We start from the raw sequence: 57,671 nt of genomic DNA, 5'->3' as shown, positions 1-57,671 counted from the left end.
ACGGTATTTGGGAGAAAACTTCTACCCAAGAATATATTGACAAAGCAAATAGTGTCTCTAGAGCTTTATTGCGCATGGGCATCAAAAAAGATGATAAAATAGCCATCATTTCTACTAATAATAGAACTGAATGGCACATCATGGATATAGGTGTTTTGCAAACTGCTGCACAAACAGTTCCTATTTATCCAACTATTTCTGAAGAGGATTATGAATACATCTTAAATCATTCAGAAGCAATGTATTGTTTTGTTTCGGATGAAGAAGTACTCAGAAAAATAAATTTGATCCGAGACAAAGTTCCACATTTAAAGGAAGTATATTCTTTTAACACTATCGAAGGATGTAAAAACTGGAAAGAATTATTAACTCTTGGAGAAGATCAAAGCAACCAAGCTGAAGTTGAAGAAAGAAAAAACAATGTAAGTCCAAATGACTTGGCCACTATTATTTACACTTCGGGAACAACTGGGAGACCAAAAGGTGTAATGCTTTCTCATGATAATATTGTTTCAGATGTTCTGAACAGCGCCTCAAGAATACCTTTTGAAGCTGGAAATAGTCGGGCTTTAAGTTTCCTTCCTATTTGTCATATTTTTGAAAGAATGATTTTGTATTTATACCAATATTATGGTGTTTCAGTTTATTTTGGAGAAGCCATTGACAAAATAAGTGACAACCTTAAAGAGGTTAAGCCAAATGTAATGACTGCCGTTCCTAGATTACTAGAAAAAGTATATGATAAAATATATGCTAAAGGAACTGAACTTACTGGTATAAAAAAGAGTTTATTCTTTTGGGCTATCGATTTAGGATTGAGATACGAACCTTACGGAGCAAATGGAGCTTGGTATGAATTACAACTTAAAATTGCGCGTAAATTAATTTTCAGTAAATGGAAAGACGGTTTAGGCGGAAACCTAGATTTAATGGTTTCTGGTAGTGCTGCACTGCAAACAAGACTTGCTCGTGTATTTGCTGCTGCAGAAATTCCAGTAATGGAAGGTTACGGCTTAACTGAAACTTCTCCTGTTATTTCTGTAAACGATTTAAGAAACAAAGGATTTAAAGTAGGAACTGTTGGTAAGGTAATCACCAATGTAGAAGTAAAAATTGCCGAAGACGGTGAGATACTTTGCAAAGGACCAAACGTAATGTTAGGGTACTATAAAGATGAAAAATTAACCAGCGAAGCAGTAATAGATGGATATTTTCATACTGGTGATATTGGCGAAATTGACAAAGAAGGTTTTTTAAAAATTACGGATCGAAAAAAAGAAATGTTCAAGACCTCAGGCGGTAAATACATTGCGCCACAAATTATTGAAAACACAATGAAACAATCACGTTTTATTGATCAGATAATGGTTATTGGAGATGGACAAAAAATGCCAGCTGCATTTATCCAACCTAGTTTTGATTTCGTAAAAGAATGGGCAAATATTCACAAACTGAATATCGGAAGTACTAATGAGGCTATTATTACTAATGAAAAAGTTATTAAACGTATTCAAGAAGAAATCGATCTTTACAATGAAAAATTTGGTCATTGGGAACAAATAAAAAGATTTGAACTTACTCCTGAAATTTGGTCTATAGAAGGTGGAGAACTAACACCAACTTTAAAATTAAAGAGAAAAATTATAATGGATAAATACAAAGATTTATTCGATAAAATATATAGTTAATCAATTCTATTGCTTTTAATTAAACAAAAAACAACTAAACCATACTTTTTCAAAACAAAACTCCTCTAATTTAGAGGAGTTTTTTTATATTTAATAGTTTTTAACAAAAAAATAATTCAATTTATTATGCACGCATAGTATTTTTGATTATATTTGAAATCGGTATATATAAAAATATGAAAGACAAAACGATAGATTATATCCTACGTGCTACATGGCAGGCAGTTTCCAGAATGTATAATGAAGAAGCCTCTAAATACGGCGCTACTATGGCAACAGGATTTGCATTGCTAAGCATCGATAAAGATAAAGGAACTCCATCGACATCTTTAGGTCCTAAAATGGGAATGGAGGCCACAAGCTTGACTAGGACCTTAAAATCTATGGAGGAAAAAGGCTTAATTATTAGAAAAAAAAATCCAGAAGATGGACGTGGCGTTTTAATCTACCTAACTGAATTTGGTAAAGAAAAAAGAGACTTATCAAAAAAAACTGTTCTAAAATTTAATGAAAGTGTCAAGCAAACTATTTCGGAAGAAAAGCTACAACACTTTATAGAAGTAGCAGAAAAAATAAATGAACTGATTCAAGATAAAAATATTTTTAATTATACTGAAAATCCTGAAAAAGAATCGACTAACATAAAATAAATTAACCTAATAGTAAACTAAAAGACATAAAATGATTTTGAAAATCATATTACGTTTGTATTATTAGAAGGTGCCATAAAAACAACAAATATCAATATATGAAACGCACTATTAAAAAAGTCGCAGTAATTGGATCCGGAATAATGGGTTCGGGAATTGCTTGTCATTTTGCAAACATTGGTGTAGAAGTTTTACTTCTAGACATTGTTCCAAGAGAACTAACGGAAGCGGAAGCTAAAAAAGGCCTAACTTTAGAAAGTAAGGTTGTTCGTAATCGCTTAGTGAATGAGCATTTAGCTAATTCATTAAAGTCGAAACCCTCTCCTATTTACAGTCAAAAATTTGCTTCTAGAATTACCACTGGAAACACAACGGATGATATGGCAAAAATTGCTAGTGTCGATTGGATTATAGAAGTTGTTGTAGAGCGTTTAGACATCAAGAAAATGGTGTTTGAGCAAATTGAGAAGTACAGAAAACCAGGCACATTAGTAACTTCAAATACGTCAGGAATTCCTATACATTTCATGAGCGAAGGAAGAAGTGAAGATTTTCAGAAACACTTCTGCGGAACTCACTTTTTTAATCCAGCACGTTACTTAAAATTATTCGAAATCATTCCTGGACCACAAACCTCTACTGAGGTTTTAGATTTCTTAACAGTATATGGTGAGAAATTCTTAGGAAAAACTTCGGTTGTAGCCAAAGATACTCCAGCGTTTATTGGAAATAGAATTGGGATTTACGGAATTCAGAGTTTATTTCATTTGGTAAAAGAAATGGGATTAACCATTGAAGAAGTAGATAAGTTAACAGGTCCAGTTATTGGTCGTCCAAAATCAGCTACTTTCCGAACCGTTGATGTAGTTGGCTTAGATACTTTGGTACATGTTGCCAATGGTATTTATGAAAATTGTCCAAATGATGAACAACATGAATTGTTTAAACTTCCTGACTTTGTAAACAAAATGATGGAAAATAATTGGCTTGGAAGCAAAACAGGTCAAGGATTTTATAAAAAAGAAGGAAAAGATATTCTTACATTAGATTTAAACACGTTAGAATATCGTGCGAATAAAAGAGCCTCTTTTACCACTCTTGAGCTAACAAAAACGATTGATAAACCAATTGATCGTTTTAAAGTTTTAGTAAAAGGAAAAGACAAAGCAGGAGAATTCTACAGAAAAAGCTTTTCTGGAATGTTTGCTTATGTATCCAACAGAATACCTGAAATCTCAGATGATCTATACAAAATTGATGACGCTATGAAAGCCGGTTTTGGATGGGAAAATGGTCCATTCGAAATTTGGGACGCTATCGGTGTCGAAAAAGGAATTGAAATCATGAAGGCAGAAGGTCTAGAACCTGCTGCATGGGTAAATGAAATGTTGGCTTCTGGAAATAAAAGTTTCTATTCTATAAAAGAAGGCGCAACTTTTTTCTACAACATTCCAACTAAAGCGCAAACTAAAGTTCCTGGACAAGATTCCTTTATTATTCTGAATAACATTCGCGAAAGCAAAAAAGTTTGGAGCAACAGTGGTGCAATTATTCAAGACTTAGGAGATGGAATTTTAAATTTAGAATTCCAATCGAAAATGAATACAATTGGTGGCGATGTTTTAACAGCGATCAATAAAGCGATTGATTTGTCTGAAAAAGAATATCAAGGATTAGTTATTGGTAATCAAGCAGCAAATTTCTCTGTTGGAGCTAATATCGGAATGATATTTATGATGGCAGTAGAACAAGAATACGATGAATTAAATATGGCAATCAAAATGTTTCAAGACACAATGATGCGCGTACGTTATTCAGGAATTCCTGTTGTTGTTGCACCCCACGGAATGACTTTTGGTGGAGGATGTGAAATGAGTTTGCATGCTGATAAAGTAGTTGCTGCTGCTGAAACCTATATGGGATTAGTTGAATTTGGTGTTGGAGTAATTCCTGGCGGTGGAGGTTCGAAAGAATTGGCATTGCGTGCCTCTGATTTATTTCATAAAAATGATGTTGAGTTGAATGTATTACAAGAGTATTTCTTGACCATCGCAATGGCAAAAGTATCTACTTCTGGTTATGAAGCTTTTGACACAGGACTTTTACAACATGGAAAAGATATTATAGTGGTTAACAAAGATCGTCAGATTGCAGAGGCTAAAAAACATGCATTAGTAATGGCTGAAGCGGGTTATACACAACCAATCAAAAGAACGGACGTGAAAGTGTTAGGAAAACAAGCTTTGGGTATGTTCTTGGTAGGAACAGACCAAATGGAAGCTGGAAAATACATTTCTGAACACGATAAAAAAATCGCTAATAAATTAGCCTATGTTATGGCCGGTGGTGATTTATCTGAACCAACATTAGTAACAGAGCAATACTTATTGGATTTAGAACGTGAGGCTTTCTTATCGCTTTGTACAGAAAGAAAAACGTTAGAAAGAATTCAGTTTATGTTAACCAAAGGGAAACCTTTAAGAAACTAGTATCAAGTAATAAGAATTAAGTATTAAGAGATGCACCAATTTGAAAAATTAAAAATTTGGCAAAAAGCAATGGATGTAGCGGTTCATTTTTATGAAATTTCTTCGTTGTTACCCAATGATGAAAAATTCAATTTAATTCATCAAATAAAAAAATGTGCGGTATCAATTCCTTCAAATATAGCTGAAGGTTCTGGTAGAAATTCAAACAAAGAATTCATGCGTTTTCTAGGAATTGCAAATGGTTCAACTTTTGAATTAATAACTCAAATAATACTTGCTAAAAGACTTAATCTTGTTAATGAAGATTTAATCCAACCAACTATTAATCAATTAGTAGAGGTTTCAAATATGAATTTTTCATTTCAAATAGCATTAAAAGATAAAATAAACACAAAAATTGGAAAATCTTAATTCTTAATTCTCCAATCTTAATACAATCATTTATGAAAACAGCCTATATAGTAAAAGCATACAGAACTGCCGTTGGTAAAGCACCAAAAGGAGTTTTTAGATTTAAAAGACCTGATGAATTGGCTTCAGAAACTATTCAGTACATGATGAATGAGTTACCTGACTTCGACAAAACTCGTATCGATGATGTTATGGTAGGAAACGCCATGCCTGAAGCAGAACAAGGGTTAAACGTAGCACGATTAATCTCTTTAATGGGATTAAAAGTAGAAGATGTTCCTGGAGTAACTGTGAACAGATATTGTGCTTCTGGGTTAGAAACCATTGGTATGGCAACTGCTAAAATTCAATCTGGAATGGCACATTGTATTATTGCAGGTGGAGCAGAAAGCATGAGTTTTATTCCTATGGGAGGTTACAAACCGACTCCTGATTATGCTGTTGCAAAAGCAGGAAACGAAGATTATTACTGGGGAATGGGACTTACAGCAGAAGCTGTTGCCAATCAGTTTAATGTTTCAAGAGAAGATCAAGATGAGTTTGCTTATCATTCTCACATGAAAGCTTTAAAAGCACAAGCAGATGGAAAATTTGACAAACAAATCGTACCAATCACAATTGAACAAACATTCATTAATGAAAATGGTAAAAAGGAAACTAAATCTTATGTAGTAAACAAAGATGAAGGTCCTAGAGCTGGAACATCTAAAGAGGCTTTAGCGGGATTAAGACCTGTTTTTGCAGCGGATGGAAGTGTAACAGCGGGTAACTCTTCACAAATGAGTGATGGTGCTGCTTTTGTAATGGTAATGAGTGAAGAAATGGTAAAGGAATTAAATTTACAACCAATTGCTCGTTTAGTAAACTTTGCTTCAGCTGGAGTTGAACCAAGAATCATGGGAATGGGGCCTGTAAAAGCTATCCCTAAAGTTTTGAAACAAGCTGGAATGCAGTTAAAAGATATCGATTTAATTGAATTAAACGAAGCATTTGCTTCTCAAGCAATAGCAGTAACACGTGAACTAGGATTAAATCCTGATATCGTAAACGTAAATGGTGGTGCAATTGCACTTGGTCATCCATTAGGTTGTACCGGTGCTAAATTATCGGTTCAATTATTCGACGAGATGAAAAGAAGAGGTAATAAATACGGAATTGTATCCATGTGTGTAGGAACAGGACAAGGTAGTGCTGGGATTTACGAGTTGATGTAATACCAATTTAAACATAAGTAAATTTTAGAAATTAAAGTTAGTTAAAAAATTAGAAAAGAAATAGTTGAAATATAGAACAGGACCTTTTTAAATAAGGATGGTTTTAAATATACATTCTATTTCTAAAATCTTTAAAAAATAAAAAAATGAGCGACAAAACAAGAGGAGGACAATTCCTAGTAAAAGAAACAAAGTGTGAAGATATCTTTACTCCAGAAGATTTCAATGAAGAGCAAATAATGATGCGTGACTCTGTAAAAGAGTTTGTTGATAAAGAATTATGGCCAAATAAAAATCGTTTTGAGAAAAAAGATTATGCTTTTACAGAAGAAAGCATGAAAAAAGCAGGAGACTTAGGTTTCTTAAGCGTAGCTGTACCTGAAGAATATGGTGGAATGGGAATGGGATTTGTAAATACAGTATTAGTTTGTGATTACATTTCTGGCGCTACAGGTTCGTTTTCTACGGCTTTTGGTGCGCATACAGGAATTGGTACTATGCCAATTACCTTATACGGTACAGAAGAGCAAAAACAAAAATATGTACCTAAATTGGCTTCTGGCGAATGGTTTGGTGCTTACTGTTTAACTGAACCTGGAGCAGGATCAGATGCTAATTCAGGAAAAACTAAAGCCGTTTTATCTGAAGACGGAAAATATTATTCGATCACCGGACAAAAAATGTGGATTTCGAATGCTGGATTTTGTTCTGTATTTATAGTTTTTGCACGTATTGGTGATGATAAAAACATTACTGGATTCATTGTTGAAAACACTCCTGATAACGGAATTTCAATGAATGAAGAAGAGCATAAATTAGGTATTCGTGCTTCTTCTACGCGTCAAGTTTTCTTTAATGAAACTAAAGTACCGGTTGAAAACATGCTCTCTGAAAGAGGAAATGGTTTCAAAATAGCGATGAATGCTTTAAATGTTGGTCGTATTAAATTGGCAGCAGCCTGTTTAGATGCTCAAAGAAGAGTAATCACTAGTTCTGTAAAATACGCAAACGAAAGAATTCAATTTAAAACTCCTATATCTCAATTTGGTGCAATTCGCTCAAAAATTGCAGAAATGGCAACGAGTTGTTATGCAGGTGAAAGTGCAACGTATCGTGCAGCTAAAGATATTGAAGATCGTATTACTATTCGTGAACAAGAAGGTTCTACTCATCAAGAGGCAGAATTGAAAGGGGTTGAAGAATTTGCTATTGAATGTTCAATTTTAAAAGTAGCAGTTTCTGAAGATGTTCAAAACTGTGCTGATGAAGGAATTCAAATTTTTGGTGGAATGGGATTCTCTGAAGATACACCAATGGAAAGCGCTTGGAGAGATGCTCGTATTGCTCGTATTTACGAAGGTACAAATGAGATCAACAGAATGCTTTCTGTAGGTATGTTAATCAAAAAAGCGATGAAAGGCCATATTGATTTATTAGGACCGGCTTCTAAAGTACAAGAAGAATTAATGGGTATTCCTTCATTTGAAACTCCAGATTATTCTGAATTGTTTGCTGAAGAAAAAGAAATGATTGGAAAATTGAAACAAGCATTCCTTATGGTAGCAGGTGGAGCAGTTCAAAAATACGGTCCGGATTTAGACTCACACCAACAGCTATTAATGGCAGCTTCTGATATATTAATTGAAATTTATATGGCAGAAAGTACTATTCTTAGAACTGAAAAATTAGCTAAAAAAGAAGGAGAATCAAAAGTTCAAGAGCAAATTGCAATGGCTAAACTTTATCTTTACAAAGCAGTTGATATCGTAACTCAAAAAGGAAAAGAAAGTGTAATTTCATTTGCAGAAGGTGATGAACAACGTATGATGCTTATGGGCTTAAGACGTTTTACAAAATATACTAATATGCCTAATATTGTTGCCTTAAGAGAAACTATTACTTCAAAAGTAGTTGCTGAAAATGCATATTGCTTTTAATAGCAAACAATTATACTAATTCAAAATGCTGAAAAAACCGTCAAGTTATTTATAACAAGACGGTTTTTTTTTATATCAAAGCTAAATATTTATTTAACTCAACTAAACCTTAAAATAATAATTGAATAAATTTCTATTTGTAAAACTTTACCTCAACTCTAAATTTTCAAAATAAAATTTATCAAGAATTTATATCTAATTACTCTTATTAACTACGATTTTAGAAATCTCACCTTCGTAGGAAATAGAACTGCGGTTGTTAGAACTAATCGTAAGTGTTGCATTACCTTCAGAGAAAATAGATAACGATATCCTATAAAAATCTTGATCTCCTTTTACTCTAGCTATTAACTCACATACCTCTTTTACTTTTATTATTGAATATTCTATTGGTTTACCTTCAAAACTTAAGCCCTTGTCTCTACCATATCCTATTCCGCTATATCCTACTCCAAAAAATGGCATTTCGCTAGTAATAAAATCTGGTTTAAATTCGATATAATTGTTGTTGGTGCTTAAATCAATCGATTGGTATCCTTGCGGAAATGCTCTTCTTGCTACAAATTTAAATTCTTTTGAATTTACCAATTGGATTATTTGGCTTACTCTTTCCTGTTTAATATTTTCTTTTTGTTGTTTCCGAGTTGTTATTTGACTAAAACTAAATGCAACGAAAAACAATAAAAATACTGGTGTAATTATTTTTTTATGTATCATAATTTTTACTTTTAAATTAAGTCCATTAAACAAAAAAAAGATACTCGTTAAAGAGTATCTTTTTTAAAATCTATTTTTTTACAAAACGCATCATCTCAACTTCACCCATTATAAAACTTAACGTTTTTCCATCTTCAGAAATAGAATAAGAATCAATTTTTTGAAGTGTAGATAAGTAAACACTTTCACCTTCACCAGGACAATATCTTTTTGTTAAAGCCATATTATCATTTTTAAAATTAATTTTATTTCCAACTACGTCTAATTTGCCTGAAAAACGATTACAACCAGTATTACCAGAGACTAAATCTGTTTTCAAATCAAAATTTACGGTTGGTTTTTCATCAGGATATAAACCTTGAAAAGCAATTTTAGGTCCAGAAATATAATTTAACTCCCATTCTCCTTGAAGCATGGTGGTGTTGGTGTTGTCATTTTTAGCAGAATTACAAGAAACGAATGCCATACATGAGATAGCAAGCAATAGGATTAATTTTTTCATTAGATAGTTTGTTTATTATTATTTTAAAATTGATATAAGGCAAGAACATTGCCAATTTGCTTTTTTATTTATTTATTTTCTTAAATTACCATACCTCTTTGAAAACCATTCGTTAAAAAAAGACTTCTTATTTTGTTTTATTTCTTAATTTCTAAAACTTCCGTGACAATACTCACTGCATAGGAATTTGGCGTGATTTTATTTCCTTTTTCGTTAGAATAGACCTTAGTAAATTCAGCTCCAAAGTATAGTATAATAGCAGAGTAATATACCCAAATCAATATTATTATAACAGAACCTGCTGCTCCATAAACAGTAGCTACAGTAGAACTACCTAAATAAAAACCAATAGCAAACTTTCCAAACATAAAGAAAAACGAAGTAAAACTAGAGCCAATCAATGCATCTTTCCAAGCAATATCGCCGTCTGGTAAGGTTTTAAAAATGATAGCAAATAAAATTGTGGTTGTTGCAAACAAAATTAAAATGTTGAAAATATAAAATATATAGACAGCAGTATCCGGAAAGTAGATCACTAACCTTGCATTCATAACATCCATCACCGTATTGACCATTAAACTCACCATCAATAAAAAACCTACTGAAGCAATCATAGAAAAAGACATCAATCTGTTTTTAACAAATTTCATAATGCCTTTATTAGGTTTGGCTTTTAATCCCCAGATATAATTAATAGAACTCTGTATTTCAGCAAAAACTCCAGAAGCTCCTATTAATAACATAATTCCACCAAATATTGCAGCAAAAGTATTGCTATCTGATAATTCTATGTTCTTTATAGTTTCCTGAATTTGAATAGCTGCTTTGTTACCAACCATACCGTTAATTTGACTGAAAAAACGTCCCGTAACTGCATCTCTACCAAAGAAAAAACTAAAAATAGATAATATAATAATCATTAAAGGAGGTAATGAAAATATAGTATAATAGGAAAGCGATGCACTTAGTTTTATGCCATTGTCTTTATCAAATTCTTGATAGGTTTGTTTTAATAAACCCCAAGTAGTTTTAAATACCTTCTTACTTTTCATACATATATGTTTCTATTCTACAAATTCAAAATTACAAAAACCGCAGCTAGCAATTTGAAATATAATTTACATAATTCCTAACAATTACTAGCCTTAAATACCAATGATAATGTAAAGATTAAGTTAATTTTAAATGATTTAATCCCTACTAAAAAATTTATGTATAAATTTATGTGAAATATTTAAAGACAACTTTAAGAATAAATACACTACTTATGGAAAATAGCAATACAAGAAGAAATTTTTTAAAACAAACAGCCATTTTATCAACAGGAACTATAATTGGATCCAGTTTATTTAATACTGCTTTTGCTTCCGAAAAGAATACAAATTCAGAGAAACACATTTTAGAGGCAGCAATTGTAAATGCCGAAGATATTTATACGCTTCCTAAATTAGCATACTCATATGATGCTTTAGAACCTCATATAGATGTTACGACTATGGAAATTCACCACAAGAAACACCATCAGGGATATGTCACCAATTTGAATAAAGCAATTGAATCATTAAATAAAAATCTAATTGAACAATCAAAAACTTTAGAAAATATTTTTGAAAAAATATCAAAATTTCCTGATTCAGTAAGGAATAATGCTGGAGGACATTACAACCACAGTTTATTTTGGACATTAATGAAACCAAACGGTGGTGGAAATCCTAAAGGAAAGCTAGCCGAAGCTATAAATAATGACTTTGGTTCTTTTGAGGAATTTAAAAAACAATTTAGTGATGCCTCGATGAAGCGATTTGGTTCCGGTTGGGCTTGGTTAGTTGTTCAAGACGGAAAATTAGTAATTGGTTCTACTGCCAACCAAGATAATCCTTTGATGAGATTGCGCGGTAAAGGATTAAAAGGGAAACCTGTTTTGGCTTTAGATGTTTGGGAACATGCCTATTATTTAAAAAATCAAAACCGTAGAGCAGATTATGTTACTTCATTTTGGAATGTAGTAAACTGGGACGCTGCTGAAAATTTATTCAATTCTTAAATTATATTTTTGAGGCTCTAAATTACAAGAATACTTTAGAGCCTTATTTAAAAAAAGAGTTGAAAAAATTATGAATTCATTGGTTTTACAAGATTATTTCTATGTTAAACTAAACTATAAAAAGTTACAGTGGGGCTAAAAATGTATAGCTTTGCATCACCAAATTAAAATAATGATAAACCCTTCGGCATCTGGTTGGATAGATAAGTTTTTTGTTAAGCAAAAATTCTCAGAAGAAACCATTTCTAAAAACACGGATATTTTTTATACTAATATAAGAAACACCGGATTTATATACGGCCATATAATTTCTTTTCATACTGTAGAGCCTATTGAAACCAAAGGTTGGTTTAAAGATGAAATCTCTAAAGTAGCATTACTAAACACCTTATACGGTGTTTTTTGCATAAACAATACCGATATAAGTCCTCTAAACTTCATTGATAAAACAGTTCGTTTTTATAATGAAATGCATCCGCAAGGTTTTAATTTATTTCAAAAAATTCTTCCTAAGAGCTCTCCTTCTCTAACTTTAGAAAAAATCATTGATGAGCGAGTTCAAACTAATGATAGCATTATCAGTAAAAACTTTTCTCATCTGGTAACAAATGCCTTATTATTTATTGATGTACTAGCTTTTAGACAATATCTAATTCACGGAGAAATACCCGATAAATACCTTAAAAAAATTGAGGAAACAATTGTAAATATTGTTACAATAGCATTAAAGGTAAAATCTAAAAAGTCTCAATATGATGACTTATTAATTAAACTATTTGAAGCCTCAATACGGTATACAAAATTTTCAAAGGTTTCTGTTGAAAGCTTAGAAACACTACAGCTAAACTATTTTACAACCGATTTAGAAAAATATTATTTGATAGACATGGCTGGTATGGCATTATGGAGTGATGCGAAGATTGAAAATGACGAAATGTATTTTTTACATACTTTGGGTAAAATTCTGTCAATACCAGATAAATTTGTAGAGGAGAGTGTTGCTAATACCCATGACTTTATTTTTAACCATAAAAAGGAAATTCCTTATTTCAATTATTCCAATCCTGTAAAGCACTTCTATGATCAAACTACCCAAAGCGTAGTTACCTTAATTAGTAGAAATAAAAATAGGCTGATAAAGGAAATTATGCAAAGCAAAGAATTGGTTGTTTTGTTATCTTACTCTACACGCAGAGATTTAGACGAAAAAGAGAAAAAAAAGGTAAAAAAGCAATTATTAGAAATTTGTAAAACAGTTCCCTCATTAGCCATCTTTTTATTGCCTGGAGGTACTTTATTATTACCTATTTTGATCAAATTTATCCCGCAATTACTACCTTCTGCATTTAATGAAAATCTAGAAGATCAATAATTATTAATCCATGCAAAATGATTTTCTCGAATCGTTTCTTTATTATTTTTAATATATTCTAAAAAAGATTTTGCTACAGGACTCATTTTCTTTCCTTTTAACCAAATCAGTCTCCAAGATGTAATAATTGGTAATCCATTGGCTGGAAGCAGGATCAAACTACCATTATCTAACTCATTTTTAAGACCAATTACTGGCATGATAGAAATCCCTATTCCGGCAATAACAGCTTGCTTTACAGCTTCGTTAGATGTTAGCGTAATTTTCATTTTGGGCTCTATTTTTTGTTTAATAATATACTCTTCCATTGCAATTCGCGTTGCCGATCCTAATTCTCTAGAAAGAAGTGGTGCACTAGAAAATAAAGTAAGGAAATTTTTCTTTGTAACCTGAATTACGTTTGAATTTCCAACCAAATGAAGTTTATTTTCAATTAAAACTTCCGACTCTATATCTAAATCTTTTGGTAAAACAGAAACTAAAGCAAAATCTATTTCATTATTTTTTAATGCTTTTACGACTTTCACTTTGTTATTTACGTCCATTTCCAATTCTATTTCATTGTGTAATTTTAAAAAATCACTCAAATAATAAGGAATTACATATTTTCCGGTAGAAACTACAGAAAGCTTTAATCTACCCGAAAGTTTACCTTTAAAGGCTACTGTTTTATAATTTATAGCGTGAACTTCATTAAGAATATTTTCTGCAGCAATAGCAATTTCTTTTCCGAAATCAGTTACATACAAACGCTTTTTAATTATTTCTGTCAATGGTATTTCAAACTGATCTTGAAAATTTCTTAACTGAATAGAAACGGCAGGTTGTGTCAAAAACAATTCCTCAGCAGCTCTAGTAACACTTAAAGTCTGAGTCACTTTTAAAAAAACCTGAAGCTGATGCAAAGTATAGTTCATAAATTTATTTTATGTATTTCATTACAAATATAAATAAAAATATATGAATTAAAAATTCGAATTTTGTCCCATCAAATTGTAAAACACAAAACAACATGACACGAATTACAGTAGCAAAAGGAGACGGAATTGGACCAGAAATCATGAATGCCACTTTAGAAATTATTAAGGCTGCAGGAGCGCAAATTGAAATCGATGAGATTGAAGTTGGTGAAAAAGTGTATTTATCCGGGAACACATCAGGTATTGCGTCTGAATCTTGGGACATCATTAGAAGAAATAAAATTTTTCTAAAAGCACCCATTACCACTCCACAAGGTGGTGGTTACAAAAGTTTAAATGTAACGACAAGAAAATTTCTAGGTTTGTATTCGAATGTAAGACCTTGTATGAGCTTACACCCTTTTGTAGAAACGAAACATCCAAAAATGGATATTGTAATAATTCGGGAGAATGAAGAGGATTTATATGCTGGTATCGAACATCAACAAACCGACGAAGTAATTCAATGTCTAAAATTGATAAGTAGACCTGGTTGTGAAAAAATTGTTCGCTATGCCTTTGAATATGCAAAAGTATATGGAAGAAAAAAAGTGACCTGCTTTACCAAAGACAATATTATGAAGCAAACAGATGGATTGTTTCACCAAGTTTTTGACGAAATAGCACTCGAGTATCCTGAAATTGAAAACGAACACTGGATTATTGATATAGGTGCTGCAAAAATGGCCGATACACCAGAAATTTTTGATGTAATAGTTACTTTAAATCTTTATGGTGATGTTTTATCAGATATTGCTGCTCAAATTGCAGGTTCGGTAGGTCTTGCAGGATCAGCAAATATTGGTGAAGAATGTGCGATGTTTGAGGCCATTCACGGATCGGCACCACGTAGAGCGGGTCAAAATATGGCCAATCCTTCAGGTTTACTAGAAGGAGCTGTCATGATGCTAAATCATATCGGGCAAACCGAAATTGCTGAAAAAGTTCAAAACGCTTGGCTTAAAACAATAGAAGATGGTATTCATACTTACGATATTTTTAAAGAAGGAATTAGTAAACAAAAAGTAGGAACCAAAGAGTTTGCGCAAGCAGTTATCACTAATTTAGGAAACAAACCTAGCATTTTAAAAGAAGTTTCATTTTCTAAAGATGCTGTTCTAAACCTACCAAAATATGTAAAAAAACCAAGCGCCAAAAAAGAATTAGTTGGAGTTGACTTATTTGTAGACTGGAAAGGGACAGATCCTGATGAAATTGCAGAAAAAATGAAAAGGATTATCCTTGAAAATATAAATCTCACGATGATTACTAATCGTGGTATAAAAGTTTGGCCAGAAGGCTTTAAAGAAACATTCTGCACAGATCACTGGCGTTGTCGCTTTAAACCAACAAATGGTAGCTTAATGACCAAAGGACAAATTATAGCTCTTTTATCAAATGCACAATTATCAAAAATAGATGTTATTAAAACAGAAAACCTTTATGAATTTGATGGAAAAGCAGGATATTCTTTAGGTCAAGGACAATAATTAATAAAAACAAAAACTATGAACATACAACTTCTTGAAGGCGAATTTAATACAAATGAAGCTTTAGAATTAATTACTAAAATGATTGCTGTAAAAATAAAATTTCATGAGGGAAAAATATGTAATTCCCATCAAGAAGAAGATATTAAAAGCAGAGAAAATAAAATAAAAAAACTTCAAAATTCAATACACGATATCAGACTTTATTTGAATAAAAATGCAACAAGTGTACATCTTGAATCATCTATACAAATTAAATAGTTGTCTGTTTTTATATCAAACTTCCTAAATAATAATGTATGGATAATCAAAGAGATTTTAAATTAATTGAAGGTCGTTTTACAACTGAAGAAGCCAGTGATCTCTTAGGAGCGCTTTTTAATTATAAAATTGACTACCACTGCAGACAAGATTTCAGCAATCATATTCGGTTTAATCAAGACATTGGTTATTCTAAAAATAGAATTGTAGAATTAATTAAATCAAAAGAAGCAATTGAGCAAATCATAGAGAACTCAAAAGCAAATAATGAAAATCTAATTATCCAAGGTACCATTTCAATTCGTACTGAAAAATAATATGTATAAAGGAAGATCAATTTTTATTGCAACCAAACACAAAAAAGAAACAGTTATTGCCCCACTTTTAGAAAGTAAACTTGGGGCGTACTGTTGCACCTCTGATTTCTTGGATACAGATATTTTAGGTACTTTTTCTGGAGAAATTTCTAGGAAAGAAGATGCACTGTCAACATTAAGAAACAAATGCATTTTAGGTCACAAGCTCACCAATTGTGATTTAGTAGTTGCTAGTGAAGGTTCTTTTGGAGCTCATCCTACTCTGTTTTTTGCAGCTGCTGATGAAGAGCTAGTAATGCTGAAAGATTTTAAAAATGATCTTGAGATTGTGGGAAGAGAACTAACTCTAGAGACTAATATGGATAGTGAAATTATACTAACACAAGCTAATCTAATTGATTTCGCAAAAAAAATAAATTTTCCATCGCATGGAATTATTCTAAAATTAGAAGAAAATAATAGTACAAAAATTAGAAAGGAATTTAAAGATATAGAAGACTTACTGCTGTTGTATAACACTTTAAAAAATCAGAATGGAAATATAACTGCTGAAACGGATATGCGAGCACTTTACAATCCGACTCGTATGAAGGCTATTAAAAAAGCAACTGAAAATCTTATAGCGAAAATTAAAAATGAATGTCCAAGATGTAAAACACCTGGTTTTGATATTATTTCAGCCAAACCAGGTTTACCTTGTGAAAGCTGCTCTTTTCCTACACGCTCCACTTTGAGTTATACTTATCAATGTAAAAAATGCGCCTATACGCATGAAAAAAAATTTCCTCGCGGTATTGAAAAGGAAGATCCAACCTATTGTGACAATTGTAATCCTTAATAAAATGATGATTGAAATATCTACAGATATAAACAAAGCCAAAAAAATTCTTGAAAACAATGAATTAGTAGCTATTCCTACGGAGACAGTCTATGGTTTAGCAGGCAATATTTACAGCGAAACTGCAATAAAAAAAATATTTGAGACCAAAAAAAGACCCTTCTATAATCCTTTAATAGTGCACATTCACAATAAAAAGCTAATAGATGAAATAGCGATAAATATACCAGAAAAAGCAAGAATATTAGCGGATGCATTCTGGCCGGGATCACTAACCTTACTTTTAGAAAAGAATATTAAAATACCGGATATTGTTACTGCAGGTAGAAATTCAGTTGCTGTTCGAGTACCTAATCATCCTTTGACTTTAGAATTATTAAAAGCATTAAATTTTCCTTTGGCTGCACCTAGTGCAAACCCATTTGGATCTATAAGTCCAACTAGAGCTCAGCATGTAGCCGATTATTTTTCAAATGATATTGCCATGGTTTTAGAGGGTGGCAATTGTGAAAATGGTATAGAATCAACCATTATAGGTTTTAAAAACGATCAACCTATTATATATCGTTTAGGATCCATAAGTATTGAGGAAATCGAAGTACTAGTTGGACCGCTTAAAGTAAAAAACCACAGTGAAAAGTTACCAGAATCACCAGGAATGTTATCTCGGCATTATGCTCCAAAAACAAAAACTATTTTAGTTGAAGATATAGAAAAAGAGCTATCCTTACATGCTAACAAAAGAATTGGAGTTATCGTTTTTAAAACTATAATAGATAAAACAAACATTAATTATACTGAAATTCTTTCAGAAAAAGGAGATTTAAAAGAAGCAATGTCCAATTTATATGCAGCAATGCATAGACTTGATAAATTAAAATTAGATTTAATAATTGCACAAAAATTCCCGGAAGAAGGTTTGGGAAAATCTATAAACGATCGTTTAGAACGTGCAACAAAAGAATAGTATGTGCAGACTTTACACGCTTCTTCTAACAAAAAAAATCACCCGAAGGCGATTTTTTATTACTTATAAATTTAGCAATTGATACACATCATCAAGCTCTTCATTTGAGCCTATATTAACTTTTAAATCTGTTACAAAACCTGAATTCAATCCGTAAACCCAGCCATGAATAGTTAAATCTCGACCATTTTTCCATGCCCCTTGTACAATTGAAGTCTTAGCTAGGTTGTAAACTTGTTCTTTAGTATTGACCTCAACAAAAGTATTAAAACGTTCCGTTTCGTCTTCAATGGAATTTAAATATTTGTCATGCAAACGATATTCATCTTTGATATGACGAAGCCAGTTATCAATAATACCTACTGAATCATTACCCATTGCAGCTTTTACACCTCCACATCCATAATGTCCGCAAACAATGACATGCTTTACTTTCAAAACATTTACTGCATAATCCAGTACACTTAGCATATTCATATCGGAATGCACTACCATATTAGCGATATTCCTATGAACAAAGACCTCTCCGGGTTTAGCTCCAATAATCTCATTGGCTGGAACACGACTATCGGAACATCCAATCCATAACAAGGGTGGTGTTTGACCTTTTGCTAAATCTTTAAAAAAGTTTGGGTCTTTTAATAAGCTATTTTCTACCCACTTTTTATTATTCTCTAATATTTTCTTATAAAAATCACTCATCTTTCTATTTGTTTTTTAATTTAAATTTGGCACAGAACTTCAAAAAATTGATAATAAAATCTTTTTTTAAAGCTTGAATTACATCGGCCTCTTATTTGTTTAATTATTAATTTTGATAAACTTCATTAAATTTTTCCTTTTTAACCATTGCTCTTTTGGCTACATCATAATAATGTTCAAACGTAACGTGATTCGTTAATTCTGGAGTATTTTCTAGCTCGTAAGCCTTTTTAAAACCTTTTAACTTTACCTTAATATTTTCGTCTACTGCTCTCGTTGCTTTGAACTCCTTTATTAAATCTAGAATATCATGAGAGATATACACTGTATCCTTAGCGTTGATAATCACATTAGAATTTTCAGGTATTTCACTCAAAGTCAATTTAATCGCCGCTTTATTCAAGAAAGACACCTCTTGAGCTAAATCGATATGAATAATATCACCGTCAACATATTGCTCTTTTTTGAAACTATATGCTCTTTTTAGATTTCCTCTTAGGATAAAAATAACGCTGATGATAATCCCCAATAACACTCCTTTGAGTAAATCTGTGGCCACAACTGCAACCAAAGTGGCAATAAAAGGAACAAACTGATACTTCCCTTTTTCCCAAAAATGTATAAAAGTTGCTGGTTTCGCTAGTTTATATCCAACTAAAATAAGAATTGTTGCCAAAGTTGCCAATGGTATTTTGTTCAAAATAACAGGGATAGCCAATACACTTAGCAGTAGCAATACACCATGAATAATAGCTGACATTTTAGATTTAGCACCAGCATTATTATTAGCAGATGATCGAACAACAACTGATGTCATAGGTAATCCTCCTAAGAGAGAGCTAACAATATTACCAATACCTTGCGCTTTTAGCTCAATATTAGTATCAGTATACCTTTTTTGAGCATCCATTCTGTCGGAGGCTTCAATACACAATAATGTTTCGATTGAGGCAACTATGGCAATCGTTAAACCAACTATCCATACTTGAGGATTTGTAATTCCAGCAAAATTAGGAGTTACAATAATAGCCTTAAACTCTTCAAAAGATTGAGGAATAGGCAAACTAACTAAATGTTCTTTGGAAATTGCTAATGAACTTCCTGTTTGTATAAATAATTCATTTAAAATAATTCCTATTATTACCGCGACCAAAGCACCTGGCACTAGTTTCAATTTTTTCAAAAAAGAAAATTTATCCCATGAAATTAAGATTACCAAAGAGGCTAATGTAATGACAAGCGCTCCCAATTCAATATGGTTAAAGACTTCAAATAATGCAGAAAATGAGTTATTCCCATCGTTCTGCACAAAAGACTGATTCCCTTCAAAATCCGCATCATAACCAAAAGCATGAGGTATTTGTTTCAAAATAATTATTACTCCAATACCTGCTAACATTCCCTCAATTACGTTCGTTAGAAAATAATTAGAAATGCTTCCCGCTTTTAGAAAACCTAGCGCTAATTGCAATAATCCTGCTATAAAAACCGCCGTTAGGAAAACATCGAAAGCTCCTAAATCGGTTATTGCTGTTAAAATAATTGCTGTTAAACCAGCTGCAGGTCCACTAACACTAATATGAGACTGACTCAAATACCCCACTACGACACCACCAATAATTCCAGAGATAATTCCAGAGAATAATGGTGCGCCTGAGGCCATTGCAATCCCTAAACATAAAGGAAGTGCAACTAAAAAAACGACCAATCCTGATGCAAAATCAGATTTTAAATTGGCCAAAAGATTGACTTTTTTTGACATAATATTACATTAAATTATAAGTTAATATGCTACATATCACAAAGAATGTAGTAATTTAATTTTAATCGAAATATTATGCTTTATTAGGCGGGGGAGAAAAAATAGATGCCGAAACATTATCATGTTTAGATAAGTTTTCAGATAGTATTAAACTAGAGTTGTTGATTTTTTCATCGTTAAAACCGATGTAAGAAGAATTATTTATATAAACTATGCTTTTAATTTCTTTATGAGTGTGATGCTCCTCTTCAGACATATTAAAAAACATAGATATATCACAAGACTTTTCTATCACTGTTACAAATGCAGGAGTAGATAAAAACGCAATAAATAAGAATAAAAAAAGACTTGCTATTATTTTCATTAAGGCAAAAATAGTTAATAAGGAAGAATAAATTTTATAACTATTAAAAATTTTAAATAAATTTAACATCCACAAAAAAAGCAGAACACTAACTTATTAGTATTCTGCTTTATTATAAAAACTTAAGAAATATTATAAACTTTCTTCTAACCAAGCTTGCATCATCCAAATTGTTTTTTCTTGTTCAGCAATAAAATCACTCATCATTGAGTTGGTTCCTTCGTCATTAATTTCGGCAGATTTATTAAGAATTTCTCTTTCAATTTTTAATAAATGGGATAAAGAATTCACAATCAAATGAACTGCTTTTTCGTCAACAGAAATATTTTTACCAACAACTAAAGTATTGTTTTTAATGTAATCTTCAAACGTATGAAGAGGGGTTCCTCCTATTGTCAAAACTCTTTCGGCAATCAAATCAATTTTTAATTGCGAATCTGTATATAATTCTTCAAACTTTACATGTAGATCAAAAAAGCGTTTTCCTTTAATATTCCAATGAATTCCTCTTAAATTTTGATAATATACTTGAAAATTTGATAAGAGCGTATTTAGATCATTAATAATCAACTCTGATTCCTTAACTGCTAGTCCTAAAATGTTAGTTTTCATTGTTCAATTTTTATTAATTAGGTTGTTTTGTAAATTTAGTCAAACATTAAAGAAAAACACCATAATAAAAAGTTATTGTTTTACTAAATTTGCATTAGAAAAAAGTATACCATGACAATCACACAATTAAAATATGTTCTTGCAGTTGCTGAGCACAAAAATTTCACTCTAGCTGCTGAAAAATGTTTTGTGACGCAACCCACTTTGAGTATGCAAATTCAAAAAATAGAAGAAGAATTGAGCATTCAAATTTTTGATCGAACCAAAAAACCAATCCAACTTACTGATATTGGTCTCAAAATAGTAAATCAAGCCAAAAATATTGTCAATGAAGCGGATCGCATTCAAGACATCGTAGAACAGCAAAAAGGTTTTATTGGAGGAGAGTTTAGATTAGGAATCATTCCTACTATAATGCCCACTTTGCTTCCTATGTTTCTGAATAATTTCATCAAAAAATATCCAAAAGTAAAACTGATTATTGAAGAGTTAAACACAGATGAAATCATTACAAGACTCAATAACGGTCATCTAGATGCTGCCATTGCTGCTACTCCTTTGATGGAAGAGAAAATCAAGGAAATTGTACTTTATTTTGAGCCCTTTGTAGCATACATACCAGAGAGCCATCATCATTTTCAGAAAGAAGAAATAGAAATCTCTGACTTAAACTTAGATGAAATTCTATTATTACAAGACGGACATTGTTTTAGAGATGGAATTTTAAATTTATGCAAAAATTCTCCTCGCAGCGATAAAGGTCATTTTCAGTTAGAAAGTGGGAGTTTTGAAACGCTTATTAAATTAGCCGATGAAGGATTAGGGACAACATTGTTGCCTTATTTGCATACACTTGATCTAAAAGAGAGTGACAAGTTAAAACTGCGTCATTTTAAGGAGCCAAAACCTGCTAGAGAAGTTAGCTTGATTTTTCCAAAAAACGAGTTGAAAATTCAGATTATTGAAGCCCTCCGAATCACTATAGCTGGAGTTATTAAAGGGGCTATTGTTTATCAAAATGTTCAAATTATAAGTTCAATACATAAGAAATAAAAAAAGGAACCCAATTGGGTTCCTTTTTTTTATGAATTTACTATGAGTAAGCATTGTTTTAATTCTGGTTTCTCCATGGTGAAATTTTCTAACCATTCTCTCAATTGTTCCATTTCGTAAGGTAACAACATTTTGATTGCTTTTTCTAGTTCCTTACAGAAAAGGCTAGCATCAAAACTTACTCTTTCTAAAACTGATTTCGTATAATCATACATAATTTTCGACATAATTTAAGGCAGATTTGGTTATATTCAAATTCTAAATCAATGTAAAAATACATCCTTTTTAGTTACTGCATCATAATTTAACGAAGTTTTTGGTTTTTATTTTTTTAAATTATAATTCACTGATTTTTAAGTAATTAATTTTATAATTTTATAATTTACTTGCTCTAAACATTTCTCTTTTTCCTGGTGGCCCTGCAAGTTTTTCAACTGTAAATCCAACTTCAATCATACTTCTTTTGACCACTCCTCTAGCAGCATAAGTGACTAAAACACCTTTTGGCTTGAGAGCTTGGTACATTTTTCTAAAAATTTCTGTGCTCCATAATTCCGGTTGAACTCTATATCCAAAAGCATCAAAATAAATTAAGTCGAATTTGTTTTCATCAATAATTTCTTCAAAAAACTGTTTCCTTTTAGTTAGTGAAAAGTTTTCCTTCAATAAGATTTTTTCTTCCCAGCTACTTTCATGTATCTTTTCAAAAATTACACTCTCTGCTTGCGCTCCTAACTCGGCAACGTAATTCATATGCTTTACTTCTTCTGCCGAAATTGGATAAGCCTCAACACCTACATAATCAATCTTTTGTTCCATTTTTTGAGATTCCAAAACAGTAATGAATGTATTTAAACCAGTACCAAATCCAATTTCCATAATAGCCACTTCTCTATTTTTAAATAAAGAAAGTCCGTTTTTGATAAAAACATGTTGTGCTTCCTGAATCGCTCCATGTTTAGAATGATAACATTCATCCCAATCTGTAAGTTGTATGGTTGTAGAACCATCGAGTGTTTGTATTATTTCTCTTTTCAAAATTATATTTTAAAGTTAGGTTACTAAATATTTACCTGTTGTCAAATTTAATAAAACTAAAACTCTCCCTTCCTAAAAAGGTATTATTTATTATAAAATCAATAGAATAGCTATTCTTTTTATCAAATTTTATAACTGATTTGTAATAGATAGTTAAAAGCTATAAATAATAATGTTTAGATAAGAGTTCTGCTTATTTTTTATCTAATTTTGCAGTTATTAAAATACAGCTTATTAAGCATTCTATATTTTAAAAAATGCTTACAACATTAAAATTAAAAACAATACAATATTATGAGTACTACTCAAACTAACAAAATTGAAATTTTAAAATCTGCTACTTCAAAAATAAACGAAGTAGATTTTGGAAACTTAAGCTTTGGTTCAGTTTTTACGGACCATTTATTTGAATGTGATTTTAAAAATGGGGAATGGCAAAAACCAGTCATTAAGCCTTATGCGCCTTTTTTGTTAGACCCATCAAGTAGGGTTTTTCATTATGGTCAAGCGATTTTTGAAGGAATGAAAGCCTATAAAGATGCAAATGATGATGTTTGGCTTTTTAGACCTGATGAAAATTACAATCGTTTTAATAAATCAGCTTTGAGAATGGCTATGCCTGAAGTCCCTGAAGAAATATTCATGAACGGACTAAATCAATTATTGCAATTGGATGAAGCTTGGATAAAAAAAGGAAAAGGGAATGCAATGTATATTCGTCCTTTTATGATTGCAACAGGTACAGGTGTAATTGCTAACCCATCTCATGATTATAAATTTATGATCATTTTATCTCCTGTGACTTCTTACTATTCTGGTGATGTAAAAGTTCTTATTGCAGAACACTTTAGTAGAGCTGCGAATGGTGGAATTGGAGCTGCAAAAGCAGCTGGTAATTATGCAGCACAATTTTATCCTACCAACCTAGCTAATCAAGCAGGATTTCAACAGGTTATCTGGACAGATGACGCTACACATACAAAACTAGAGGAAGCAGGCACAATGAATGTATTCTTTAGAATAAATGATACTTTATTTACTGCTCCAGTAAGTGAGCGTATTTTAGACGGTGTAACTAGAAAAACACTTATTGAATTGGCTAAAAGTGAAAATATAGCGGTAGAAATTCGTCCAGTTTTAGTTTCTGAACTTGTAGAGGCTGCAAAAAACGGTAGTTTAAAAGAAATTTTTGGTGCAGGAACAGCAGCAGTTGTTAGCCCAATATCAGGATTTTCATATCAAGATGTATATTATGACTTGCCTAAAATTGAAAAGTCAGTAGCTATTCAATTGAAAGATAAATTAACTAATATTCAAAATAAATTAGAAGAGGATACTTTTGGATGGACTGTTAAGATCTAAAAAAGTAGAATACCAAAATATAAAAAGGCGATAACGTAATGATTATCGCCTTTTTTATTTATGAAAAATTTATTGCAGTTTCTATTTAATGTAAAATTACAGCTTCTAAATTACTTTTTTAAAATAGCAGAAAAATCAGGTTTAAAATATCTTGGCCCTTTCATTACTTTTCCATCTTCTCGGTAAATAGGATTTCCGTTTTCATCTAACTTACTCATATTACTACGTTGAATTTCATCAAAAACAGCTTCTATCTTATGTTGTAATCCATGTTCTAAGATTGTACCGCACAAAATATATAACATGTCACCAAGAGCATCAGCAATTTCTGTTATATCGTTATTTTGTACTGCTTCGAGATATTCTTCATTCTCTTCTTTCATTAGATTATAGCGAAGTTCATGCGTATTTGATCCCAAGTCGGCAGTAGGTATTTCACTAAAATTTAATTTAAAAGTTGTATGAAATTCTTTTACGGCATTTATTTGTTTTTGCATCTATTACTATTTATAAAATGAAAAGACAAATTAGTAAACTATTATTAAACTAATCCCTAAATTTGTAAAAAAATATTTTTAATTATGTTTAGTAAGGATCAATTAATATTTGCAGGTCTTTTTTTTATTGTATTTGTCATTGCAATAACATTTGCTTATCGAAAAGATATAGGACTACATAGGATATTTTATAAAGGAAGCTATAAAATATTGATCGGATTTATCGCTTTTATTGGTATTTTATTTTTAATCAAAATTTTCTTTAAAAGATAAATTTTAATTCCAACCATCTATTGTCTGCCTTTTGGTGGACTTTTTTTTATAAAATTGTAAAAGTATGTATTCTTTACATTTTTCTTAAAACTTAATAGATAGTTAAAAACCAAATGTTTGCAAATAAAAATTAGTGATAAATAATTAAAAAAACATCAGTTAGGAATGCAAAATATTTAAAGACAAAAGGGTGATTTTTATTAAATCATTTAAAAAAATTAAATATTTACCTTAAAGTTTTATTCAGAAAATACCATTATAATTATTTAACAGTTTCTATAACTTGTTAATTAAATTTTTAACTTTACAGAAATTAATAAACCCGTGTATTATGAGGATTTTAAAATATTTGTTTCTTTTACTACTTCTTAGCTTAGTTGCTATATCTATTTTTGTTGCAACTCAAAAAGGGGATTTTACTGTAGAAAGAAGTCAAATTATAAATTCCTCAAAAGCAAACGTGTTTAGCTACGTGAATGATTTAAGAAATTGGGAAGATTTTAGTTCACTATTGATTGAAGATCCCTCTATAAAAATCAGCTATTCAAACAAAACAATTGGACCTGGCGCTTCATACACTTGGCAAGGCAAAGAGGGAGCTGGTGATTTGAAAACTATTTTTGTAAAAGAAAACGATAGTATTGCACAAAAAATGAACTATGACGGTACTTCATCGTCAGTTTTTTGGAAATTCAAAGATACTATAGGCGGTACTAAGGTAACTTGGAAAACCATTGGTAAAATGAATTTTTATATGAAAGTGAGTACTGCTTTTAATGGCGGAATTTACAGAATTATAGGTAAAACGTACGAAAAGAGTTTAGCCAATTTAGATAAGATTCTTGATTACGAAATAAATACATACAACTTAAAAGTAAATGGTTTATCAAAAGTAGCTACCACTTTCTATTTAAATCAAACTTTTACTAGTAAAATTACTAATGTAACAAAAAATTCAAGAATAGTATTCTATAAGATTATTAAGTTTTGTAATCAAAACAAAATAGATCTAAATGGCAAGCCATTTATTATTTATCACAATTACGATGTCACCAACGACTTAACACGAATTTCTGTTTGTGTACCAATAAAAAATCAAATATTAACAAGTTCTGGAAGCGATATTTTAAGCGGAAAACTCGAAGGATTTGACGCTGTTAAAACAACTATGGCAGGAGATTATTCTCATACTAAAAAAGCAATAGAAAAAACTATAGCATACAGTAACACAAATGTTATAGAATTGGATAAATCATTCTCTCACTTAGAAATTTTTAAAACTAGTAGGTCTGAAAATAAAAGTCCATCAAAATGGATTACGGAGATTTACTTTCCAATAAAAATCAAAGTAGTACCAGTTAATACCTATATTCCGTTTAGAAAACCAGAACCTGCAGTTGTAACAGAACCTGCGGTAAATAAGCCAGAGGAACAATCTGAGTTTTAACTTTTTTATCCTTTACATTAAACCTTTTTACTAAATTCTATTCTAACCTAGAAAAAACAATTTTGCAAGAAGAAAAGGAATTTATAGAACAATTATTAAATCTTAAAACGCAAAATCAAGCGTTTGAGAAGTTGATAGTGGATTCTCAAAGGCCTCTTTACAATCATATCAGAAATATCGTTCTCAATCACGATGACGCTGATGATGTTTTGCAGAATACTTTTGTGAAAATTTTTCTAAATTTAAAAAATTTCAAAGGAGAAAGTAAACTCTTCTCTTGGATGTATCGCATTGCTACTAATGAAGCATTAAATTTTTTAAAGCAAAAATCAAAAAGAAATGAAATTCCTTCTGAAGCGGTTCAAAATAAAGCTATAGAAAATCTTGAAGCAGATATTTATTTTGATGGAAATGAAATACAATTAAAATTACAAAAAGCAATAGCGTTATTACCTGAAAAGCAACAGTTGGTTTTTAAAATGAAATATTTTGAAGAACTTAAATATGAAGCTATTTCCGAAATTTTAGGCACATCAGTAGGTGGGTTAAAAGCCTCTTATCACATTGCAGTAAAAAAAATTGAAGCATTTATCAATAGAAATTAAACCTTTTTAAAATAAGAGTGTCTTATAAGCATATGAAAACATTTAAATTAGAAAACGAGACTAAAATAGAATCTGGATTTAAAACACCAGATAATTATTTTGATAATTTCTCCGCTAAAATGATGGAGAGGTTACCTATGAATGAACCTAAAGTGATTTCAATATTTCAAAAAAGAAAGAATTTATTTCTCCTGATAGCAGCAATTTTAGTGCTTGCACTTCTAGTTCCAACTTTATATAATTATTCTACTACGCAAAAATCAAATATGGATGCAGCTGCATTAGAAAATTACATTACCTATCAAACGAATGTAAATCAATATGATTTAATTAATGTATTGGAAACAGAAGATATTAATAACATAAAAATAAGTATGGTTCTTGAAGACAAGGCCATAGAAGATGTGTTATCATTAAATTCAAATTTAGAAAATCTTATTTTAGAATAACCACTAACCGTGATTTAAGTTACAATTAAAAAAAATAAAAAAAATGAACATTAGAAAACTATTATCAATTTTACTAGTACTAGTTTCTGTCTCCTTTTATGCTCAAAACGAAAGCATGAAAGAAAAAAAAGAAAAAATAAAAGTTCTAAAAGTTGCTTTTTTCACGACAGAATTAGATTTGACCAACGCTGAAGCTGAAAAATTTTGGCCATTATACAACACATATGATGACAATCAATTTGAGTTAAGACATCAAAAAATGAGAGCTTTTATGAAAAGAATGAATGATGGTTCTCTTGACAAATTATCGGAAAAAGAAGCGAGTAATTTTTTAAGTCAAATTGAGGACACCGAAGAAGAATTGTTTGCACTTCGAAAAAAATTCACTCAAAATGTAAAAGCAGTCCTACCTGCTACAAAAATTATAAAGCTTAGAAAAGCCGAAGAGGATTTCAATAGAAAATTGCTACAACAATATCGCAATAAAAGTGTACAAAAATAACCTCTTATTTTTTTTTTATTAATTCATAAAAAACCTAAAAAGTATAACTATTTTTACTTTTTAGGTTTTTTTATTCAAAGCGCATACGAACCATTTTATTTTGTCCAGCAGCAATAGCAGTATTTTTATTTATAAAACGTATGGTATTAAAACTCTTATCTGTACTTAATTGACTCCATGAAGTTCCACTATTTGAAGAATAATACACTCCTGAAGTTCCAACTGTTACAAGAGATTTGCCTTTTGTATTAGGAACAAACTGAACACAAGATGCATAACCAAAACCTTCCTTTTCCGCAACAAGATTCCATGATTTACCTCCATTTATAGTAAGTGCTTTGTTAGAAAAATTCTGTTTTAAATCATCATAATTACCACCGGCAACAAATCCGATATTCGAATCATAAAAATCAGCTGTAAATATTCCTGTCATCGCTTTTCCTTGAACAATCGGTGTTTCATAAACCATCCATTTAGCACCGCGATCTGGAGAATAAAAAACTCTAGATTTTTTGCCACCAGAAACGATCCATGTATCATTTCCTTTTATAACAATATTAGTATTACTTGCTGCAAAAGCGGCTTCCCCTTCTTCTACCTTTGGTAATTTATCACATGGGATTTTTGACCATGATTTTCCACCATCTTTAGTTATAATTATATTCAAACAATTATTTATTGGATCGCCCATAGCAATTCCTTGGTTGTTGTCCCAAAACTGCATACTATCAAAAAAAACCTTCTCATGGTTTTCTTGATAAACTAATTTTACAGTAGCGTCATGTTTAGAAATTTGATAGAGTAATGCTGGATTTGAAACGCTTAAAACAAAAACATGCTTTGCTGTTTGCGCTATACTTCTAAATTCTAGTTTTAAAGAATCTTTGGTGATTAAATTCTCTTTTTTTTGTTTGGTATTCAAATCAAAAAAACCATGTCTCCCTTTATCAGCAGCATACCAAATTTTATTTTTGTCAATCTGTATGGCTCTAATACTTATTTTATCTTGAAATAAAGTATCAATCTTTACTGATTTAAAGTGTTCTTGACTTAAAGTATTTGCTTGTTTTATGTTACATGATACAAAGAAAATCAAGACAAGTAGAAATAGTATAGAATTTTTCATAACTAATAAATTTTGCGACAATTTACAACTATTTGAACAAATACAATCTTACTCTAAATTTTATTGGCATAGTAATTGGATTGTAAAAAAAAGGAACATTTAATCCCATAAATTATGAAAACGAAATTACTATTATTGAGTCTTTTGACTACTGTTTTCGCAACACAAATTCAAGCGCAAAAAAGAATATCGGTAAACGCTAAGAATTCAGAAATAAGTGATAATCTTGATTTGAGAGCAGTTGCGTCTATTTTTGGAGATTCTAGAGACCTTCAAGATTTTGAAAGACGCCTTAACGATCCTGAGCTTCAAATTTCAAATTTAGATTTAAATAATGATGATCAAGTAGATTACTTAAGAGTTATTGAAACAGTTGAAAACAGAACGCACTTAATTATTATCCAATCTGTACTTGATCAAGATGTTTATCAAGATGTAGCTACTATAGATGTAGAAAAAGATAGAGATAATAAAATTCATGTTCAAGTTGTGGGTGATGTGTTCATGTATGGAGACAATTACATATACGAACCCGTTTATTATACACCTCCAATAATTTACGCCTCATTTTGGTCGACCAATTATCGCCCTTATTATTCTACTTGGAACTGGAATTATTATCCTTCTTATTATTATGCTTGGAATCCTTTTCCAGTGTTTCGATATAGAAATAATATCAATATTAGTATCAATATCAATAATAATTACAATTATGTAAATCACAGAAGAAATGATCGCACCGTGGTTTTCTATAATTCAAGACGATCGAATGGTTATGAGAGACAAAATCCAAATTATTCTTTTTCTAGAAGAAATGTAAATGTTGTAAATCGTTACGAACTTGATCAAAGACGAGGATCTAGAAATGACGTAAGTTATGCTAGTAGAAGAGGTAATTCATCAAGAGAAAACAGCCTACAAAGAGGTAATTCTTCTAGAGATTATTCTCAAAGCAGAACAAATCCTTCTAGCGAAAATAGACCTCAAAGAGGTAATTCTTCTAGAGATTATTCTCAAAATAGAACAAGCCGTTCTACAGAAGAAACTCCTCAAAGAGGTAATTCTTCTAGAGATTATTCTCAGAACAGAACTAGCCCTTCTACAGAAGCAAGTCCTCAAAGAGGTAATTCTTCTAGAGATTATTCTCAAAATAGAACAAGTCCTTCTACAGAAGCAAGTCCTCAAAGAGGTAATTCTTCTAGAGATTATTCTCAAAACAGAACTAGCCCTTCTACAGAAGCAAGTCCTCAAAGAGGTAATTCATCTAGAGATTATTCTCAGAACAGAACTAGCCCTTCTACAGAAGCAAGTCCTCAAAGAGGTAATTCATCTAGAGATTATTCTCAAAACAGAATGAGTCCTTCTACAGAAGCAAGTCCTCAAAGAGGTAATTCATCTAGAGATTATTCTCAGAACAGAATGAGTCCGGCTCGAGAGTCTACTCCTGAGAGAGCGCAATCACAAAATAGAGGAAGCGGAGCAAGTGAATCGGCACCTCAAAGAGGTGAATCACAAAGAGGTAATTCCTCTCCTAGAAATAATAATAGACGAATTTAAATAAACTCTTTTAAAGAAATTAAGACACGGTTTTTAGCCGTGTTTTTTTTATTGTATAAAAAGCTACAATTTACTTTAAAATTGTATTTTTGACAAGTTATTTAAAATCACTACATGAGCGCATCGCACAAAGACCTGCATAGTAAATTAACTTTAGGCGGTTTATTAATTTCTTTAGGAATAATTTATGGTGATATTGGAACCTCACCTTTGTACGTAATGAAAGCCATACTTGGCGATCACATTATAAATGCTGATGTTGTTTTAGGAGGAGTATCAGCAGTATTTTGGACTCTTACTTTGCAAACCACCATTAAGTATGTAATGATTACATTAAGTGCTGATAATCATGGTGAAGGTGGTATTTTTGCCTTATATGCTTTGGTAAAAAAAACAAAAATAAAATGGCTAATTGTCCCCGCAATTGTTGGAGGAAGTGCACTTCTAGCCGATGGAATTATCACACCACCAATTTCTGTATCCTCCGCTGTAGAAGGAATTAGAAAATTTTATCCAGAAATAAATACAATTCCAATCGTTATTGGTATTTTATTCGTGCTTTTTGCTATCCAACAATTTGGTTCAAAATTAGTAGGTAAGTTTTTTGCTCCGATGATGATGGTTTGGTTCGCCATGCTTGCAGTATTAGGAATATCACAAATAGGACAAAACCTTACAGTTCTAAAAGCGATAAATCCATATTACGCGTACCATTTACTCTCTATTCATCCGGAAGGTTTCTTTGTTTTAGGATTTGTATTCCTATGTACTACTGGTGCAGAAGCTTTGTACTCAGACATGGGACATTGCGGACGCAAAAACATTAGAATAAGTTGGGTATTCGTAAAAACAACTTTAGTCCTAAATTATTTTGGACAAGCAGCTTATTTAATCGGTAAAGAAGGTGAAACACTACAAACCTTAGGAGGAAAGAATGGGAATCCTTTCTATCTTATCATGCCAGATTGGTTTCAGCCAATTGGTATTGTAGTAGCAACTCTAGCCGCTGTAATTGCATCACAAGCTTTGATTAGTGGTTCCTTTACTCTTATTAATGAAGCTATGAGATTAAACTTTTGGCCCAAAGTAAAAATAAAATATCCAACGGAATTGAAAGGGCAGTTATACATACCTTCTATAAACTGGTTGTTGTTTTTTGGATGTGTTGGAATCGTATTACACTTTGAGGAATCAAATAATATGGAGCATGCTTATGGTTTGGCAATTATATTGTGTATGATAATGACAACCATTTTACTTAACTATTATTTGATAATGAAAAGAGTAAAATTATATCTAATTGTACCTCTTATCACAACTTATTTATTAATCGAATTTAGTTTCTTAGCCGCAAATATTACAAAATTTGCCGATGGTGGTTATGTTACACTAATCATAGCAGCGATATTAATTAGCATAATGACAACTTGGTATCTAGCTAAACAAATTAACAAAAGCTACACTAAACTTGTTAAAGTAGAAGATTATAAAAAAGTACTAGCTGAATTGAGTGCTGATTTATCGATTCCAAAATATGCAACCCACTTAGTTTATATGACTAATGCAGGTAGAACTGATGAAATAGAAGAAAAAGTAATGTACTCTATTTTACAAAAAAGACCTAAAAGAGCTGATATTTACTGGTTTGTTCATGTAAATATATTGTCAGAACCTTACAAAGCGGAATATAAAGTTACTGAAATCGCAAAAGATGATTTATATCGTGTCGACTTTAATCTTGGTTTTAGAGAACCTACCAAAATTAACTTAATGTTTAGAGAGGTCATTAAAGACATGGTTAAAAAAGGCGAAGTAGATATTACAAGTAGATATGAATCATTGAATAAAAATAATATTATTGGTGACTTTAAATTTGTACTTTCGGAAAAATTCCTTTCTAATGACAGTCGTTTAAGATGGCACGAAAAGATAATAATGAATTCCTATTTCCTACTTAAAAAATTAAGTTTGTCCGAGGAAAAAGCTTTTGGTTTAGATAGTAGTTCTGTTAAAATTGAAAAATTTCCTATGGTGCTTCATGCTCCTGAAAAAGTAGATTTAATTAGAATAAAATAATTTTATCATCCAAAAACATTAAAAACATTGTATTAATTACAGTGTTTTTTTTTGTTTAAAAATTAAAAAAATAAGAATCATTATTTAAAATATAACATTCAATCAATAAATAGTACCTTTGCACCTCAATTATTTAAAATGAGATTACACAGAAATTTAGTTTACACAACAATAGACGCATTAAACGCCATTTTTAATGAAGGGGAATATGCAGATAAAGTAGTAGCAAGATCCTTAAAAAAAGACAAACGTTGGGGAAGTTCAGATAGAAAGTTTGTTGCAGAAACCATCTACGAAATTGTACGTTGGAAGAGATTATACGCAGAAATTGCCGAAGTAAAAGAGCCGTTTGACAGAGATAATCTCTGGAGAATGTTTTCTGTTTGGGCTGTTTTAAGAGGTTATCCTATTCCGGATTGGCGTCAGCTTGAAGGAACTCCTGATCGAAAAATAAAAGGTCGCTTTGATGAACTTTCAAAAGTAAGAGCTTTGAAAGAATCTATTCCGGATTGGATGGATGAATTAGGGGTTAAAGAATTAGGCGAAAAAGTTTGGGCTACTGAAATTGCAGCTCAAAACCAACCTGCTAAAGTGATTTTAAGGGTAAATACACTTAAGACTACTAGAGAAGCACTTCGTGCTATTCTAATGGATTTAAACATTGAAACAGAAACCTTAAAAAATCAACCAGATGCTTTAGTTCTTAAAGAAAGAGCTAATGTATTTTTGACGGATGCTTTTAAACAAGGCTTCTTTGAGGTTCAAGATGCAAATTCACAATTAGTTGCTGCTTTCCTAGATGTAAAACCAGGAATGCGTGTGGTAGATACTTGTGCTGGTGCTGGTGGAAAAACGTTGCACATTGCCGCTTTAATGGAAAATAAAGGACAATTGATTGCTATGGATTTGTATGAAAGCAAATTGAAGCAATTAAAAATTAGAGCAAAAAGAGACGGCGCTTTTAATATCGAATACCGCATTATCGACTCTACAAAAATCATCAAAAAACTACATGAAAGAGCAGATCGTGTTCTTATTGATGCACCGTGTAGTGGTCTAGGTGTTCTAAAAAGAAATCCTGATGCAAAATGGAAACTGAAACCAGAGTTTATCGATAATATTCGTAAAGTACAATCGGAAGTTTTAGAAAGTTATTCTAAAATTGTAAAACCAGGTGGAAAATTAGTATATGCAACTTGTTCTGTTTTACCTTCTGAAAATCAAGATCAAGTGGCTCGTTTTCTTACAACTGATATTGGAAAACAATTTAAATTTATAAAAGATCAAAAAATCCTAGCTTCTGAGTCTGGTTTTGATGGTTTTTATATGGCATTGCTAGAAAGAAACGAACAGACAGTTTAAAATACTTATTAGTAAAATAAAAAAACTCCAATTTTCAAATTTGAAAATTGGAGTTTTTTTTTATCTTTAATCAACTTTAAAATGTTTTGATTTATTTTTTTTAATCATTCATTGAAATCAAAAACTCTTCATTATTTTTAGTTTTCTTGAAACGATCATTGATAAAATCCATTGCTTCCACAGGATTCATATCCGAAAGGTATTTTCTCATAATCCACATGCGTTGTAATGTTTTTGGATCCAATAACATATCATCACGTCTTGTACTGGAAGAAGTCAAATCGATAGCTGGGAAGATACGTTTATTAGCAATTTTTCTATCCAATTGCAATTCCATATTACCAGTTCCTTTAAATTCTTCAAAGATAACCTCATCCATTTTAGAACCCGTTTCTGTCAATGCAGTTGCAATAATACTCAACGAACCACCATTTTCTACATTACGAGCCGCTCCAAAGAATCGTTTTGGTTTTTGTAATGCATTCGCATCTACACCTCCACTTAATACTTTACCTGAAGCTGGTTGAACAGTATTATATGCTCTTGCCAAACGCGTAATAGAGTCTAAAAGAATTACTACATCGTGCCCACATTCTACTAAACGTTTTGCTTTTTCTAGTACGATATTGGCAATTTTAACATGCTCTTGTGGTTCTCTGTCAAAAGTAGAAGCAATTACTTCTCCACGAACCGAACGTTGCATATCAGTAACCTCTTCTGGTCTTTCATCGATCAATAAAACAATTAAGTATACTTCTGGATGATTGGCTGCAATTGCATTTGCAATATCCTTAAGCAACATTGTTTTACCTGTTTTTGGTTGCGCCACAATCATTCCACGTTGTCCTTTACCTATTGGTGAAAACAAATCAATAATTCGCGTTGAAATAGTACTTTGTTTTTCAGCTAATTTGAATTTTTCCGATGGAAAAACAGGAGTCAAATGCTCGAAGGAAACTCGATCACGAACTACTTGAGGATCGTGTCCGTTTATTTTTAAAACACGCACTAATGGGAAAAATTTCTCTCCTTCTTTTGGTGGGCGAACCACTCCTTTTACAGTATCTCCAGTTTTAAGACCAAACAATCTGATTTGAGAAGTTGATAAATAAATATCATCTGGCGAAGCTAAATAATTATAATCTGAAGATCTTAAGAAACCGTAACCATCAGGCATCATTTCTAGAACTCCTTCGCTTTCTATAATTCCATCAAATTCAAAATCAGAAGCAGCAAAATTGCTTTTTTTGTTTTTGAAGTTGGGATTTTGGTTTTGATTTTGATTTCCGTTCCCGTTTGCAGTTCCATTTCCATTTTGATTTGGATTTGAATTTGAATTCTGTTTGTGCAATTGGTTTGGATTTATTTTTTTTACGGGAGTTGTAACTTCAGCTTTACTATCAATTGTAATCTCAGCTGCAGCTTCAACAACAGTTTCTGATTCTTTTGAAGTTTCTTTTAATTCCTCCTTGTCCTTTTTCAAGGCAATTTTTTTCTCGTAAGCAGATTTATTAAATTTTATCGCTTTTCCAGCCTTCTTCTCCTCTACTAAAGATTCTTTATTAATAGATTCTTCTTTTTCTATTGTATCTGCTGGGATAGTAGCATTATTTTCAAGAGCAACCTCTTTTTCTGTTACAATAGGCTCCGCTTCAAAAAGAGAATTTACTTTATTCTTTTGAATAGCAACTTTTTTTACGGGTAGAATTCGAACTCTTTTAGTTTTATCCTCTTCCAGATTACTTTCTGTCTTTGTAGTAGTAGATTCAACATGAGCTGCTTGATGCTCTAAAATATGACTAACTAAAGTCTCTTTTTTTACACCGTTAAATTTTATAGTTTTAGCCGCTTTAGCTATTTCTTGAAGCTCAGAAAGCTTCATTTCTTTTAATGCAGAAATATCAAACATGAATGTTCTATGAGTTTAATTAATTTTTTGAGGAATACTGTAAAAGATAGGTAGTAACTTTAAATTGAATCAACCGCAGTATGAAGTGCTTACGGTATTATGATGCAATAATACGAATAAATTTTTATCAGACAATAGTATTTTTAAAAAAGAAAATATATTTTTGTGAAACATATTTAGCAAATGATACAGAGAATTCAAACCATATATTTATTTCTTGCCTTTGTTGTTACGGGCATCTTATTATTTTTCATTCCGTTATGGACTATGAGCGATAATAAACCATACTATTTTATGCAAAGCCAAGTTTATACCATATTATTAGGATTAAGTACTACTTTGTCCTTAGTAAGTATAGTATATTATAAAAAAAGACAGAATCAATTTGTTATCGGCAGATTGAATATCTTATTAAATTTGATTTTATTAGGATTGTTTGTATATCGTTCACTAAACTTATCTGGAGAGACACCTGCTGTTTCTGAGAAAGGTATTGGGATGTTTCTACCTGTAGTTGCTGTCGTGTTATTAGTTTTAGCTAATAAGGCCATCAAAAAGGATGAAGATCTTGTAAAATCTGTGGACAGATTGAGGTAAACCTATAAATTTTAGTTTATTAGTGCGAAGGAAACCCGAATGTAACAATTCGGGTTTTTTTTTATCCAAAATCTAAATTTTCTAAACAAAAACAACAAAATGAGACGCTAACTACATATTTTTTTTAAATTTGGTGTGAATAATTACGCTATGTCAGAAAAAATACGAATCCACCTTGCTGATGACCATCAAATTCTTATGGATGGCATTAAAACAATATTGCACACCAACGCTGCATTTGAAGTTGTTGGCAGTTCTATAAACGGTAACAATTTATATGACGAAGTAGTTGAGAATAAAACAGATGTGCTAATTCTAGACATCAATATGCCCGGAAAAGACGGAATTGAGGTTATTAAAGAATTTGCAGAAAAAGGTTTTCCTTGTAAAATTATCGTTTTGTCGAGTCATGATGACTTAAGAATTGTCAAAGAAGTAATGAAACTAGGCAGTAGCGGTTATTTAACTAAAAAATGCGCCGGAGAAAACATTATAAAATCTATTCTTGCTGTTACTAATGGTGAAGAATATTTCTGTAAAGATGTTCGAGAGAAAATTTTTAGTAAAGTCACCAAAGGAAATCCAAAACTAGACAATCCAAAATTACCTTGTAACGATATTTTGACGGAAAGAGAACTGGAGATTATCATTCTTATATCATTAGAATTTAGCGGAAAAGAGATTAGCGACCAATTATTTATTAGTTGCAATACGGTAGAAACACATCGTAAAAATATCATGAAAAAATTAGACGCAAAGAACTCCATTAGTCTGGTAAAATACGCCATTAAAAATAAATTGATAAAACCCTAAAAGAGACTTTTACCCAAGCATGAATAAAATCCTAATTATAGGAAAAAGTCTTAAACATCAATTTTATACTATAACAATACTACTCTAACTAAACCAAAAATAACCAAAAACCTATTTAACCAATAGCTCAAAACAACTATTTATGCCGCTAAAACATCTTTTTATTGCATTATTTTTGGGATTCAATTTTTTCTCTTTTAACATTTTAGCAGCTAAAGACAAAAAAGTAGAAAATAATGCTGAGGCTATTATTAAAGAAGCTATTGATTTAATGAGAAATGGAAGTTATGAAAAATCTTTAATACGCTCTAGACTTGGTTTAAAACTAGCAATTTGTTCAAAAGACAATAACTTAATCGCTAGTGCTTACAATACAATCGCCGCCAATTTTGATCAATTGTCCGAATACGACAAAGCGTTTTACTATTATCACAAAGGCTTAACTTATGCTAATAAGACCAATAATGACATTTTAAAGAACTGGATAAATAACAACTTGGGTAATATTTATTGCTTTGATAAAAAGCAATATGAAAAAGGAATTTATTATTACAAAAAATCCTTAGAATACAGTATCAAAATTAAAGATTCCTCTCGAATAGTGTTTACCAAAGTCAATTTGACATGGGCTTATTTTGATATTGATAAGTTTGAAGAAGGATTACCCTATCTCGAATACATCAATAAATACCACAAGAAACATGGCGACTCGAGTACAGTTGTAGTGTTGAACATGCTAAACGGAATGTACTATAATCATAAAAATGACAAACCAAAAGCCAAATACTACTTTGAGAATGCCATATTATTAGGAAATGAAGGAAATGAAAAATCAGATTTATCCTATTCTTATCATGAATATTCAAAGTTTTTAGGTAAAAATGGTGATTATCAAAATGCGTACAAAAATTTAGCCATTTACAATACTCTTAACGAAGAACTGAATAGTGAAGAGAAAAAAAATAAAGCTAATGTGGCGGGTATAAATCTTCAAATTGACGAATTTAAAAGAGAAATAGATAAAATAGAAAACCGTTTAAAAAGTAAAGAAAGTATATTATTGAATGAGCAATCCCGAAATAAAAAGATTTTCATAGTCTTACTATCCATGTTACTATTGTTATTCTTCTTATTTTATTTTTACTCTCAAAACGTAAAATTAAAACACAAAAACAAACTTAAGGATTTACGAAGTAAAGTTCAGGAAAACACAATTAATGCCACTATAAATGGACAACAATTAGAGCGAAAAAAAATAGCTTCCTTTTTGCACGATAACATTAGCGCTTTACTCTCTTCAGCCGGAATGCATTTGTATGCGCATATTTCTCAAAGCGAATCACCCTCTCAAGAAATAATAAAAACAAAGACCATTATAGAGGAAGCACACGACCAAGTAAGAAATCTTTCTCATGAATTAATGCCTTCTGTATTAGCGCGATTTGGACTTTTTGATGCATTAGAAGATTTATGCGAAAAGAATTCTAATTCAATTCTTAATTTTAAATATTCAAGCTGTGTAGAAAGAAAAACACGTTATGATGAAGATTTTGAAATAAAAATCTACTTCATCATTATGGAACTCCTAAACAACATTATTAAACACAGCCAAGCAAATCAGGCCAAATTAAGTCTTAAGGAAGATAACGGCTCTTTGCAAATTGATATAATAGACAATGGGAAAGGTTTTGATTGCAAGAAATTCCATATTTTAGAAGGTTTTGGACTTAATCAGATTAGATCGCGCCTTACTAATCTCAAAGGAACTATGGATATTAATTCTAAAATAAATCTTGGAACTTCAATAAAAATCATAGTACCTATCACCTATCCCAAGAAAGCAATTAACCCTGTTTTTCTATCTCAATAATTTCTAAATCTTTGATGGCATCACCATCGATCACAAAACGCAACATGGTTCGCACTTGATGAAAACCGCTTTTACCAGCTGCACCAGGATTCATGTGTAAAAAGTTATTTTTTTTATCATAAATCACTTTTAGAATGTGCGAATGTCCACAAATAAATAATTTAGGAGGATTTTTAGCAATTTCCTCTTTAATATTGGGATTGTATTTTCCGGGATAACCACCAATATGAGTAATCCAGACATCCACTCCCTCACACATAAAACGATTGTGCAAAGGAAACTCAAGTCTGGCTTGTGCGTCATCAATATTGCCGAAAACAGCTCGTAATGGCTTTAGTTTTTTAATTGTATCAGTTACTGTCAACGCGCCGATATCACCTGCATGCCAAACCTCATCTGCTTGATTTACATATTTTAAAATCGTGTCATCAATATGACTATGCGTATCGGATAGAAGAAGAATTTTTTTCATTTTTTTAATCTCAATGCAAGTTAAATATTTTTCTGGAGCTATTTCCAGCTTTTCGTTTCAATCTTTTTGTTCGCCGTAGCGAACAAAAAGGATTTCCTCTACAATCTGGGCTATGTAATCTTGCAAAATTAGACATTAGGATTCCAAATAAAAAATCCATTAGAAACTTAACAAACTTTGGCTATTGGTGACTTCGTAGCCAAAAAATTAATAAGTATCTTTGTAGCTTCAAAAAAATAGACTTGAGATATTTTATAAAATTAGCTTACAACGGAACCCGTTATCATGGTTGGCAATTACAACCTAACGCATCTTCAGTACAAGAAACAATGAATAACGCTGTTTCTACTTTATTAAATACTGAAATAAACTTGATGGGAGCTGGCCGAACAGATACTGGTGTTCACGCTAAGCAGATGTTTGCCCATTTTGATTATGATAAACAATTTGATATCCCGAGTCTGGTACACAAGCTAAATTCTTATTTACCAAAGGATATTACAGTTTATACGATCATTCCTGTTTCTGATCAAGCACACAGCCGTTTTGATGCGGTAAAAAGAACATACGAATACCATATAAACACATTCAAAGATCCTTTTTTACAGGAACAAAGTTGGTATTTTTACCAAAAATTAGATATTGATCTAATGAATGAAGCGGCAAAATTATTATTTAGTTATACTGATTTTCAATGTTTTTCTAAAGTAAATACAGACGTAAACACTTTTGATTGTACCATTTTTAAAGCCCATTGGACTTTAGGGTCAACAAAAGAAGAGTATGGAAAATTAATTTTTACGATTTCGGCCAATCGATTTTTGAGAAATATGGTACGCGCTATTGTGGGTACTTTGATTAATATTGGTCTGCACAAAATCACTTTAGAGGATTTTGAAAACATTATAAAAAGTAAAAGCAGAGACAAAGCTGGTTTTTCGGTTCCGGCACATGGCTTATATTTAACCGAAATAGAGTACGATTATATTACAAAATAGCCCTGATAGCAGTTAAAATCCTTTAGGGAATCGTTGCGAAACGAAACCCTAAAGATTGAAACGAATAGCAGGAAATAGCTCCTAAAAAAAAATATGAAAGCAAAGGCATTTGATACCCGATTATTTAAAAGAATTTTAAAATATACAAAACCTTACCAATGGCGTTTTAATGGTGTAATTATTTTTGCCATTTCCCTTTCGGTGTTTGCAGCATTGCGTCCCTATTTGTTGAAACAAACTGTAGATGGTTACATCTCGAACCAAGATCAGCATGGTTTATTATTGTATGTTGTTTTAATGGGAATTGTACTTTTATTAGAAGTATTTTCGCAATTTTACTTTGTATTTTGGGCAAACTGGTTGGGTCAGGATATTGTAAAAGACATTCGTGTAAAACTATTTCAGCATATATTAAGTTTTCGAATGAAATATTTTGATCTTGTTCCAGTAGGACAATTAGTAACTCGTTCTGTTTCGGATATTGAGTCTATTGCTCGTATTTTTAGTCAAGGTTTATTTATGATTATTAGTGACCTTATGAAAATGGTCGTGGTTTTGCTTTTTATGTTTTACATGAACTGGAAACTGACTTGGATAGTAATTGTTGCTATGCCAATACTTGTTTTCTTTACCCGTATATTTCAGAGAAAAATGCAAGTTGCTTTTGAGGAAGTTAGAAACCAAATTGCCAATATGAACTCTTTTGTACAAGAGCGTGTAACGGGAATGAAGATTGTACAACTCTTTAATCGTGAAAAAATTGAATCAGAAAAATTTAAAGAAATTAATGATAAACATAAAAAAGCTTGGATAAAAACAATTCTTTATAACTCTATCTTCTTCCCTATTGCAGATATTATTTCCTCCTTGACTTTAGGATTTATAGTTCTTTACGGAGGTTTTAAGATTTTAAACGGTGATACCTTTACCACCTTTGGAGATTTATTTTCGTACACAATGTTTATTGCAATGTTATTTAATCCTTTGCGACAAATTGCAGACAAATTCAATGAGATGCAATTGGGTATGATTGCAGCAAATCGTGTTTTTGATATTTTAGACACTGAAGATCAAATACAAGATACTGGAGTTATAGAGGCACCTGTTTTTAACGGAGACATAACCTTTAAGAAAGTTCATTTTGGTTATATTCCTGATGAGGAAGTGATTAAAGGAATTGACCTAGAAGTAAGAGCTGGGCAAACTATTGCAATTGTAGGTTCTACGGGAGCAGGAAAATCTACTATTATTAATTTACTAAATCGTTTTTACGAAATTAATAGTGGTTCTATCTATGTTGATAATAACAATATCGAACAGTATACTTTAAGTTCGTTAAGAAAACAAATCGCCGTTGTGTTACAAGATATTTTTCTTTTTGCCGATACTATTTTTAATAATATCACATTAAATAATCCTGATATTACGCGCGATCAAGTTTTGGCAGCAGCCAAAAAAATTGGTGTTCACGATTTCATTATGAGTCTCCCTGATGGTTATGATTTTGACGTTAAAGAACGTGGCGTTATGCTGTCGTCTGGACAACGCCAGTTGATTGCTTTTTTGAGAGCGTATGTAAGTAATCCTAGTATTTTGATTCTAGATGAAGCAACCTCATCTATTGATACGTATTCTGAAGAGTTGATACAACGTGCCACTGAAACCATTACTAAAGGAAGAACTTCGATTGTTATTGCGCACCGCTTAGCAACTATAGTTAATGCAGACAAAATTGTGGTGATGGATAAAGGCCTAATTGTTGAAGAAGGTACACATCAAGAATTAATTAGTCGTGAAAAAGGGTATTATAAAAATTTGTATGATTCTCAATTTTCAGTGGCCAACTAACTTTTATTATTTGAGTATCGTGATATGAAATCTAACCCTAAACTATTTGAAATTTAAATTAAAATATACCACTACTAGACGCGCCTTTTTGGTCTATGGCATCATATCTATACTTCTTGCGGGAATTTCAGTATTTGTGTTAAGTAACTTAATCACAAAAATTACTGAAAAGTCAAATGAAGAAATGGCACAACGTAACTTTATTAAAAAACAAGAACTAGTTTCTCAGGAGTTTTCTAAATTTCTAGAGCCTCAAAGACAAATTAAGGAACTTTTAAAAATAAGTATTCCTAGAGAATTAGTTTCAAATATTTCCGTAGTAAGTGCTATTCAAGCTACTGATTCTTTAGTACTTCATAACTGGTTCAAGATAGACGATGGTAAAATTCATTTTGGAAAAGGAGAGAATGAAATAACCTATCAAAATAACATCAATCGTTTTGTAGCTAAAAATAAAGATTTAACGCAAAATAGTAGCATAATTAAAGAAGGAAATCAATGGGTTTGGCGTTGTTTTTTTAAACTTGAATCTACCAATAAAACGATCGTTAGATATGGCTATGATATTAATTTAAAAGCCTTACATAACTATTTTTCAACAGTAGATGAAAAGGCTCCAAATTATATTTTTGTGTTTGATCAAAATGGAATCTGTATTTTTCATCCAGATATTTTATTTATTGGCCAAAATATTTTTAAAATTTCCAATTTAAAACCCCCTGATACTTTATTCAATAAAGACAAAAATTTCATTAAGAGAATCTCTCTTTCTGAGTATTTAAAATTGGATGTTATTCGTTTCACAAAAAAGCTTGATGTACAAGGATCAGACTGGTATATTAGCGTAAATTTCCCAAAAGTTTTTGCTGATGAGAATGTCAATTTGGTAAAAAAATATGCAACCTTAATCTATTTGGTTACCACAGCAATGCTTCTTTTTATCTTTTATTTATTTGCAAGAGCAAACCGAAGATCTTACTTAGAGAAAGCACAGCTTACCAAAGAAAAAAACTCATTATTTTTAGAAAACGAAAAAATAATTAAGGAAAAAGCATTGATTCAATTGCGACAACTTAAGGAGCAAATTAATCCTCATTTTTTATTTAATTCGCTAAATTCACTTTATATGTTAATTGATAGTGATGGGAAAATTGCTAAAAAGTTTACATTAAATTTATCTCGAATTTACCGTTATTTAATAGATCCTCCTGAGGGAAATATTGTCTCCCTAAACCAGGAACTATTATTTATTGAAAAATATATTTTCCTGCAGCAAACCCGTTTTAATGATGAATTAATTTTTACTATAAAAATTGAGGATGAATCTGCATTAAGCAAGAGTTTGCCCTATTTATCTTTTCAAATTCTGGTGGAAAATGCTATAAAGCATAATTTAGCCACACACGACAAACCTTTGCATACTCAAATAATAGTAGAAAAAAATAAAGTAATTGTGATAAATAATTTGCAAAAAAAGCCAAATACGGAGCCAAGTACCAAGTTTGGTCTGAATTACTTGAGAAGTATTTATGATTATTATTCTAAAAATAATTTTGAAGTATCAGAAAAAGAAGAAACTTTTACCTGTATTCTACCTCTTATTGACATCCACTCCTAAAAAAAAGCCACTCACTCCCGTTTATTTTTTTAAAGCGTAAAAAATCAATAGTTTTCGCCGAAAATTAACCTAAACTTAACATTCAAATGAGGGAAAAGGCTTTGTTGCAAAACTATAAAACAATCTACATTTTATTTTTATTCTTATTGCTTTCTGTTTCCAGTTATTCGCAAAAGAAAAATAAAAAAGCAAACAATACCGAAATAGCAAAAGATAGTACAGCCTCCAAAAAAGGCAAAAAGTACAACGATTTGATCAAAGATGGTACAGTAAAAAAAGGATTATTCAATATCATTGAGGTAAAAACAGATCTGTATTTTGAAATTCAAGACAGTTTGTTTAACCGAGAATTTCTGGTTGTAAATAAGCTATCACAAGTTCCTTTTCAGGTTAATGATGCGGGTTTAAATAAAGGAATGAACTATGAAAACAAAATAATCAGTTTTTATAAAGATGCAGTAGCCAAAAAAGTTTGGGTAAAATCCTATGTACCTAAAGTTTCATCTCCAAAAGAGGATGCCATAACGACTTCTGTAGCCAATAATTTCTCTGAGTCTATTATTGAGTTTTTTGATATAGAAACCAAAAATAACGACTCTACTTCGGTTGTAATTAAAGTCAATAAAATTTTTGATGGCAAACAAAAAAGTTTCAATGATGTGTTGAGTAATATTGGATTTGGAGGTTCCGTTAAATCCGACTTATCCTATATTGAAGGTGCAAAATCATTCCCAAAAAACATTGTAGTCAAATCGCAATTGACAACTTCGGTATCCGAAGGTGGTCCGTCATTATCAGTAACACTTGGTGTCACTAGTAATATTATTCTTCTTGATAAAGTGCCTATGAAAGCACGTTTTTCTGATAATCGAATTGGTTATTTTACAGAAAAACATTGGTATTTTAATGACGCGCAACATGCCATGATGGAAAAAGAACTAATTACGCGCTGGCGATTAGAACCTAAAAAAGAAGATCAAGAAAAATACCTTAGAGGGGAATTAGTTGAGCCATTAAAACCTATCGTATATTACATTGATCCCTCTACACCAAAACAGTGGAGACAATATATCATAGACGGAGTTCATGATTGGCAAATTGCTTTTGAAAGAGCTGGATTTAAGAATGCGATAATCGCCAAAGAACCTACAGAAGCTGATTTAGATTTTGATATTGATGATGTAAGGTATTCTGTAATAACATATGCTGCCTCTCAAAAAGCAAATGCCATGGGACCCTCTGTGGTAGATCCTAGAAGTGGAGAAATTATCGAAGCTGATATTATCTGGTGGCATAATGTGATGACTTCTTTACACAGCTGGATGCGCATTCAAACTGGAGCGATAGATCCAAAAGCAAGAGGCAATAAATTTAGTGATGAGCATATGGGAGAAGCGATTCGTTTTGTATCTTCTCATGAAGTTGGGCATACTTTTGGATTAAAACACAATATGGGTTCTTCTTTTGCATACGATGTTGAGTCGTTACGATCTAAAGATTTTACAGAAAAAATGGGCGGAACTGCACCTTCAATTATGGATTATGCACGTTATAATTATGTGGCACAACCTGAAGATAATGTAACTGCTATCACTCCTAAAATTGGGGAATATGACAAATACGCCATAGATTGGGGATACAGATGGTATCCTGAAGAAGAGAACGAAACCAATAAACTGAATGCATTGATTAGCAAACATCAAAACGATCCTATTTATTTTTATGGTGAACAACAAGATGGTGCGTCAACAATTGATCCAAGATCACAATCTGAAGATTTAGGAAATGATGCTGTAAAGGCTAGTGAATATGGTCTTAAAAATCTAAAGCGTGTTGTAAATAACATTCTTGAATGGACTTATGAAAAGGATGATACGTATTACGAAACAGGAAAATTATATATTGGCACCATTGGTCAATGGCAATTATACAATCGTCATGTCTTAAATAATATTGGAGGTGTTTACCTTAATGCCACCGTTCACGGAGATAACAAACAAAGTTACATTCCAGTTGCTGCTCTAACTCAAAATAATGCCACCGATTATATAATCAAAAATGTTCTTACAATTCCAGAATGGTTATTTTTCAATCCAATTTTAGACAAAACAAATCCTTTAAAAGATTCTCCTGTTGGACCTTATGAATATACCCCTTATACTTTATCGCGCGAATTACAATATAGTATTTTATACGATCTGTTTAGTGACGAACGTTTAATGAGAATGACTGAAAATGAATTATATCAAAGAAATGGAAGCAAAGAAAATATATTTACGGTCAATAATTTATTCAAAAAAGTTCATCAACACGTATTTGCTCCAACAATTCTAAACAAATCATTGTCGATTTTAGAACGCATGACGCAGAAAAATTATGTTGATGTTTTAATTGTATCTACAAATAAACTATTTGAAAAAACGGATGCCAAGAAAATAATAGATATTCAACAAACACTAGCCATGCCTAATTTGTGTAATCAACTCAATGAGAGTCAGATGGCTAGAAACATCAATCAATCTTCTTTGAAACGCGTTTCTGAAATAACTTCTGATAAAAAAGGAGAATTAAACAAAGTTCTTCAATTATTAGAAATAAAAAAGAATACCGGAAATCAATCTACCAAGAATCATTATTTAGATTTAATACAACGCATCAAAAAAGCATTAACAACTACTTTATAAACCACTAAAATGAAAAAATTAATACTCACTTTACTCCTCTTGTTCGCCATATCAGGATATGCACAAGAAACCAGAATTATCACTGGTAAAATAATTGACTCACAAGACAACCTTCCTATACCAGGGGTTTCAATTTATGCGGAGAATACCTCAGTATCTAATAGCACCAAACAAGAAGGTGTTATAGAAAGCGCAAGCATTGGAACGATTACTGATATGGATGGTAATTTTGAATTAAAAATTAATAAAGATATCTCTTCTCTAAGAGTCAGTTATCTAGGTTATAAATCTTATACTTTACAAATAACTACTCAAAAAAATTACAATATATCTTTAACTTCAGATGTAAGTCAGTTGCAAGAAGTTATTATTACAGGATACCAAAAAATAGAAAAAAGAAAATTGACTGCTGCTGTTGCCAATGTATCGATGGCAAATATTCAGCAGGCTGGTGTAGCAAGTATAGACCAACTATTAGTAGGACAAATTACAGGGGTTGCCGTTACGCCAGGAACTGGTGCTCCAGGTGCGGTTGCAAAAATAAGAATTAGAGGAACAGCCTCACTTTCGGGTTCACAAGATCCTTTATGGGTACTGGATGGTTTACCCTTAGAGAGTAACGATGTGCCTAAAAATTATGACAAAGACAATATAGATCAATTAACAAATTACTCTATTGCAGGCCTAAATCCTGATGATATTAAAGATATCACTATCCTAAAAGATGCCGCTGCAACAGCCATTTATGGAGCGAGAGCTGCCAATGGTGTAATTGTAATTACAACAAAAAAAGGTAAAAAAGGGAACATGAAAGTCAATTTCAATACCGCCACTTTTATCACGCAAAAGCCTGATTTCTCAAAATTAAATTTGATGAACAGTAATCAAAAGGTCGATTTTGAACTTGCAATGGCTAGTAGATCTGATTTGACATACAGAGATAATGGAGGAGAAATTGCCCGCATTTTAAATGGTTCAAATGAGTTAAATACGTTTAGAGCAGGTGGCTTTTCAGCTTTAAACCCTACTACGCAACAATCAATCAATAGCTTAAGAAATAACAACACGAATTGGGGTAATTTATTGTATCAAAATTCGGTAAACACCCAACACGGCTTAAGCCTTTCTGGAGGTGGAGAAAAATCAGATTACTATTTCTCTTTGGGAGTTTTTGATGAAGAGGGAGCGACCATTGGAACTGGTTTTAAAAGATATAATTTGACGTTAAAAAACAACTACGACCTTACTGATAAATTAAATGTTGGTATTGCTATGTTTGGTGCTCAAAGCAGCACAAAATCGTACATAACTGATACGGACGGATTCACAAATCCGGCAAATTATACACGCTCTGTAAATCCTTATCTAACACCACTAAAAGCAGATGGAAGTTATAACTATGACAAAGATATTACCGGTTACTCCGATCGATATGTTCCTTTTAATATTTTAGAAGAAAAAGAAAATAGTTCTTATGAATTAAAAAACAGAGCCTTCAAAGCAATTTTTGATTTAGATTACAAAATTATTAAAGATTTAAAAATAAGCTCTCAAATTGGTTTGCAGCTAGATAACACTTCAAGCGAGAAATTTGCCGATAAAGAAACTTATTTTACACGAAAAGAAAGAGAAAAAACTCGTAGATATAGTAACGGGAGCTACAACTATTTTCTTCCTAATGGTGGTATAATTCAAAATACAAATACTGATTTTTTTCAATACAACTGGAAAACAATGGTAAATTACTCTACTGTTTTTAATGAAAAGCATGAGGTAGATTTCATGGTAGGAAATGAGTTAAGAAGAAGTTATAGTACTGCTGTTGCAACTAAAGGTTTTGGATTTGATCCAAAAACATTAAATACAACACAAATTATATTTCCGAATGAAAGTTTAGCAAATGAAGAAGCTTACAAAACATACCGAAAAAACGAAAATGAAAATGCATATGCATCTTTTTATGCAACTGCAGCTTATACTTATGATAGAAAATATACTGTTTTTGGTAGTGTACGTTATGACGGATCAGACTTGTTTGGAGTAGATCCTAAATATAAATATTTGCCACTTTGGGCTGCCTCTGGTTCGTGGTTAGTTTCACAAGAAGATTTCCTAAAAGACAACAGTGTTATATCTAATTTGAGATTGCGCGCTTCCTACGGACTACAAGGGAACATAGACAAAGGTACATCCCCTTATGTAGTTGGTGAATATAAAAATGCAACAATACTTCCTGGTCAGACTGAACCAACTATCACTATTACAAGTCCTCCAAACGATAAGTTGCGTTGGGAAAAAACAACAAATACCAACTTAGGACTAGATTTAGGATTGTTTAATAATCGTATTAGCTTTGTAACTGATGTTTATGGTAGAAAAAGTAGCGATTTAATTGGACTTCGTTCTCTTCCTTTAGAAAATGGTTTCGAATTTACAACACTAAACTGGGCACAAGTAACCAATAAAGGTTTTGAAATTGCTATTGCAACAAAAAACATTGATCTTCCCAACTTTAAATGGACCTCTAACATCAATTTTTCGCACAATAAGAGTAATGTAGATCGCTTAGAAGTGCGATCAAACAGTTACCTTCCGTCAAGAGAAGGTTATCCCGTAAATGCAGTTTTTGCTTTGAAAACGGCAGGAATTGACGAAAACGGATACCCATTATTTATCAACAAAAAAGGAGAAACTGTAAATACACAAACGCTATTTGAATTGTTTGATCCGTTTGCTGATTTTTTCCCTGGAGAACTTTCGCAATCTAAACTGACTGCTGAAGCAACTAGAGATTTATTTACGTATGCAGGAGATTTAGATCCTAAATTCATAGGTGGTTTTACCAATACTTTTAAAGTGCATGATTTTGACTTATCGGTTGCTACTACTTTCAACATCAAACAAACTGTCGTACAAACACCTCCTTACAACGGTACAACTGTTGATCGCAGTCAGAATTACACAACTGACATCTTAAATGCTTGGTCTCCTACTAATACAGGATCAAAGTTACCAGCAATCAATAGTAAAGACTCAGGAACTGGAGATTCCTGGATGGCGTACAACTGGTATTCTAGCGCAAGTCCGTTGGATACTTACAAATTGTTAGACACATGGGTTAAAGAAATGAGCTATATGCGCTTAAGTAGTGTACGTTTGGGGTATACTTTGCCTAAAAAAGCAAGCGAAAAAATATTTATAGAAAGCATTCGTTTTAGTGCCGAGGCTAGAAACTTATTCGTGATTAGTTCTGATTACAAAGGATATTTTGACCCAGAAACTTTCGGAAATATTTACGCTCAACCTATTCCTAAGTCATTCTCTTTAGGATGTAACATAACTTTTTAAACCAATTTAAGATGAAAAATATAACAAAATATATACTCTTGTTTATCACTGTGGTAGCTGTAACAAGTTGTGATAATTATTTAGACGTAAAACCAGTGGGAAAAGTTATTCCAGAAACTTTAAATGATTTTAGAGCCGTACTAACAAAAGGCTACGAAGTATATCCACAACACAAATCGTTAACTTCTTTGAGAGGCGATGAGTTAATGTTAAATGAGTATAGTGATGATTTAGTGTACTACAAAGACATCTACATCTGGAAAGATGCTAATCCTGATAGATTAACAACTGATTTCCAATACCAACAATTGTATAATGTGATTTTTTATTCGAATGTTGTAATCAATGAAGCAAGTAAAAAAGTTTCCGACTCACCGGAGAAAAACCAACTAATTGGCGAAGCTCATGCCCTTAGAGCAATGGCTTATTTTGATCTAATCAATTTATTTGCAAAACCCTATAACCCTGCAACCGCCTCTACAGATAAAGGAGTTCCGTTAGCACTAAAAATAGATTTAGAACAAGCCTATGTTCCAGAAAGTGTGGCTGCCATTTACAACCAAATACAATTAGACAAAGAGCAGGCAAAAAGCTTGTTGAATATAGAAACACAAGTTAAGGGAATTAATTACCGTTTTTCAAAAGCGGCCTTATATGCATTTGAATCTCGTATTTATTTGTATAAAAAGGAATGGTCTAAAGCGCTGGAAGCTGTGAATAATGCATTGGCATATAAAAATGAATTAGTAAATCTAAACACCAAAAGTGTTTTGCCAAACAATTACGACACAGCCGAATCAATTCTAGCGCTTGAAGATACATTTATCAATAGTTTAAAAAGTGCTTCGTATGTTTCTGCAGATTTAATTGCAGCATTTAATAAGCAAACTGATTTGCGCTTTCCTATTTATTTTCTAGCAAACGGAAGTCGTTTCAAATTCAAAAAAGGCGGTGAGCTCAATCAAAAATCTTCTTTTAGAACGGCTGAATTGTATCTTACAAAAGCAGAAACTTTAAATGAAGTGAACAATTTGGCTGCAGCCAAAACTACGCTACTAACTTTTATCGAAAAAAGATATACTGCAGCAGGTTTTGACCAACTGACCTTAGAAATCAATGCAATGGATAAAGTGGCTCTTTCTAATTTTATCTCTCAAGAAAGACAACGAGAGTTTACAGTAGAAGGTCACCGCTGGTTTGATTTAAGAAGAGCTTCTCAAAAACAAATTGTTCATATGCTCGATGGCACAAGCTATACATTAACTCAGAATGATCCGCGTTATACCCTACCCTTTCCAGCAAATGTGCGATTAAACAATCCTGATTTGTAAATAAGAAAAGTCCAGCTTTTATAGCTGGACTTTTTTTTTAACTTTACATAAAAAAGCAAATGAAAATTGCCATTGTTGAGGATGAACATCTTGCTTCGAGCTATCTAAAATCAATTTTAGAGCAGCAAGAAGTGATTGTCATAGATCAAATCACCATTTTAAAATCAGTAGAAGATGCAGTCACTTTCTTTACAGATTATAAAGTCGATCTAGCTTTCATGGACATTCATTTAGGAGACGGAAAAAGTCTTGAGATCTTTGAGAAAACGAATATTTCATGTCCTGTTATTTTTATTACCGCTTATGATTTGTATGCCATTAAAGTATTCAAACACTTTACCATTGATTACCTTTTAAAACCTTTCGAAGAGCAAGAATTACTAGAAGCCTTAGTAAAGTTTACAAAGATAAAAGAGCGTTTCAAAAGCGATTCCACCTTACAATCACTTTACGCCATTGCTAATCCTGAACAAAAAAAGATTCAGCATCACTTTTTAGTCAATCACGGATACAAACTTATTTCTATAAATGAAACCGATATTAGTTATTTTGTAGCCACTGGAAAACACCTATTTGTACATACTAATTCTGGCAATAGCTATTTATACAACAATACTATCAAAGATTTGATTCACAATTTAGATTCGGAACATTTTTTTAAGGTAAATAGAAAATATATCGTTCGACGAACCATTATTAGTGAAATAATCAAACATTCTAATCAAAAAATAGAATTAAAACTCACGGTCAAAGCAGTAGAGAACGATCCTATTATTCTTAGTAAAAAAGAAATAAATAATTTCAAAAAATGGCTTAATCACTAAGATTAATTTGTGCTTAGATTTCACTTACCTAAAAAAAAGGAATGCAACTCAATACTAAGTTCAATTTTAAAAATAAATCCTTAAATTCGCCATCTCAATTAATGAATAAAGTTCAATATAAAGTGAAATGCGCTGTTGCGAATTGCATTATTATAATTTAAAAAAATAAATACTTTAAAAAATGAAATACGATATTATAGTTTTAGGAAGTGGACCAGGTGGATATGTTACTGCCATTAGAGCATCGCAATTAGGCTTTAAAGTAGCTGTAATTGAAAAAGAAAGTTTAGGTGGAGTTTGCCTAAACTGGGGTTGTATACCAACAAAAGCATTGCTGAAATCAGCTCAGGTTTTTGATTATTTGAAACACGCTTCTGATTATGGATTGACTATTTCATCATTTGACAAAGACTTTCCTGCTGTTGTACAACGCAGTAGAACTGTTGCTGGAGACATGAGTAAAGGAGTTCAGTTCCTAATGAAAAAAAATAAAATCGACGTAATTGATGGTTTTGGAAAACTAAAACCTGGTAAAAAAGTTGATGTTACGGATAAAGAGAATAAAGTTACAGAATACAGTGCGGATCATATCATCATTGCTACTGGAGCGCGTTCTCGTGAATTACCAAGTTTACCTCAAGATGGTGTAAAAGTAATAGGATATCGTCAAGCAATGACTTTGCCAACACAACCTAAATCAATGATTATTGTGGGTTCTGGAGCAATTGGAGTTGAGTTTGCACATTTTTACAATTCTATGGGAACGGAAGTGACTATCGTAGAATTTATGCCAAATGTAGTTCCTGTTGAAGACGAAGATATTTCGAAACAAATGGAGCGTTCATTGAAAAAAGCTGGTATCAAAATCATGACGAACTCGTCTGTAGAAAGAATTGATACTACCGGAGCTGGTGTGAAAGCATTTGTAAAAACAGCAAAAGGAGAAGAAGTTATAGAAGCAGACATTTTACTTTCGGCAGTTGGAATCAAAACTAATATTGAAAACATAGGTTTAGAAGAAGTAGGAATTGCTACAGATAGAGATAAAATCTTAGTAAACGCTTACAATCAAACTAATATTCCTGGATATTATGCTATTGGTGATATCACACCAGGACAAGCATTGGCACACGTTGCTTCTGCAGAAGGAATAAACTGTGTAGAGAAAATTGCAGGTTTACATGTAGAGCCTATCGATTACGGAAACGTTCCGGGATGTACCTATGCAACTCCTGAAATTGCTTCAGTAGGTTTGACAGAAAAGCAAGCTAAAGAAAAAGGATATGAATTAAAAATTGGTAAATTCCCATTCTCTGCTTCAGGAAAAGCAAAAGCAGCAGGAACTCCTGATGGATTTGTAAAAGTAATTTTTGATGCAAAATATGGCGAATGGTTAGGTTGTCACATGATTGGTGCTGGTGTTACTGATATGATTGCTGAGGCAGTTGTTGCTCGTAAACTAGAAACTACAGGTCATGAAATCCTAAAATCAATTCACCCACACCCAACAATGAGTGAAGCAGTAATGGAAGCTGTTGCTGCAGCTTACGATGAAGTAATTCACTTATAGCATTCATTGAGAGAAAAGAAATGATTTCTTATTCACTTATTAAATCCGTTTAGAAATTCTAAACGGATTTTTTTTTGCTCAATTGTAAAGATTAAACATCTATTTATTCTGTTTGGTATGATAACAAAAAGAATGTACTTTGATTCTTTTCAAACAATCTTTTCTATGATTAACATCTTAACATATATTTACAAACTGTATCTAAAAAACTATTAATTTCTATTCTATCTTTGTGTTATAAGTCATTTGACTCCTTAAATATTGAATTTATTATACAATTGATGAACACTGAAACACACAACTTCTCTAATATACTCCACGAAAACCAAAATAAAAATTGGGTGAGAGCTATCGATTCTTCTAAAATCATTAGTTGGTTAGATGATTTATTCCGAATTATTTTTCCCGAAAAAGCGTTAGAAACCATTCAAATCGAACTGCTTTTAGAACAAAACAAAGCAAAGTTTACAGCTATTTTAACTGAAATTAATAAAGATAAAACATCCTCTAAAAGTCGTGCAGTAACAGATGCCTTTTATAGTAAACTTCCAGATTTATATTCGGCTATGCAGCAAGATGCGCAAGCAATTTTAGATACTGATCCCGCAGCCGATTGCATTCAAGAAATTATTAACTCGTATCCTGGTTTTTTCGCTATCGAAGTGTACCGGATTGCCAATGCTATTTCGGGATTAACAAATTGCTTATTACCTCGCATACTGACAGAATATGCGCATAGCAAAACAGGAATTGATATTCATCCAAAAGCAACTATTGGTATTCCCTTTATCATTGATCACGGAACAGGAATTGTGATTGGCGAAACTACCATCATAGGAAAACACGTAAGTATTTATCAAGGAGTTACTCTGGGAGCTCTGCAAGTAGAAAAAAGCATGGAAGAAAAAAAACGACATCCTACTGTAGAAGATCATGTGATTATTTATGCAAATGCTACTATTCTTGGCGGAAGCACCATAATAGGGAATCACAGTATCATTGGTGGAAATACTTTTGTAACTAAAAGTCTAAATCCATATTCTTTTGTAATGCAATCCAATAAAAACACTGTTTTAAATCAACAAGAAATAAAAGAAATTAATTTTTTCTCAATATAAATATTATGAAATACAATAACATACTCGAAACAATAGGCAATACACCACATGTAAAAATAAATAAATTATTTGGGGCAAACCAAAACGTTTGGATAAAACTAGAGCGTGCCAATCCTGGAGCCAGCATAAAAGATAGAATTGCGCTTGCCATGATTGAAGATGCAGAACAAAAAGGACTGTTGAAAGAAGGCGGAACCATAATAGAAGCTACATCAGGAAATACCGGTATTGGATTAGCTATGGTTGCTGCTGTAAAAGGATACAAACTAATACTAGTAATGCCAGAATCGATGTCTATAGAAAGACGTAGATTAATGAGTTTGTACGGAGCTGAATTTGTTTTAACACCTCGTGAAAAAGGAATGACTGGCGCTATTGAAAAAGCAAAGGAATTAGTCAACGAACTATCAAATGCTTGGTCACCACTTCAATTTGACAATCCTGTAAATATTGATATTCACAAAAAAACTACTGCTCAAGAAATCATCAAAGCTTTTCCTGATGGATTGGATTATTTGATAACTGGCGTAGGAACCGGCGGTCATATCACTGGTTGTGCTGAAATATTAAAACAACATTATCCCAACTTACAAGTTTTTGCTGTAGAACCAGAAGTCTCTCCAGTAATTAGTGGTGGTAAACCGGGTCCGCATCCTATTCAAGGAATTGGTGCCGGATTTATTCCTGCTAATTTGCATACCGATTTATTAGACGGAACGATTCAAGTGAGTAAAGACGATGCTTTTACTTACGCACAAAGAGCCGCAAAAGAAGAAGGAATGTTTGTTGGAATTTCTTCTGGCGCTTCTTTAGCAGCAGTAGCTAAAAAACTAACAGAAATTCCTGAGAATGCTACAGTTTTAACTTTTTGCTACGACACAGGAGAACATTACTTAAGTGTTGAGGGATTGTTTGTATAAGCAGTCAATTAAACAAGTATTACTCGGATTGCATAACGACTACATATATGCCTTTTAATATCAAACAACCTTCGTAAATCTGCTTTTAGAAAACAGCATTTACGGAGGTTTATATTTTTCAAAGAGTTTTTAGAAAAAGAATAATTTCTAAATTAAAAAAAAGGACTTTATATAAATAAAATAGTAAAAATAGAGTGCAGTGTAATTGTTTTTAAAATTAAAAAACTCACTTTTCTGCGTGTTTGTGATGGATCAAAAGTATGATTCAAACATAAAATTAGGTCCACATTACAAAACCCGTACTGCTTTTACAAATCTTTTTGCATAACCTGGTTTTTTTAAACTAGTAACTATCACTTTCATTTCACGACCTGAAGAGGAATGTATAAAATCACTATCCAAGCCTTTGGGATTTGTAACAATACCTACATGACCAATAACATTTCTGGTAGGACTCAAAAACAACAGTATATCTCCTTTTTGAACCTCTTCGATAGCAATTTCTTTACCAAAATTTTTAAACTGCGAAGAACTTCTGGGAACTTTGATATTAAAATGATTAAATACAAAATAAACAAATCCAGAACAATCAAAACCTTTTGCGCTGCAACCCGCTGCAACATAAGGAGTTCCTAGCAAACCTCTTCCGTAATTGATAATCTTATCTCTTAAAGACAACTCGTTTTGAATTGGCTCAGTTAAGGTGTCTTTACTATTTATTTCATAGTACCACTTTTTACAAATTCCCGTTTTTGTAGAGGAAAACGCATCCGTTAAAAACAAAAATAGTACTAAAGAAAAAACGATTCTGAATTTAAAAAAATGGATATTTTTATAGGTCATATTAAAAATTTAAATGAAAAAAAAATATAGCTTTAAACAAGGTAGATTTTGTACTCCAAAACTAAATGAGAAAAGAAAAGTACTTATCTCAACGTTACAAATCTAATTAAATTATATAATTCGAATTAAACGAGGTAAAAACAACATTTATAAAATAAAAAAATACTGAATAGCAATAAATTAATTCTATAAAAAAAGCCCCATAACGGAGCTTTTTTTAATCTTATTCTTCTACTTCATCAGTCCCATGAGACTTAGAATAATT

Annotated in this window: 51 protein-coding genes (2 of these 51 running past the window's edge); 35 read left to right on the top strand and 16 right to left on the bottom strand. The window is 31.7% G+C overall.

Annotated elements, in window-relative coordinates; translation table 11 throughout:
- The 6 genes from H2650_RS06220 to H2650_RS06195 form a co-directional block, all read left to right on the top strand.
- Positions 1 to 1,688, top strand: the 3' portion of a protein-coding gene (locus H2650_RS06220) for a long-chain fatty acid--CoA ligase (protein WP_188049894.1). 88 nt of this gene lie to the left of the window's left edge; only the last 1,688 of its 1,776 coding nucleotides appear in the window; the start codon falls outside the window, past its left edge; its stop codon occupies positions 1,686 to 1,688.
- A 176-nt stretch (positions 1,689 to 1,864) separates the two neighbouring features.
- Positions 1,865 to 2,338 (top strand): MarR family winged helix-turn-helix transcriptional regulator, encoded by a 474-nt coding sequence (locus tag H2650_RS06215; protein WP_188049893.1) that lies wholly within the window; start codon positions 1,865 to 1,867, stop codon positions 2,336 to 2,338.
- 98 nt (positions 2,339 to 2,436) lie between these two features.
- Positions 2,437 to 4,827 carry a 3-hydroxyacyl-CoA dehydrogenase/enoyl-CoA hydratase family protein gene (locus tag H2650_RS06210; RefSeq protein WP_188049892.1) on the top strand — a complete coding sequence of 797 codons (2,391 nt, stop codon included), beginning with the start codon at positions 2,437 to 2,439 and terminating at the stop codon, positions 4,825 to 4,827.
- A 30-nt stretch (positions 4,828 to 4,857) separates the two neighbouring features.
- Positions 4,858 to 5,238 (top strand): four helix bundle protein, encoded by a 381-nt coding sequence (locus tag H2650_RS06205; RefSeq protein ID WP_188049891.1) that lies wholly within the window; start codon positions 4,858 to 4,860, stop codon positions 5,236 to 5,238.
- Positions 5,239 to 5,270: 32 nt separating this feature from the next.
- Complete coding sequence (locus H2650_RS06200) at positions 5,271 to 6,452, top strand: acetyl-CoA C-acyltransferase (protein WP_188049890.1); 1,182 nt, start codon at positions 5,271 to 5,273, stop codon at positions 6,450 to 6,452.
- A 146-nt stretch (positions 6,453 to 6,598) separates the two neighbouring features.
- Positions 6,599 to 8,389: an acyl-CoA dehydrogenase family protein gene (locus H2650_RS06195; RefSeq protein ID WP_188049889.1), complete on the top strand. Its 1,791-nt coding sequence runs from the start codon at positions 6,599 to 6,601 to the stop codon at positions 8,387 to 8,389.
- 195 nt (positions 8,390 to 8,584) lie between these two features.
- Here H2650_RS06195 and H2650_RS06190 read toward each other — a convergent pair whose 3' ends face one another.
- The 3 genes from H2650_RS06190 to H2650_RS06180 form a co-directional block, all read right to left on the bottom strand.
- Positions 8,585 to 9,106, bottom strand: a complete 522-nt coding sequence (locus tag H2650_RS06190; RefSeq protein WP_188049888.1) for a DUF4251 domain-containing protein — start codon at positions 9,104 to 9,106, stop codon at positions 8,585 to 8,587.
- A gap of 70 nt (positions 9,107 to 9,176) precedes the next feature.
- Positions 9,177 to 9,608: an META domain-containing protein gene (locus H2650_RS06185; protein WP_188049887.1), complete on the bottom strand. Its 432-nt coding sequence runs from the start codon at positions 9,606 to 9,608 to the stop codon at positions 9,177 to 9,179.
- 137 nt (positions 9,609 to 9,745) lie between these two features.
- Positions 9,746 to 10,660 carry a YihY/virulence factor BrkB family protein gene (locus tag H2650_RS06180; RefSeq protein WP_188049886.1) on the bottom strand — a complete coding sequence of 305 codons (915 nt, stop codon included), beginning with the start codon at positions 10,658 to 10,660 and terminating at the stop codon, positions 9,746 to 9,748.
- 377 nt (positions 10,661 to 11,037) lie between these two features.
- On the opposite strand from H2650_RS06180, the gene H2650_RS06175 reads away from it, so the two are divergent.
- Together H2650_RS06175 and H2650_RS06170 are read left to right on the top strand one after the other, a co-directional pair.
- Complete coding sequence (locus tag H2650_RS06175) at positions 11,038 to 11,652, top strand: superoxide dismutase (protein ID WP_248428284.1); 615 nt, start codon at positions 11,038 to 11,040, stop codon at positions 11,650 to 11,652.
- Positions 11,653 to 11,824: 172 nt separating this feature from the next.
- Positions 11,825 to 13,024, top strand: coding sequence for an LETM1-related biofilm-associated protein (locus tag H2650_RS06170; RefSeq protein WP_188049884.1), 1,200 nt, complete (start codon positions 11,825 to 11,827; stop codon positions 13,022 to 13,024).
- Here the strand turns inward: H2650_RS06170 and H2650_RS06165 are convergent.
- A complete protein-coding gene (locus tag H2650_RS06165) occupies positions 13,018 to 13,941 on the bottom strand; it encodes a LysR family transcriptional regulator (RefSeq protein ID WP_188049883.1) in 924 nt (307 codons plus the stop codon). The genes H2650_RS06170 and H2650_RS06165 overlap by 7 nt on opposite strands.
- A gap of 95 nt (positions 13,942 to 14,036) precedes the next feature.
- Here H2650_RS06165 and H2650_RS06160 point away from each other — a divergent pair, with 95 nt between their 5' ends.
- Genes H2650_RS06160 through H2650_RS06140 form a run of 5 tightly spaced genes read left to right on the top strand, consistent with a single transcriptional unit; the run spans position 14,037 to position 17,856 of the window.
- Positions 14,037 to 15,473: an NADP-dependent isocitrate dehydrogenase gene (locus tag H2650_RS06160; RefSeq protein ID WP_188049882.1), complete on the top strand. Its 1,437-nt coding sequence runs from the start codon at positions 14,037 to 14,039 to the stop codon at positions 15,471 to 15,473.
- An 18-nt stretch (positions 15,474 to 15,491) separates the two neighbouring features.
- Positions 15,492 to 15,734, top strand: coding sequence for a hypothetical protein (locus H2650_RS06155; protein ID WP_188049881.1), 243 nt, complete (start codon positions 15,492 to 15,494; stop codon positions 15,732 to 15,734).
- 38 nt (positions 15,735 to 15,772) lie between these two features.
- The gene (locus H2650_RS06150) at positions 15,773 to 16,051 is read left to right on the top strand and encodes a hypothetical protein (RefSeq protein WP_188049880.1); all 279 of its coding nucleotides are present in this window, start codon (positions 15,773 to 15,775) and stop codon (positions 16,049 to 16,051) included.
- Position 16,052: 1 nt separating this feature from the next.
- A complete protein-coding gene (locus H2650_RS06145) occupies positions 16,053 to 16,889 on the top strand; it encodes a DUF6671 family protein (protein ID WP_188049879.1) in 837 nt (278 codons plus the stop codon).
- Between the two features lie 7 nt (positions 16,890 to 16,896).
- A complete protein-coding gene (locus tag H2650_RS06140; RefSeq protein ID WP_188050275.1) occupies positions 16,897 to 17,856 on the top strand; it encodes an L-threonylcarbamoyladenylate synthase in 960 nt (319 codons plus the stop codon).
- A 63-nt stretch (positions 17,857 to 17,919) separates the two neighbouring features.
- Here H2650_RS06140 and can read toward each other — a convergent pair whose 3' ends face one another.
- The 4 genes from can to H2650_RS06120 all read right to left on the bottom strand — a co-directional run bounded on the left by can (position 17,920) and on the right by H2650_RS06120 (position 21,296).
- Entirely contained in the window at positions 17,920 to 18,558 is a 639-nt protein-coding gene (can, locus tag H2650_RS06135; protein ID WP_188049878.1) for a carbonate dehydratase, read from the bottom strand.
- A 106-nt stretch (positions 18,559 to 18,664) separates the two neighbouring features.
- A complete protein-coding gene (locus tag H2650_RS06130; protein ID WP_188049877.1) occupies positions 18,665 to 20,320 on the bottom strand; it encodes a SulP family inorganic anion transporter in 1,656 nt (551 codons plus the stop codon).
- Between the two features lie 73 nt (positions 20,321 to 20,393).
- Positions 20,394 to 20,684 carry a hypothetical protein gene (locus H2650_RS06125; protein ID WP_188049876.1) on the bottom strand — a complete coding sequence of 97 codons (291 nt, stop codon included), beginning with the start codon at positions 20,682 to 20,684 and terminating at the stop codon, positions 20,394 to 20,396.
- Positions 20,685 to 20,816: 132 nt separating this feature from the next.
- Entirely contained in the window at positions 20,817 to 21,296 is a 480-nt protein-coding gene (locus H2650_RS06120; protein WP_188049875.1) for a Dps family protein, read from the bottom strand.
- 111 nt (positions 21,297 to 21,407) lie between these two features.
- Here H2650_RS06120 and H2650_RS06115 point away from each other — a divergent pair, with 111 nt between their 5' ends.
- Complete coding sequence (locus H2650_RS06115; RefSeq protein WP_188049874.1) at positions 21,408 to 22,349, top strand: LysR substrate-binding domain-containing protein; 942 nt, start codon at positions 21,408 to 21,410, stop codon at positions 22,347 to 22,349.
- 29 nt (positions 22,350 to 22,378) lie between these two features.
- Here H2650_RS06115 and H2650_RS06110 read toward each other — a convergent pair whose 3' ends face one another.
- Together H2650_RS06110 and mnmD are read right to left on the bottom strand one after the other, a co-directional pair.
- Positions 22,379 to 22,576, bottom strand: coding sequence for a hypothetical protein (locus H2650_RS06110; RefSeq protein WP_188049873.1), 198 nt, complete (start codon positions 22,574 to 22,576; stop codon positions 22,379 to 22,381).
- Between the two features lie 148 nt (positions 22,577 to 22,724).
- Complete coding sequence (gene mnmD, locus H2650_RS06105) at positions 22,725 to 23,387, bottom strand: tRNA (5-methylaminomethyl-2-thiouridine)(34)-methyltransferase MnmD (protein WP_188049872.1); 663 nt, start codon at positions 23,385 to 23,387, stop codon at positions 22,725 to 22,727.
- 294 nt (positions 23,388 to 23,681) lie between these two features.
- Between mnmD and H2650_RS06100 the strand changes: the two genes are divergently transcribed.
- Positions 23,682 to 24,749, top strand: coding sequence for a branched-chain amino acid aminotransferase (locus H2650_RS06100; protein ID WP_188049871.1), 1,068 nt, complete (start codon positions 23,682 to 23,684; stop codon positions 24,747 to 24,749).
- Positions 24,750 to 24,859: 110 nt separating this feature from the next.
- On the opposite strand, the gene H2650_RS06095 is transcribed toward H2650_RS06100, so the two are convergent.
- Complete coding sequence (locus H2650_RS06095) at positions 24,860 to 25,246, bottom strand: MazG nucleotide pyrophosphohydrolase domain-containing protein (protein ID WP_188049870.1); 387 nt, start codon at positions 25,244 to 25,246, stop codon at positions 24,860 to 24,862.
- Between the two features lie 604 nt (positions 25,247 to 25,850).
- On the opposite strand from H2650_RS06095, the gene H2650_RS06090 reads away from it, so the two are divergent.
- The 4 genes from H2650_RS06090 (at position 25,851) to H2650_RS06075 (ending at position 28,522) form a co-directional block, all read left to right on the top strand.
- On the top strand, positions 25,851 to 26,966 hold the full coding sequence (locus tag H2650_RS06090) for an SRPBCC family protein (protein ID WP_188049869.1): 1,116 nt from the start codon (positions 25,851 to 25,853) through the stop codon (positions 26,964 to 26,966).
- A gap of 62 nt (positions 26,967 to 27,028) precedes the next feature.
- A complete protein-coding gene (locus H2650_RS06085) occupies positions 27,029 to 27,571 on the top strand; it encodes an RNA polymerase sigma factor (RefSeq protein ID WP_188049868.1) in 543 nt (180 codons plus the stop codon).
- A 32-nt stretch (positions 27,572 to 27,603) separates the two neighbouring features.
- Complete coding sequence (locus H2650_RS06080; RefSeq protein WP_188049867.1) at positions 27,604 to 28,020, top strand: hypothetical protein; 417 nt, start codon at positions 27,604 to 27,606, stop codon at positions 28,018 to 28,020.
- 43 nt (positions 28,021 to 28,063) lie between these two features.
- Complete coding sequence (locus H2650_RS06075; protein ID WP_188049866.1) at positions 28,064 to 28,522, top strand: sensor of ECF-type sigma factor; 459 nt, start codon at positions 28,064 to 28,066, stop codon at positions 28,520 to 28,522.
- Positions 28,523 to 28,592: 70 nt separating this feature from the next.
- Here H2650_RS06075 and H2650_RS06070 read toward each other — a convergent pair whose 3' ends face one another.
- Positions 28,593 to 29,648, bottom strand: a complete 1,056-nt coding sequence (locus H2650_RS06070) for an oxidoreductase (RefSeq protein WP_188049865.1) — start codon at positions 29,646 to 29,648, stop codon at positions 28,593 to 28,595.
- 114 nt (positions 29,649 to 29,762) lie between these two features.
- On the opposite strand from H2650_RS06070, the gene H2650_RS06065 reads away from it, so the two are divergent.
- The 3 genes from H2650_RS06065 (at position 29,763) to H2650_RS06055 (ending at position 34,643) form a co-directional block, all read left to right on the top strand.
- Positions 29,763 to 31,205 (top strand): hypothetical protein, encoded by a 1,443-nt coding sequence (locus H2650_RS06065; RefSeq protein ID WP_188049864.1) that lies wholly within the window; start codon positions 29,763 to 29,765, stop codon positions 31,203 to 31,205.
- Between the two features lie 114 nt (positions 31,206 to 31,319).
- Entirely contained in the window at positions 31,320 to 33,281 is a 1,962-nt protein-coding gene (locus tag H2650_RS06060; RefSeq protein ID WP_188049863.1) for a KUP/HAK/KT family potassium transporter, read from the top strand.
- A 138-nt stretch (positions 33,282 to 33,419) separates the two neighbouring features.
- Positions 33,420 to 34,643 carry an RsmB/NOP family class I SAM-dependent RNA methyltransferase gene (locus H2650_RS06055; protein ID WP_188049862.1) on the top strand — a complete coding sequence of 408 codons (1,224 nt, stop codon included), beginning with the start codon at positions 33,420 to 33,422 and terminating at the stop codon, positions 34,641 to 34,643.
- Positions 34,644 to 34,743: 100 nt separating this feature from the next.
- Here the strand turns inward: H2650_RS06055 and rho are convergent, their stop codons facing one another.
- Positions 34,744 to 36,552 (bottom strand): transcription termination factor Rho, encoded by a 1,809-nt coding sequence (gene rho, locus H2650_RS06050; protein ID WP_188049861.1) that lies wholly within the window; start codon positions 36,550 to 36,552, stop codon positions 34,744 to 34,746.
- 183 nt (positions 36,553 to 36,735) lie between these two features.
- On the opposite strand from rho, the gene H2650_RS06045 reads away from it, so the two are divergent.
- The 3 genes from H2650_RS06045 to H2650_RS06035 all read left to right on the top strand — a co-directional run bounded on the left by H2650_RS06045 (position 36,736) and on the right by H2650_RS06035 (position 39,832).
- Complete coding sequence (locus tag H2650_RS06045; protein ID WP_188049860.1) at positions 36,736 to 37,149, top strand: DUF4293 family protein; 414 nt, start codon at positions 36,736 to 36,738, stop codon at positions 37,147 to 37,149.
- 150 nt (positions 37,150 to 37,299) lie between these two features.
- Positions 37,300 to 37,962 carry a response regulator transcription factor gene (locus tag H2650_RS06040; protein WP_188049859.1) on the top strand — a complete coding sequence of 221 codons (663 nt, stop codon included), beginning with the start codon at positions 37,300 to 37,302 and terminating at the stop codon, positions 37,960 to 37,962.
- Between the two features lie 142 nt (positions 37,963 to 38,104).
- On the top strand, positions 38,105 to 39,832 hold the full coding sequence (locus H2650_RS06035) for an ATP-binding protein (protein ID WP_188049858.1): 1,728 nt from the start codon (positions 38,105 to 38,107) through the stop codon (positions 39,830 to 39,832).
- On the opposite strand, the gene H2650_RS06030 is transcribed toward H2650_RS06035, so the two are convergent.
- Positions 39,807 to 40,304, bottom strand: coding sequence for a metallophosphoesterase (locus H2650_RS06030; protein WP_188049857.1), 498 nt, complete (start codon positions 40,302 to 40,304; stop codon positions 39,807 to 39,809). The two genes, H2650_RS06035 and H2650_RS06030, sit on opposite strands and share 26 nt — an antisense overlap.
- A 242-nt stretch (positions 40,305 to 40,546) precedes the next feature.
- On the opposite strand from H2650_RS06030, the gene truA reads away from it, so the two are divergent.
- The 10 genes from truA to cysK all read left to right on the top strand — a co-directional run bounded on the left by truA (position 40,547) and on the right by cysK (position 56,563).
- The gene (gene truA, locus H2650_RS06025) at positions 40,547 to 41,302 is read left to right on the top strand and encodes a tRNA pseudouridine(38-40) synthase TruA (protein ID WP_188049856.1); all 756 of its coding nucleotides are present in this window, start codon (positions 40,547 to 40,549) and stop codon (positions 41,300 to 41,302) included.
- 93 nt (positions 41,303 to 41,395) lie between these two features.
- Positions 41,396 to 43,150, top strand: coding sequence for an ABC transporter ATP-binding protein (locus tag H2650_RS06020; protein ID WP_188049855.1), 1,755 nt, complete (start codon positions 41,396 to 41,398; stop codon positions 43,148 to 43,150).
- A 46-nt stretch (positions 43,151 to 43,196) separates the two neighbouring features.
- Positions 43,197 to 44,768 carry a sensor histidine kinase gene (locus H2650_RS06015; protein ID WP_188049854.1) on the top strand — a complete coding sequence of 524 codons (1,572 nt, stop codon included), beginning with the start codon at positions 43,197 to 43,199 and terminating at the stop codon, positions 44,766 to 44,768.
- 86 nt (positions 44,769 to 44,854) lie between these two features.
- Positions 44,855 to 47,452, top strand: a complete 2,598-nt coding sequence (locus tag H2650_RS06010; protein WP_188049853.1) for a zinc-dependent metalloprotease — start codon at positions 44,855 to 44,857, stop codon at positions 47,450 to 47,452.
- 9 nt (positions 47,453 to 47,461) lie between these two features.
- Positions 47,462 to 50,800 (top strand): SusC/RagA family TonB-linked outer membrane protein, encoded by a 3,339-nt coding sequence (locus H2650_RS06005; RefSeq protein WP_188049852.1) that lies wholly within the window; start codon positions 47,462 to 47,464, stop codon positions 50,798 to 50,800.
- A gap of 11 nt (positions 50,801 to 50,811) precedes the next feature.
- Complete coding sequence (locus tag H2650_RS06000) at positions 50,812 to 52,131, top strand: RagB/SusD family nutrient uptake outer membrane protein (protein WP_188049851.1); 1,320 nt, start codon at positions 50,812 to 50,814, stop codon at positions 52,129 to 52,131.
- 59 nt (positions 52,132 to 52,190) lie between these two features.
- Positions 52,191 to 52,955, top strand: a complete 765-nt coding sequence (locus H2650_RS05995) for a LytTR family DNA-binding domain-containing protein (protein WP_188049850.1) — start codon at positions 52,191 to 52,193, stop codon at positions 52,953 to 52,955.
- Between the two features lie 181 nt (positions 52,956 to 53,136).
- On the top strand, positions 53,137 to 54,525 hold the full coding sequence (gene lpdA, locus H2650_RS05990) for a dihydrolipoyl dehydrogenase (RefSeq protein WP_188049849.1): 1,389 nt from the start codon (positions 53,137 to 53,139) through the stop codon (positions 54,523 to 54,525).
- 281 nt (positions 54,526 to 54,806) lie between these two features.
- Positions 54,807 to 55,643, top strand: a complete 837-nt coding sequence (locus tag H2650_RS05985; protein WP_188049848.1) for a serine O-acetyltransferase — start codon at positions 54,807 to 54,809, stop codon at positions 55,641 to 55,643.
- A 5-nt stretch (positions 55,644 to 55,648) separates the two neighbouring features.
- Positions 55,649 to 56,563 (top strand): cysteine synthase A, encoded by a 915-nt coding sequence (cysK, locus tag H2650_RS05980; protein WP_188049847.1) that lies wholly within the window; start codon positions 55,649 to 55,651, stop codon positions 56,561 to 56,563.
- A 288-nt stretch (positions 56,564 to 56,851) separates the two neighbouring features.
- On the opposite strand, the gene H2650_RS05975 is transcribed toward cysK, so the two are convergent.
- Both H2650_RS05975 and H2650_RS05970 read right to left on the bottom strand, forming a co-directional pair.
- Positions 56,852 to 57,406: a C40 family peptidase gene (locus tag H2650_RS05975; protein ID WP_188049846.1), complete on the bottom strand. Its 555-nt coding sequence runs from the start codon at positions 57,404 to 57,406 to the stop codon at positions 56,852 to 56,854.
- A gap of 223 nt (positions 57,407 to 57,629) precedes the next feature.
- On the bottom strand, positions 57,630 to 57,671 hold the 3' end of the coding sequence (locus tag H2650_RS05970; RefSeq protein WP_188049845.1) for an RluA family pseudouridine synthase. It continues 1,002 nt past the right edge of the window; 42 of the gene's 1,044 nt are visible here — the last part of the coding sequence; the start codon falls outside the window, past its right edge — the gene reads right to left on this strand; the stop codon is at positions 57,630 to 57,632.

Source organism: Flavobacterium sp. GP15, from assembly GCF_014281985.1.
Taxonomy (GTDB): domain Bacteria; phylum Bacteroidota; class Bacteroidia; order Flavobacteriales; family Flavobacteriaceae; genus Flavobacterium; species Flavobacterium pygoscelis.
This window is presented reverse-complemented; position numbering and strand designations above follow the sequence as displayed.

Coding starts and splice junctions, on each gene's coding strand:
- H2650_RS06065 (WP_188049864.1), top strand. CDS start 29,763: ATGAAAACGAAATTACTATTATTGAGTCTTTTGACTACTGTTTTCGCA.
- can (WP_188049878.1), bottom strand. CDS start 18,558: ATGAGTGATTTTTATAAGAAAATATTAGAGAATAATAAAAAGTGGGTA.
- H2650_RS06115 (WP_188049874.1), top strand. CDS start 21,408: ATGACAATCACACAATTAAAATATGTTCTTGCAGTTGCTGAGCACAAA.
- H2650_RS06120 (WP_188049875.1), bottom strand. CDS start 21,296: ATGAAAACTAACATTTTAGGACTAGCAGTTAAGGAATCAGAGTTGATT.
- H2650_RS06095 (WP_188049870.1), bottom strand. CDS start 25,246: ATGCAAAAACAAATAAATGCCGTAAAAGAATTTCATACAACTTTTAAA.
- rho (WP_188049861.1), bottom strand. CDS start 36,552: ATGTTTGATATTTCTGCATTAAAAGAAATGAAGCTTTCTGAGCTTCAA.
- H2650_RS06215 (WP_188049893.1), top strand. CDS start 1,865: ATGAAAGACAAAACGATAGATTATATCCTACGTGCTACATGGCAGGCA.
- H2650_RS06125 (WP_188049876.1), bottom strand. CDS start 20,684: ATGAAAATAATAGCAAGTCTTTTTTTATTCTTATTTATTGCGTTTTTA.
- H2650_RS06185 (WP_188049887.1), bottom strand. CDS start 9,608: ATGAAAAAATTAATCCTATTGCTTGCTATCTCATGTATGGCATTCGTT.
- H2650_RS06190 (WP_188049888.1), bottom strand. CDS start 9,106: ATGATACATAAAAAAATAATTACACCAGTATTTTTATTGTTTTTCGTT.
- H2650_RS06090 (WP_188049869.1), top strand. CDS start 25,851: ATGAGGATTTTAAAATATTTGTTTCTTTTACTACTTCTTAGCTTAGTT.
- H2650_RS06130 (WP_188049877.1), bottom strand. CDS start 20,320: ATGTCAAAAAAAGTCAATCTTTTGGCCAATTTAAAATCTGATTTTGCA.
- H2650_RS05975 (WP_188049846.1), bottom strand. CDS start 57,406: ATGACCTATAAAAATATCCATTTTTTTAAATTCAGAATCGTTTTTTCT.
- H2650_RS05985 (WP_188049848.1), top strand. CDS start 54,807: ATGAACACTGAAACACACAACTTCTCTAATATACTCCACGAAAACCAA.
- H2650_RS06195 (WP_188049889.1), top strand. CDS start 6,599: ATGAGCGACAAAACAAGAGGAGGACAATTCCTAGTAAAAGAAACAAAG.
- H2650_RS06160 (WP_188049882.1), top strand. CDS start 14,037: ATGACACGAATTACAGTAGCAAAAGGAGACGGAATTGGACCAGAAATC.
- H2650_RS06000 (WP_188049851.1), top strand. CDS start 50,812: ATGAAAAATATAACAAAATATATACTCTTGTTTATCACTGTGGTAGCT.
- H2650_RS06180 (WP_188049886.1), bottom strand. CDS start 10,660: ATGAAAAGTAAGAAGGTATTTAAAACTACTTGGGGTTTATTAAAACAA.
- cysK (WP_188049847.1), top strand. CDS start 55,649: ATGAAATACAATAACATACTCGAAACAATAGGCAATACACCACATGTA.
- H2650_RS06070 (WP_188049865.1), bottom strand. CDS start 29,648: ATGAAAAATTCTATACTATTTCTACTTGTCTTGATTTTCTTTGTATCA.
- H2650_RS06155 (WP_188049881.1), top strand. CDS start 15,492: ATGAACATACAACTTCTTGAAGGCGAATTTAATACAAATGAAGCTTTA.
- H2650_RS06030 (WP_188049857.1), bottom strand. CDS start 40,304: ATGAAAAAAATTCTTCTTCTATCCGATACGCATAGTCATATTGATGAC.
- H2650_RS06020 (WP_188049855.1), top strand. CDS start 41,396: ATGAAAGCAAAGGCATTTGATACCCGATTATTTAAAAGAATTTTAAAA.
- H2650_RS06200 (WP_188049890.1), top strand. CDS start 5,271: ATGAAAACAGCCTATATAGTAAAAGCATACAGAACTGCCGTTGGTAAA.
- H2650_RS06075 (WP_188049866.1), top strand. CDS start 28,064: ATGAACATTAGAAAACTATTATCAATTTTACTAGTACTAGTTTCTGTC.
- H2650_RS06080 (WP_188049867.1), top strand. CDS start 27,604: ATGAAAACATTTAAATTAGAAAACGAGACTAAAATAGAATCTGGATTT.
- H2650_RS05995 (WP_188049850.1), top strand. CDS start 52,191: ATGAAAATTGCCATTGTTGAGGATGAACATCTTGCTTCGAGCTATCTA.
- H2650_RS06205 (WP_188049891.1), top strand. CDS start 4,858: ATGCACCAATTTGAAAAATTAAAAATTTGGCAAAAAGCAATGGATGTA.
- H2650_RS06010 (WP_188049853.1), top strand. CDS start 44,855: ATGAGGGAAAAGGCTTTGTTGCAAAACTATAAAACAATCTACATTTTA.
- H2650_RS06060 (WP_188049863.1), top strand. CDS start 31,320: ATGAGCGCATCGCACAAAGACCTGCATAGTAAATTAACTTTAGGCGGT.
- H2650_RS06100 (WP_188049871.1), top strand. CDS start 23,682: ATGAGTACTACTCAAACTAACAAAATTGAAATTTTAAAATCTGCTACT.
- H2650_RS06165 (WP_188049883.1), bottom strand. CDS start 13,941: ATGAACTATACTTTGCATCAGCTTCAGGTTTTTTTAAAAGTGACTCAG.
- H2650_RS06055 (WP_188049862.1), top strand. CDS start 33,420: ATGAGATTACACAGAAATTTAGTTTACACAACAATAGACGCATTAAAC.
- lpdA (WP_188049849.1), top strand. CDS start 53,137: ATGAAATACGATATTATAGTTTTAGGAAGTGGACCAGGTGGATATGTT.
- H2650_RS06110 (WP_188049873.1), bottom strand. CDS start 22,576: ATGTCGAAAATTATGTATGATTATACGAAATCAGTTTTAGAAAGAGTA.
- H2650_RS06145 (WP_188049879.1), top strand. CDS start 16,053: ATGTATAAAGGAAGATCAATTTTTATTGCAACCAAACACAAAAAAGAA.
- H2650_RS06035 (WP_188049858.1), top strand. CDS start 38,105: ATGCCGCTAAAACATCTTTTTATTGCATTATTTTTGGGATTCAATTTT.
- H2650_RS06045 (WP_188049860.1), top strand. CDS start 36,736: ATGATACAGAGAATTCAAACCATATATTTATTTCTTGCCTTTGTTGTT.
- H2650_RS06150 (WP_188049880.1), top strand. CDS start 15,773: ATGGATAATCAAAGAGATTTTAAATTAATTGAAGGTCGTTTTACAACT.
- H2650_RS06005 (WP_188049852.1), top strand. CDS start 47,462: ATGAAAAAATTAATACTCACTTTACTCCTCTTGTTCGCCATATCAGGA.
- H2650_RS06210 (WP_188049892.1), top strand. CDS start 2,437: ATGAAACGCACTATTAAAAAAGTCGCAGTAATTGGATCCGGAATAATG.
- H2650_RS06040 (WP_188049859.1), top strand. CDS start 37,300: ATGTCAGAAAAAATACGAATCCACCTTGCTGATGACCATCAAATTCTT.
- H2650_RS06140 (WP_188050275.1), top strand. CDS start 16,897: ATGATTGAAATATCTACAGATATAAACAAAGCCAAAAAAATTCTTGAA.
- H2650_RS06170 (WP_188049884.1), top strand. CDS start 11,825: ATGATAAACCCTTCGGCATCTGGTTGGATAGATAAGTTTTTTGTTAAG.